Below are 57,671 nucleotides of genomic sequence, written 5' to 3'. Positions count from 1 at the left end.
TTAGTGCCCAAATTAGCACGAGAAATCGGTGGAGAGCCAAATAAGACTTTATACACCGCTTAAGATCCGATAAAATATGACTCAATTTTTCACCGCACTTTTGTGCGATCTTTAGTTTAGCAAATCGAGGTAATCCCGTGGATAATAAAAATCAACCTAACGACAATTCATCTCAAAATGAATTAGATTTAGGATTTAATCACTCTGACTCTGTGACACCAAGAAAACCGGTTCAACAAAGTGGCTCAATTTTTGATAAAGCCAAAGGTTTATTTGGTAAAAAAGAACAGCCAGATACACAATTCCATGTTCGCCGCGAACCAACTTTTGGTGCGGCAGCAAGTCAACCTTTTTCACCTTCTCAAGCATTCCAAAGTGAAAATACTGAACAGTCAGTGCAATCAAGTGCTTTCGGAGCTCAAGAACCTGTTGAAAATGTTCAAGTAGAAAACGTAGCGGAAGAAAAAGTGATTTTTGAAAATTCACCTGCAGAAGAGATTGTAGAAGAAGTGACAACTCAAGCCGAAACCGTTGCACCGTCAGCCGCTGCAGCAGCAAGCTTGAAATCACCTGAAAAATGGAAGGTTCTACAAATGTTACCAGAAAAACATCGCCGTTTATTTATTGCTATCTTGGGGTTAGTGGTCTTGCTGATCATTTTCTTCACCCTAAAACCAAACTCAGATACGGTAGAGTCTTTTGAACAACAAAACAGCAATGAAATTCCAGTTCAATTCCAATCATTGGATCAGTCTCAACCGGTTGAAACGACTGTATTAGATAACAATAACAATGCAGCGCCGGCAACGACAGAACAAGCTACAAATGAAACTAAATCAGATGCACCTCCAGCCATGGAGTACGTAGGTAATAAAGCAGATGCGGCGAAGTCACAACCTGCAGAGCCTGCACAACAAACTGTTGCTCAACAACCCGCAACTCAACCTGCGCCGGTTCAACCAGCTGTTACACCAGCACCAGTTAAAGAACCAGTGAAAACAGTGCAACCAGCTGTAGAAAAACATACCGCAACAGTTGAGCATAAAGCAGAACCTCGTCGTGAACAGACACCAGTGGTTCAAGAGAAAAAACAACCTAAACCGGTAGCTGAAAAAGCAACAGTTCAGCCGACTCAAACCGTGAAAAAAGAGTTAAGCAAAATTCAAGAGGCGAAACCTGTTGCAACTAAAGACAGTAAGGTTCAAATTGTGGAAGCAAAATCAGCAACCCACAATACAGTGAAAGCAGCTGAACCTGCAGCACAAACCGTTTCAACCGGTGCAACAAAAACATTAACGGTGCAGCAAGGTGTTTCATTGATGCAAGTATTCCGTGATAATAAATTGAATATTTCAGATGTGAATGCCATGACAAAAGCAAGCGGTGCAGGCAATGCATTAAGCAGTTTCAAACCTGGTGATAAAGTACAGGTTTCAGTGAATAGTCAAGGTCGAGTGAGTGAGCTTCGTTTATCAAATGGTGGCAAGTTCATTCGTCAAGCCGATGGTTCATATCAGTATAAAAAATAATTTTTAGTGGGCGAGTAATCGCCCATTTTTCTAGATAAGATTGTTTATCCTTGCTCATTTCGCAAAGTGAGCAATCATAAACAAACCTTAATGGAAATAGAATTCATGTTAAAAAAATTAAGCATAATTTTGGCCGCACTTTGTCTTTCTGCTTGTTCACAAAATGTTGAATTAAGCAAACCCGCACCACAGAAAATGAAAGTGCAAACCGTTGATAAAAAATCCCAAAAGGGTTCAGCGACGGTTTATTTGTGTAAAGGCAATAAAGAAGTGAGTGTGGTTCATACCAAGCAAAAACAGAAAAGTAAAAAAACACTCAGTCAGGTGACCGTTACTTTTAATGATGTAACCGAAAAATTGACACGAGTGATTTCTGAGCGTGGGAGAAATTATGCGAATATTCGTTGGTATTGGCAGGAGCGTGATGACTTCAGTCAATTACAAACTAGCGTAGGTGAAGTGCTTGCTGAACGCTGTGTTAAACAACCAAGTGAATTAAAATCAGGCAAATAATTCTTGTATGGATCTCCAACGCGGCTTTGTGTTACATCGTCGTCCTTATAGTGAAACCAGCCTTTTGGTGGATTTATTCACTGAAGAAACGGGGCGTTTGACGGTTATTGCAAAAGGTGCTCGTGCGAAACGTTCGGCATGGAAATCTGTCTTACAGCCTTTTACGCCATTACTTCTTCGTTGGTCAGGAAAAGGCGCATTAAAAACACTCACGAAAGCAGAGTCCGCAGCAATTACGCTGCCTTTGCAGCAAACGGCTTTATACAGCGGGTTTTATGTAAATGAGCTGATTACTCGAGTGATCGAGCCCGAAACGGCCAATCCACAACTTTTTCAGCATTATCTTCAATGCTTAACAGGCTTAGCCACTCAGCCACAGGTTGAGCCCACATTACGTCTATTTGAATTTCATTTACTTAAAATCTTAGGTTATGGCATTGATTTTCTGCATTGTGCAGGTTCAGGTTTACCAGTAGATGAATCGATGACTTATCAATACCGTGCGGAAAAGGGATTTATCGCCTCGTTAGTGAAAGATAACTTGACCTTTTATGGCCGAGATTTACTTGCTTTTGACCGTTTGGAATTCACCGATGAGTCCGTCTTGCAAGCAGCAAAGCGCTTTACTCGAATCGCACTTAAACCTTATTTAGGCGATAAACCGCTGAAAAGCCGAGAATTATTTACACAAAACGTACTTTATTTAAAATAATCCCTTTCTTTGATACATACAGATTAAAACACCATTATGGCTTTACTTTACGCTCCACAAAAAAAACAGAAAACCACCCAAAAATTTATCGCTGAAATTCAGGATTTAGATTATCAAGGGTTAGGTGTCGCTAAAATTCAAGGTAAAACCTGGTTCATTGAAAATGCTTTGCCAATGGAAAAAGTGGAAGCGGTAGTGACTGATGAAAAGCGTCAATATGGTTTAGCCACGGCACAAAAGTGGCTACAAAAGAGTAATCAGCGTGTTGAGCCACAATGTCGTTATTATGGGCGTTGTGGTGGCTGCCAAGGCCAGCATATTCCTGTGGAAATGCAGCGTAAAGCGAAAGAGAAGGCCCTTTTTTCTCGATTAAGTAAACTGCAGGCAGAGCCTATTCAATTAATGCCAATGATTTATGGCGAACAATGGGGCTATCGTCGTCGTGTACGATTAAGTTTGCTGTGGAATGCTAAAAATAAAACTATTGAAATGGGATTTCGTCAGAAAAACTCCAATCAGTTAGTCTGCATTCAGCAATGCTTAGTCGCAGAGCCTGCAATCAATGATCTTATCCCCAAATTGACCGCACTTTGGACTCAATATTCAGCCCCGAAACAATTAGGGCATATTGAATTAGTTTCAGCGGATAATGGCGTAGCCATGTTGTTACGTTACAAAGGTAATTTAGCAGAAGCTGACCGCACTTTGTTACTCGAGTTTGCACATGTCAATGCCGTAAATTTGTTTCTACAAGATGATCAATGTATTCAATTTGTGCATGGTGAAATGCCTTATTATTCTCTGGGCGATATTCGTTTATCTTTTGATATCCGCGATTTTATTCAAGTGAATACCCACTTAAATCTGCAAATGGTTGAGACGGCTTTAGATTGGCTTGATTTGAATCAGGATGATCATGTCTTAGATTTGTTCTGTGGGATGGGCAATTTCACGTTGCCTTTAGCCAAACGCGTGAAAAGTGCGGTTGGTATTGAAGGTGTTTTGGATATGGTGAAAAAAGCCCAAGCGAATGCACAGTTTAATCACATCGATAATGTTGAATTTTATCAAGCCGATTTAGATCAAGTTTTTTCAGAACAATCTTGGGCAAAACAACATTTCAATAAAATTCTTCTCGACCCGCCTCGTAGTGGCGCGGCATTTGCACTGAATGCGTTGTGTGAACTCGGTGCCGAAAGCATTCTTTACGTATCTTGCAATCCCGCTACCTTAATACGAGATGCAGAAATTCTCCGTTCTTTCGGGTATCGCATCATCAAAACCGCCATGATTGATATGTTCCCGCATACCAGTCATTTGGAGTCGGTGACATTATTTATCAAATAAGGTGTAAATTCTGATAGAATAGTCAGACTTTTTTGTTGTCTTAAAAAGACAACTCGGCGGACAGGATGTTGCCGAGCCATATTCATCAACAAGGGGGTATTATGGTTGCAGTTCGTGGTTCTCACTTATCAAATCCACATGATTTTGAGATCGAACAATGGTGTTCGAGCCTTAAACTTGCTGCCCCCGTAGAAAAGTCTCTGATTGATGCATGGTGTTATGCCCAAGCCAAAATAGCTGAACATGCCGATCAAATGGAGAATGCAATCCTTACATTGCAATCTGGTGTGGAAATGGTGGAAATTCTGCATGAAATGAATATGGACAGCGAAAGCTTACTCACCGCTATGCTATTCCCCTTAGTAGCAAATAAAATTGTCGATTGGGAGCAAATTCAGGAACATTTTGGTCCTAAAATCACCAAACTGCTTAAAGGTGTGGAGGAGATGGATAATATCCGTCAGCTCAACGCCAGCCATTCTGCCAATGCGTCTCAAGTGGATAATGTACGCCGTATGCTCCTTGCGATGGTGGACGATTTCCGTTGCGTGATCATTAAACTTGCTGAACGTATTACGTTTCTTCGTAATGCGGAAAATCACTTTTGTGAAGAAGAAAAAGTATTGGCTGCCAAAGAATGTTCCAATATTTATGCCCCATTGGCGAACCGTTTAGGTATCGGTCAATTGAAATGGGAGCTTGAAGATTACTGCTTCCGCTATTTGCATCCAGAACAATATCGAAATATTGCCAAATTATTACATGAGCGTCGCTTAGATCGTGAGCAGTATATTGCAGATTTTGTCACAGAGTTAACCAGTTATTTAAAAGAAAATATCGACCAGGTTGAGGTTTACGGCCGTCCTAAACATATTTATAGCATTTGGCGAAAAATGCAAAAGAAACACTTGGAATTCAGTGGCTTATATGATGTCAGAGCGGTTAGAGTGATCGTACAGAAATTGCAAGATTGTTATACGGCGCTCGGTATCGTTCACACGCACTTCAAGCACTTACCAAAAGAATTTGATGATTATGTTGCCAACCCGAAACCGAATGGCTATCAATCTATTCACACGGTGGTATTGGGCAAAGGTGGTAAGCCAATAGAAGTGCAAATTCGCACTCAGCAGATGCATGATGATGCGGAGCTTGGTGTAGCCGCCCACTGGAAATACAAAGAGGGCACGACAGGTAGCCTTTCCGCTTACGAAGAAAAAATCACTTGGTTGCGTAAATTACTTGCATGGCAAGATGATATTACGGATTCTGGCGAAGTGATGGCTGAATTACGTAGCCAAGTTTTTGATGATCGCGTATATGTGTTTACACCGAAAGGTGAAGTGGTTGATTTACCCGCGGGATCAACGCCTCTCGATTTTGCTTATGCGATCCACAGTGAAATTGGTCATCGTTGTATCGGGGCGAAAGTTGGTGGGCGTATTGTGCCATTCACTTATCACCTGCAAATGGGTGAGCAAGTGGATATCATCACGCAGAAAAATCCAAATCCAAGCCGAGATTGGGTCAATCCGAACTTAGGCTTTACCCATACCTCAAAAGCGCGAGCCAAAATCCAAGCGTGGTTTAAGAAACAAGATCGTGATAAAAACGTTCCAGCTGGTAAAGAGCAGTTAGATAATGAACTTGCTCGTTTGAATATCAGTTTGAAACAGGTTGAGCAGCTTGCCTTGCCACGTTATAACTTAAGAAACCTCGAAGATTTATACGCGGGCATTGGTAGCGGAGATATTCGTTTAAATCAGTTGATGAATTTCCTGCAAAGCCGATTGATCAAAGTGACGGCTGAAGAAGCAGATCAAGAAATTCTCCGCCATGTGGCGAGTAAAAGCGCGAATACTGCACAGCAAAAGGCGCAACAGAAAGCCGAGCAACAACAGAATAAAGGCTATGTCATTGTTGAAGGGGTCGGTAATTTAATGCACCATATGGCGCGTTGTTGTCAGCCTATTCCAGGTGATGCGATTGCAGGCTACATTACGATGGGGCGTGGCATCTCAATTCATCGCTGCGATTGTGAGCAGTTCATTGAATTACAAGCCGCCCATCCTGAACGCGTGGTAGAAGCTCTTTGGGGGGATAATTATGCGGCGGGGTTCCATATTAATATTCGCATTGTGGCCAGTGATCGCAACGGTTTATTGCGCGATATTACAACCGTGCTCGCGAATGAAAAAGTCAGCGTGTTAGGGGTCTCAAGCCGTGCGGACACTAAAAAACAAGTAGCGACGATGGATATGGAAATTGAACTGAAAAATGTCGAAAGTTTAAGTAAAATACTGGCCAGATTAGCGAAGTTAGACGACGTTATCGAAGCAAAACGTTTATAGATTACAACATAGGAACTTTTATGTATAAAACCACGGGATTAACCCATTTAATTAACTCGACGAAATATTCTTTACAAGGCTTAAAGAGTGCATTTAAAAATGAAACCGCATTTCGACACGAATGTTTTCTTGCGTGCATTCTGATTCCGCTCGCCTTTTGGCTAGGCGACACTAAAATTGAAATTGCTTTGATGATTTCATCGGTTTTACTTGTGATGGTAGTTGAACTGTTAAACAGTGCAGTTGAAGCGGTGGTAGATCGTATTGGCACAGAACGCCATGAGCTTTCAGGAAGAGCTAAAGACCAAGGTTCAGCAGCGGTATTCATTGCCCTTTGTATTGTTGTCGTGGTTTGGGGAAGTATTTTATTTTTCTAAAGTGCGGTCAATTTTCAGTAGCAATTTCGGCTTATGTGTTTTACATAAGCCGTTTTTGTAGGTGGAAGTCGGACAAGATTTTATTCCTCTACTTTTGCTGATATAAATAAGAAAGATTTTTGCATATTCATATCAACAGGAGGACGCTATGCCAACAGTCTCAGCCTTAGGTGCGCTTATTGCACTCATCGTCGCTATTTTCCTTATTTTGAAAAAAGTCTCACCAGCCTATGGTATGTTAGTTGGGGCTTTAGTCGGGGGATTAGTTGGCGGTGCTGATTTATCTCAAACCGTGAGTCTCATGATCGGAGGCGCTCAAGGTATCACTACTGCAGTCATGCGAATTCTCGCAGCAGGGGTATTGGCGGGAGTACTGATTGAATCCGGTGCGGCTAATACCATTGCTGAAACCATTACAAACAAGTTAGGTGAAACAAGAGCATTATTAGCGTTAGCGTTGGCTACATTAATTTTAACTGCTGTTGGTGTATTTATTGATGTTGCCGTGATTACAGTCTCTCCAATCGCCTTAGCACTTGCTAGTCGTACTGACTTATCAAAACCCGCTATTCTCTTAGCGATGATTGGTGGGGGAAAAGCAGGAAACTTAATGTCACCTAATCCTAATGCGATTGCAGCAGCAGATACATTCCATCTTCCTTTAACGTCAGTGATGATGGCAGGGATTATCCCCGCTATTTTTGGCTTAATATTGACCTATTTCTTAGCAAAACGGTTAAGAAACAAAGGTTCGCGCGTTTCTGCCCAAGAAGTTGTAACAGTCGAAACGCAGAATTTACCCTCATTTTTAACCGCACTTGTGGCACCTTTGGTTGCCATCTTCTTACTGGCACTTCGTCCGTTAGCCGATATTAAAGTCGATCCTTTAATCGCTTTACCACTTGGTGGTCTGATTGGCGCATTATGTATGGGCAAGCTTCGCCAAGCCAATAACTATGCGATTAGCGGTTTAGGGAAAATGGCTCCGGTGGCAATTATGCTACTTGGTACGGGCGCTTTAGCCGGTATTATTGCCAATTCCGGCATGAAAGATGTGCTCATTGAAGGCTTAAAACATTCTGGCTTACCTTCTTATATCCTGGCGCCAATTTCAGGTGCACTCATGTCGCTTGCCACAGCATCAACAACTGCAGGGACAGCGGTTGCTTCGAATGTGTTTAGTTCAACGCTATTAGAGTTGGGGGTGAGTAGTCTGGCAGGTGCCGCGATGATTCATGCGGGGGCGACAGTTTTCGATCATATGCCACATGGTTCTTTCTTCCATGCAACTGGTGGTTGCGTAAATATGGACATGAAAGAACGCTTAAAATTGATTCCTTATGAAAGTGCAGTCGGGTTAATTATGACCATTGTGTCCACCTTAATTTTTGGTGTATTTAGTTAGTTTAAGGAGAGAATATGAAAATTGTCATTGCGCCTGATTCATTTAAAGAAAGTTTGACCGCACTTGAAGTGGCTAATGCGATTGAAACTGGTTTTAAACGTATTTTCCCAAACGCCGAATATGTGAAATTACCGATGGCAGATGGGGGAGAGGGAACCGTACAATCTTTGGTTGATGCCACTCAGGGGTGCTTAATTGAGGCAGAAGTCACTGCACCGTTAGGCAACCAAGTAAAAAGCTTTTTCGGTTTATCGGGCGATGGTAAAACGGCGATTATTGAAATGGCGGCAGCATCGGGATTGCATCTTGTCCCGATGGATAAACGCAATCCTTGTCAAACCACCAGTTTTGGCACAGGGGAGCTGATTAAGCAAGCTCTTAACCTTGGTGTTCAACACATCATTTTAGGGATTGGCGGGAGTGCCACAAATGACGGTGGTGCGGGTATGCTGCAAGCATTAGGCTTACGTTTATTGGATAAAAATGGTCAATCCATTGGCTTTGGTGGTGCAGCATTATCTAATCTTGCTGAAATTCAACTGGTTGATTTAGATCCTCGATTGCAATACGTACAAATTGAAGTGGCTTGTGATGTGAATAATCCACTTTGTGGCGAACGAGGCGCCTCTGCGATTTTTGGTCCTCAAAAAGGCGCCACGCCTGAGATGGTGAAGGAACTCGATGCTGCGTTAGCCCATTTCGCCGAAATTGCCGAGCGGGATTGTGGTAAAAAAATTCAAGATCAACCAGGTGCGGGGGCGGCTGGTGGTATGGGCGGTGGTTTATTGCTCTTACCTAATGTGCAACTCAAAGCCGGTGTGCAGATCGTGTTAGATAATTTGAAACTCGCTGAGCAAGTTAAAGAGGCTGATTTAGTGATTACTGGTGAAGGTCGTATGGATGCGCAAAGTATCTTAGGTAAGACCCCAATCGGTGTGGCACGCACAGCAAAACAATTTAATAAGCCTGTTATCGCGATTGTAGGTTGTTTGCGTGAGGATTATGAAGTGGTGTATGAACATGGAATTGATGTGGTGTTCCCAATTATTCGAAATCTGGGTGATTTACCGACAATTCTCAAACAGGGCGAGCAGAATTTAATCTCAACGGCTCAAAATGTGGCGAGATTGTTGTCATTAAAATAAGCTTTTCATACTAAAGTACGGTCAAAAATAACGATAAATTTGACCGCACTTTTTGATTTTATCCTCTTGGATGAAATCTTTCATGAAGGTGTTTTAAGCGTTCTTTAGCCACGTGAGTATAGATTTGTGTGGTGGAGAGATCGCTGTGTCCGAGGAGCATTTGCACAACACGGAGATCCGCACCGTGATTCACCAAATGTGTTGCAAAGGCATGACGAAGAACGTGTGGAGAAAGTGCATCTGTATCGATTCCTGCTAACACGGCATAATGCTTTATACGATGCCAAAAGGTTTGGCGAGTCATTTGCTGAGCCCGTTGACTCGGAAAGACCACATCAGAGCTTTGCCCATTAAGTAAAATAGGACGACCGTAAAGTACGAATTGTCGCACCCAAAAAGCCGCTTCTTCTCCCATTGGTACGATGCGTTCTTTGTTACCTTTACCAATCACACGCACGACACCTTGTTGTAAATTCATATTCTCAATAGTGAGCGTGACCAATTCCGTGACACGTAATCCAGTAGCGTATAGCAATTCCAACATGGCTTTATCGCGTAACTCGAGCGGAATTTCTACATCTGGCGTATTTAATAAATCCGTGACTTGTTGCTCGGTTAAATATTTAGGTAAGCGGCTTGGCAATTTAGGTGAGCTCAGTACGGCACTTGGGTCATCCGTACGATACTTTTCACGATACAAATATTGGAATAATTTCCGCATCGCACTTAGCATTCGTGCAGTACTGGTAGCTTTGTAACCTTGCTCTAAACGGCTGCCTAAAAATTGTTGCAGAACTAAGGGTTCGAGGGTTTCGAGAGATAAATTTTGTTTATCCAGCCAATCACAAAGTGCGGTCAAATCGAGACGATAAGACTGCACGGTGTTTTCAGACAATCCTTTTTCGATCCAATATTCATTCAAGAACAAATCAACTAGCGTGAGGTTATTCATGTTTACACTCTATGTATCAAAAAAGCTTTCACGCCACGTGGAGTGATAAATAACCCAATGAAAGCAAAGGCGGCCATTAAACTAAAGGCATAAACTGGCGAAATTGGATAAAGTACGCCAGAAAGCGCAGTGAAAATCGCAATGGCTGCACATCCCGCCAAGGCATTGTATAAGCCTTGTAATTTCGCAATATGGGTTTGTGGTTGAGTGGTGATATAACGCACGGTCGCGTAATGGCCGACGACATAAGTAAGACTGTGAAAACATTGCAATAGGACGATTTCAGCAAAGGTGTCGGCATAACCGAAAGCGAGCCAACGCACGATAGCCGCAATACCGGTGAGATAGAAAAGGGCCGTAATGCTCCAGTTTTTGAATAATCGAGTGGAGAAGAAAAAGACCACGATTTCAGCTAATACACTGATTCCCCAAAATAAACCCGCATCGGAAACGGAGTGGCCATGATTTGTCCAAAAAATAGTGCTATATGAGTAATAAGCTGCATGCGATCCTTGAATGAGTGAAATCGCAATAAACAAACGAAGGGTCGTTTTATTTTTCAGTAAGTCTAAAAATCCAACGGAATTTTCGACCGCACTTTGAGGTTCGTCCTGCGGCATTGGGTTCGGATGAAGTAATTGCACAATACAGTAAAAAACGAGTATGCCCGTGATCATCCAAGTAATATATTGCTCACCCATGAGTCCAACAAAATACCCAAATACCATCACACCAACAACAAACGCAAAGGAACCAATTAAGCGCGCTTTGCCATAATCTAAATGAATTTGTTGTTGCCATGTACTGGCAAGGCTATCACCAATCGGCATACCAGCCGCATTCACCATGGAATACAACGCAAGTCCAATAAACAAGAGCCAGAAATTGTGCGACATCAGTCCAATTAACGCCATTGTAATGGCACTGACCACGCCTAAATAACGTAACCCATTTACTAAGAGAGAAACACGTTTTATTAAGCCGGAAAATAAAATACCGCCGCTGAAACGGAATATGTAGGCACAGGCGAGCAATAAGCCGATGCTTTCTTCGCTATAAGATTGCGTTTTCAACCATGCTGGGAAAAGGGGAAGAAACACACCGTAGGCACAATAGTAGCCAAAAAAGCTCAAGGCGAGCCAAGTAAAAGGACGAACTTGCATTAGAATAATTTTTCCATTTCTTGTGAGCGTGCCACACAGGCCTGCATCGCTTGTTTAATGATGTCGTTAAATTGGTGTTGATTGAACACATTTAGTGCGGCTGCAGTGGTACCGCCTTTTGAGGTGACATTTTCTCGTAACGTGGAAAGCGCTGTCTGTGGATTTTCAATCACCAGCTTAGCCGAGCCTAACATGGCTTGCTGTACCAACTCACGAGATTGGTTTTCGTCTAAGCCCATTTCTATTAGGCCTTGTTGCATGGCTTCTAAAAATTGGAAGAAGTAAGCCGGGCTACTGCCTGATGCAGCGGTGACTGCATGCATTTGAGTTTCATTTGTCACCCAAGTGGTTTTCCCTACAGCTGAAAGTAAATTTTCCGCAAAAGTGCGGTCAATTTCAGGTGTGTTTTTGTCAGCAAATAAGCCAGCCATGCCTTCTCCCACTAATGCAGGGGTGTTTGGCATCACGCGAACAATGGATTTTGCTGTTGGAATGAGTTCGCCTAATCGAGCTGTAGAAATACCCGCAGCAATAGAAATAATTAATTTATCAGAGAAATCAACCGCACTTAATGGCTTGCAAACATCGGCTAGTACTTGTGGTTTTACTGCAAATAACACAACTTGAGATTGTATGATGGATTGCTCGTTGTCTGTCGAAACGGCGATGCCATATTGAGCAAAAAAGGCACGTTTCTCTTCATTAGGATCATTAACAATAATTTTGTCGGCTGGATAACCTTGTTTTAATAGGCCTAACACAATCGCTTGTGCCATATTGCCACCACCGATGAAGGCAATTAATTTCTGTTGCATCATTTTTTCCCGTGAGTTTATGGGCTACAATGTCGCGTATTTTACCCTATTATGAAGGAAGTGTTACGATGTGGTTTAAAAATTTAATGTCATATAGGCTGACTAAGCCCTTAGATTGGGATCTTAATGAATTACAACGCCAGTTGTCAGATTGTGAATTTCATCCTTGTGGCTCACAAGATCAAAGTAAATTCGGTTGGGCGAGTCCCTTGAGAGGCAGAGAGTTATTGCATTTTTCAGTCGGTAAACACATTTTGTTGGTCGCGAAAAAAGAAGAAAAAATATTGCCGGCGAATGTGGTGAAACGTGAATTGGATGAACGTATTGAAAGCCTTGAGCAAAAAGAAAACCGCAAATTGAAAAAAACGGAAAAACAAACGTTAAAAGATGATGTGGTGATGAATTTATTACCACGTGCATTCACTAAAAATCAGCAAACTGCCGTGTGGATTGATACCGAAAATAACCTTGTTCATGTCGATGCGGCATCCAGTAAACGTGCAGAAGATGCCTTAGCATTATTGCGTAAATCCCTCGGTTCGTTACCGGTTGTACCGTTGGCTTTTGCCAATGAACCTTCGACCATTTTAACGGATTGGATTGTGCAGGAAAAAATCCCGCATTGGTTGGTGGCGTTAGAAGAAGCTGAACTTCGTGGAAGCCAAGAAGACAGTGTGATCCGTTGTAAAAAACAGCCTTTAGAAAATGAAGAGATTTTAGCGCTTTTACAAGATGGCAAAAAAGTGGTGAGCAAGCTCGCATTAGAATGGGAAGATACGCTGACTTTTGTATTTAATGAAGATTGCACGCTCAAACGTTTGAAATTTGCCGATGCCGTGCGTGAGAAAAATGCGGATATTTTAAAAGAAGATTATGCGCAACGCTTTGATGCTGATTTTGTATTAATGACGGGTATTTTATCTAAACTGACAGAAAACTTACTCGATGAATTCGGTGGCGAGAAAGTCAGATTAGGCTAGTTTTAATCATGAAATAAAAAGGCGAACATCATGTTCGCCTTTTGTTTGTTTAAAAGTGCGGTCAAATTTCCGCACGTTTTTGATTAGTGAGTGCTTGTACTGGTTGTCGTACGGTTTGCACGTTTACGATCGTTTTCCGTTAAGAGTTTTTTACGGATACGGATCGATTCCGGTGTCACTTCCACTAACTCGTCATCATCAATAAACTCGATAGCTTGTTCAAGGGAGAATTTCACCGGTGTAGTTAATACGATGGCATCATCTTTACCCGATGCACGCATATTGGTGAGTTTTTTACCTTGTAAACAGTTTACGGTTAAGTCGTTTGTGCGGCTGTGAATACCGATGATTTGGCCTTCGTAAACTTCTACGTTAGCTTCGATCAGTAATTTACCACGCTCTTGTAAACCAAATAGTGCATAAGCTAATGCTTTACCTGTCGCGTTAGAAATTAATACACCGTTTTTACGTTGACCAATTTCACCTGGTTTGATGTCATCGTAGTGATCGAAGCTGGAGTAAAGTAAACCAGTACCTGACGTCATGGTCATGAATTCACCACGGAAACCGATTAAGCCACGGCTTGGGATGATGTATTCTAAACGAACACGACCTTTGCCATCCGGCATCATGTCACGAACTTCACCTTTACGGATACCTAATGCTTCCATAACAGAACCTTGGTGTTGTTCTTCCACGTCGATGGTGACTTGCTCATAAGGCTCTTGTTTTTTACCGTTGATTTCACGGTAAATTACTTTAGGACGAGAAACCGCAAGTTCATAACCTTCACGACGCATATTTTCAATTAATACAGAAAGGTGTAATTCGCCACGACCAGAAACACGGAATTCATCTGGGTTTGGTGTTTCTTCTACGCGTAATGCTACGTTGTGAACTAACTCTTTATTTAAACGCTCAAGAATTTGACGAGAAGTCACATATTTACCTTCTTGACCCGCAAACGGAGAGGTGTTTACACAGAAGAACATGGTTACAGTTGGTTCATCAACGGTTAATGAAGGTAAGGCTTCAACGGCGTTGATATCACAAATAGTATCCGAAATATTTAATTCACCTAAACCGGTAATCGCGATGATATCGCCTGCGTAAGCAACATCTTCTTCATAACGTTGTAAACCAAGGTGACCTAATACTTGACCGACACGACCTTGGCGAGTTTTACCTTCACCATCAATGATCGTTACAGGTTGATTTGGTTTGATTGAGCCACGTTTGATACGACCGATACCAATAACACCCACATAGCTGTTATAGTCTAATTGGGAAATTTGCATTTGGAATGGGGCATCAAGTTCTACTTTTGGCGGTTCAACGTGTTGAACAATCGCTTCAAATAACGGGGTCATGTCTTCCGCTAATTCTTCGTGTTCAAGCCCTGCAACACCATTTAATGCAGATGCATAGATAATCGGGAAGTCTAATTGTTCATCGGTTGCGCCAAGGTTAACGAATAAATCGAATACTTGATCCACCACCCAATCAGGACGTGCGCCTGGACGGTCAACTTTGTTAATCACTACGATTGGTTTTAAACCGTGAGCAAAGGCTTTTTGGGTTACGAAACGCGTTTGTGGCATTGGACCGTCAAAAGCATCCACGACTAAAAGTACAGAATCCACCATAGAAAGTACACGTTCTACTTCACCACCGAAATCGGCGTGTCCTGGAGTATCTACGATGTTAATGCGATAACCATTCCAATTAATTGCGGTATTTTTTGCAAGAATGGTAATACCACGCTCTTTTTCAAGATCGTTTGAGTCCATTACGCGCTCATCAACATCACCGCGAGTTGATTCAAATGTACCGGATTGTTGAAGAAGTTTGTCAACGAGGGTGGTTTTACCATGGTCAACGTGGGCGATAATTGCGATATTGCGCAATTTATTAATATCAATGTCGTTTTTCATTTATTACGTTCTTAATGTTTAAGTTTTGTAGGGTGGGATTTTTATGCCACCGAATAGTCCAAGTAGTTTAAATTGGTGAGTAAAACTCACCCTACGAGAATCTCGAAAGGGCAAAAATTATACACGATATTTCGTTACTCTGCTATGCTGGTGTTTAAAATAAATCCCATGAAAAGAGCAAGCGGTTGCGTTATAATGCTCTTTTAATTTTTATAAAGATTATATACATAGCAAAATAGAGGACTCCTTATGCCAAATGCAAATGCAATTGCCAACGTATTCAAACTGATCGAAGAGAACGATATTAAGTTCGCGCTACTTCGTTTCACCGACATTAAAGGTAAAGAACATGGTGTTTCCATCCCGGTTAGCCTTGTTGATGAAGATATGTTTGAAGATGGCAAAATGTTCGATGGCTCTTCTGTTGAAGGTTGGAAAACCATTAACAAAGCCGATATGCTTTTAATGCCAATTGCTGAAACTGCAGTAGTCGATCCATTTGCGCAGATCCCAACCCTCTCTATTCGTTGTAGTATTTATGAACCAACAACCATGCAAAGCTATGATCGTGACCCGCGTTCAATTGCTATTCGTGCCGAAAACTATATGCGTTCAATCGGTATTGCGGATCAAGCATTCTTTGGTCCTGAACCAGAGTTCTTCTTATTTGATGATGTCCGTTTTGATGTATCAATGAACCGTGCTTCTTTTGCCGTTGATGACATTGAAGCGGCTTGGAACACCAACAAAAAATACGAAGATGGTAACAGCGCTTATCGTCCATTGAAAAAAGGCGGTTACTGTGCGGTTGCTCCAATTGATACAGCACATGATATTCGCTCTGAAATGTGTTTGATTTTAGAAGAAATGGGCTTAGTAGTAGAAGCTCACCACCATGAAGTGGCGACTGCAGGTCAAAATGAAATTGCAACAAAATTCAATAGCTTAACCTTGAAAGCGGATGAAACTCAAATATATAAATATGTGGTGCAAAACGTTGCATTAGAACATGGTAAAACCGCTTGCTTTATGCCAAAACCAATCACAGGTGATAATGGTTCGGGTATGCACTGTAATATGTCATTAAGCAAAGACGGTAAAAATATTTTCCAAGGTGATAAATATGCAGGTCTTTCTGAAACCGCACTTTATTACATTGGCGGTATTATTAAGCATGCTAAAGCATTAAATGCATTCACTAACCCAAGTACGAACTCATATAAACGTTTAGTACCAGGTTTTGAAGCGCCAGTATTGTTGGCTTACTCTGCAAGCAACCGTTCTGCTTCAATCCGTATCCCTGCAGTAACCAATCCGAAGGCAATTCGTATTGAAGCACGTTTCCCAGATCCATTGGCAAACCCATATCTTGCATTCGCTGCATTATTGATGGCAGGCCTTGATGGCGTAGTAAACAAAATCCACCCAGGCGATGCAATGGATAAAAATCTTTATGATCTTCCACCAGAAGAATTAAAAGATATTCCAGCAGTTGCGAGCTCATTAGAAGAAGCCTTGAATTCATTAGAAAAAGACTATGAATTCTTAACTCAAGGCGGTGTATTTGCTAAAGACTTTATCGAAGCATTTATTAACGTTAAACGTAAAGACGTGGAACGTTTAAATATGACACCACATCCTGTTGAATTTGAAATGTATTATGCATAATGATAAACAACAGAATTCAAGTTGTTGAATAAGAAAAGTGCGGTCATTTTTGACCGTACTTTTTGTATGTGTATATTGTTTTTAATTCGTGTATAATCGAAATCCGATTATAGATAGGACTAGATTATGCTAAGTAAATTTGTAGGAAAGTTTCGTCGATTTTTTGCTTTTGATGAGCTTTTAAAACAGCTAATTATAAGAGACGTAAAACTAAAGTATCGTCGTAGTTATTTAGGGTATCTGTGGAGTATTTTGAACCCCTTAATGTTAATGATGGTTCTTGTTGTTATTTTTTCTAATCTTTTCCGCTTTGATATTCCTAATTTCCCACTTTATATGATCTCGGGACAATTTCTTTTTAGCTTTATGACTGAAGCAACCAATATGTCTGTTGGTTCCATTACTGGAAATTCAGCATTAATAAAGAAAACATATGTACCAAAGTATATTTTTACAGTTTCTAAGGTAGGAAGTTCTCTAGTTAACTTACTCTTTTCTCTTGGTGCATTGCTGTTAGTAATGATTTTTACAGATGCGGAGTTTTCTTGGAATCTTTTATTTTTCCCTGTCATTATTCTGGAAGTATTTATTTTTAGTTTAGGACTTGGTTTATGGCTTTCTGCAATTACAGTTTTTTTCCGTGATATTCAATATTTATGGGGCGTATTTATTTCAATGTGGATGTACCTCACTCCATTATTCTACCCCGTATCGATCATTCCGGAGGAATACCAAGACTTATACAAAAATGCAAATCCAATGTATGGCTATATTGAGCAATTCAGAGATATTGTCTTACATGCAAAATTTCCACAGACTGATTCGATTCTAATCGGTTTTGGTACGGCTATTTTGGTTCTTATCCTTGGGGCTTGGTATTTTAATAAAAAACAAGACGAGTTTATTTTATATATCTAATGAATAAAGAAACAGTAATTAAAGTCACTAATGCTACGGTGCGTTTTAATAAAGCAACCGAACAATATAATGGCTTAAAAGAATATGTGATTAAGATGCTAAAGGGGGAACTTATGTTCCAAGAGTTTTTAGCATTAAAAGACGTTAATCTTGAAGTGAAGAAAGGTGAGTCTTGGGGTTTAATTGGTACCAATGGTTCTGGTAAGTCGACGCTTTTAAAATTGATCTGCGGCATTCTAAAACCTTACAAAGGCATGGTTGAAGTGCATGGCAATATTGCTCCTCTTATTGAGCTGGGTGCTGGTTTTGATGGTGAGCTCACTGCAAGAGAAAATATCTTCTTAAATGGCGCATTGTTAGGACATAAGAAAGCTTTTATGGAGCAGCATTTTGATGAAATTATTGAGTTTGCTGAATTGCAAGATTTTGTGGATGTGCCGCTTAAAAACTTTTCGTCAGGGATGGCTGCTCGATTAGGTTTTGCAGTCGCAACGATAGTGAAGCCTGAAATCTTAATTGTGGATGAAGTATTGGCTGTAGGTGATGCTGCATTCCAAGAAAAATGTAAGCTACGAATGGAAAAAATGTTAGCTGATGGAACGACACTTTTATTTGTATCTCATTCTATTGAGCAGGTGAGGGAGCTTTGCCAGAATGTTATTTGGATTGATAAAGGTGTGATAAAAGCAAGTGGTAAAACGGAAGAAATTACGCCTTTATATGAACATAACTAATAAAAAATTTCTATAAGCTCATTGAGAATGGTAAATACTCAGACAGAATATTTTATTTATTTTATATTGAAAATTATTGAAAAGATGTTTTCTATGATCTAGATGTTTTTATAAAGACAAAGAATGGAAAGACAACCTAACTTTTAGACCTTTTAACAGAAGGCTATTTTAAGAAATTTTTTTTCAATAAGTGAGAAAGCCTTTCTTTATTATTGTTATATCCAAAGATTAGGAGGGGAATTTGTCTAGTATTGAACCATTCTTTAGCATTATTATGCCTGTATATAATTCAGATAATACAGTTATTAATTCGATAAATAGTGTTTTAAAGCAGGAATTTACTAGTTGGGAATTGATTATTGTTGATGACTTTTCATCTGATCTTACAAGAGAACTTTTGCAAAAATTAAGCCACCCTAATATAAAAATCATTTATAATTCTAGAAATGTTGGAGTTTCAGAAAGTAGAAATGTAGCAATTAATATAGCAAAAGGTAAATATGTATTATTTCTAGATTCAGATGATGTTTATCAAGATGGTCTGTTATCTTATATTTGTAGTCAGATTAATACCTATATAGGGGTTGATTTAATAAAATTTAGTTTTTCTGAGGTGTACTATAGTTCAAAATCAGTAAAGCATTATCCTATAATACTAGAAGATATGTTCTATAAAGGTAAAAGAAATATAGCAAAATGTGTAGTAGAGCTTGAGGAGAAACCTGCATTTGGTTATGTATGGAATAGTGTTTATCGTAGGGATTTAATAATCAATAATAATATTAAATTTGATAAAGATATTTCTATAAATGAGGATTTTTGTTTTAATATAAATTATATCTATTTATCTAAATCTGTAGTTTGTTTATCTTTTAATGGTTATGATTATATAAAAACCAATAGTCATTTATCATTAAATAATGAGGGGTTTCAGGAACTTAGCTTGTTAAAGATAAACTATATGCTGGCTCTGTTACATAAATATGGTGGTGAAAGTAGTTTATTTGCTAAAGTGTTTTGGATGTATGTAAGGTTTATTTATTCAAGCCTGATGAGAAATGGTTATTCATATCTTGTATTTAAGCGAGAATTCAAAAATATATGTAATTCTAAGCTTTTTGATAAATTTAGACTGACTGTATTTAGAAATATCTCATTTAAACAAAAAATAATGATTTTTTTATTAAGAAATAAGATGAGGGTGACAGTTTTTTTATTTGTAAAAGCCTTGTTCTTAATAAAATTTCATTTCCCTTTCTTATTTTCATTATTTAAAAGATAGCTTATGAAGAATAAAGTTAAAGTCTTGCAAATTGGCATGACGAGACATTTAGGTGGAATAGAGACCTTTTTAATGAATCAGTTTTTAAACATTAATCATGAGAAATTTCATTATGATTTTGTTAATATTACAGGTGAGTATAGCATTTGTTTTGAAAAAGATATATTAGAAAAATCAAGCAAGATATATAATATTATATCACGTGGTAAGAATCCTCTAAAACATTATCTTGAATGGTTTAGCCTTTTAATAAAGGAGTACCGTAATTATGATGCTATTGTATTAAATGCAAATACGCTTGAATATATTTTTCCATTATTTTTAGCAAAGATTTTTGGAATTAAACTAAGAGTAATTCATTCCCATAGTACGGGAACAGAAAATAACAAAAATTTTCTCAGAAAGTGTTTGGTTTGTTTTAATAAATTATTGCTTTCTTATAGTGCAAATATCTATTTTGCTTGTAGTAATAAAGCAGCGGAATGGATGTTTAAAGATAAGCAATACTTTGTTATACCTAATGCATTTAATACTGAATCTTTTAAATATAATAAATCAATAAGAGAGTCTATTAGAACTAATTTTGATATAAAAGATGACCTAGTTCTACTTAATGTAGGACGGTTTGCGGCTGTGAAAAATCACTTATTTATTATCGATGTTTTTAATGAAGTATGCAAAGTAAAACCTAATTCTAAGTTGATTCTTGTTACAGGGTCTTTAGAAGAAGATAGTTTTTATTATGAAATGTTAAGTAAAATAGAGAGATATAACCTATTATCTAAAGTAAAAATTATTCGGATGTCTAATGATATTCCTTCTATTATGAGTGCTTCTGATATTTTCTTATTACCTTCCCTATTTGAAGGTTTCGGAAATGTAGCTATTGAGTCTCAAGCTGCGGGATTGCCAACGATCATATCTATGGGGGTGCCTGAAGAGGTTATTCAGACTGATTTAGTACATCGAGTTCCTTTAGATATTGGGGCTGAAAAGTGGGCTAAAATTATTTTATCTATTAAACCAAAGGACAGAATTAAACCATATAAGTTAATTTTAGACTCTGATTATAATATTAAAAACTCTATTAACAAACTTGAGAATATTTTTATTAAATCATTAAATGATAATTATTTGGTGTAGATATGGATATAGAAGAGCGCACTTATTTTAATGGTCTAGGTTATCAAGTTTTTGGTCCTATTTTACTAGGTTATATACGTTGGATAAAAGAACGATATAAAGAGCGTAATCTTGATCTTATTTTATGTCCATCTAGAGATGGTTTTATTGTTAACCAGGTTATGACTAAATTTTACCCTGAGATAAAAACATCATATTTCTATACTTCTCGTTTAGCTTCAGTAATTCCGTTATTATCCTCAAAAAATGACCTGTGCAGTATGTTAGATTTGTATAGATCTTGGCCAGAGACATTTACTGTTAGCTTGCTACTAGATAGATTAGGGATTGGTTATCTCGTTGATCAACTAGAACACTTTGATCTTTATGAAGGTTACTGTTTAAGAAAAGATAATATAATTTACGATAAAAAATTTTTAGCTTTTTTTAATAGATTTAAAAATGATATATATATAAATTCTAATTCTCAAAAAGAATTGCTAATAAAGTATTTAATGCCTTATCAAGGAAAAACACTAGGATTTGTTGATTTAGGCTCTGGAACGATATTATCTTCGCTTGCTTCATTTTGTAGGGAATATAACCTTAATATTAAATTCGAATCTCTTAATTTTCAGGGAGGGGATAGATCTTATTTCTGTAATATTAATGATGCTTACATTAAAGTTCTATTTAGATTTAGCTATATTCTATTGGAATTATTCTTCACAGCACCTCATTCCTCAGTAGTAAAATATGAGAGAGAGATAGATAATAAATTAATGGCAGTTTTATCAAAAAATACGAATGATTTTGATGTCACTAACAGCTTACATCTTGGAGCTATTAATTATATGAAAAAGCATTTCTTATCTGATGATTGTTTAGAGTCAGTGTTTTCTGAGTATTTTCAACTAGGAATGTATCCAGATATTGATGCTCTAAATTTCTGGAAGAATATTAAAATAGATGCAAACTCAAAAAACCAAGAATTGTTATGCCCTGTAGACCTAAGGAAAAAAAATATCAAAGATATTTTTTTTACACTAAAATCTTCACTATGGTTGTCAGGACAGTTAACATTGTTAAGAATGCCTAAATGGATGCTTAAACTTATTTATACTACTTATTTTATTAAGTATAAGTTAATTAAATAAATATACTAAAATTAAATTATAGGATATAGGAGCCCTCAATGAATAATCAACCATTGTTATCTATCATAGTGCCAGTATATGGAACAGAAGAATTTTTACCAAAATGTTTAGATAGCATTCTTGAATCTAGCTATAAGAATAAGGAAATTATTGTAGTAGATGACTGTTCACCAGGTAATATTGGTGAAATTATGGAGCATTATCTTAATACTTATGAGAATATAAAACTTGTTCATCATGATACAAATAAAGGGTTGTATTTGGCTAGAATCTCAGGCATTGAACATTCAACAGGTGAATTCATTGCTTTTTTAGATAGTGATGATCATGTTTCTTGTGATTTTTATCGTCGTTTAATTAATCAGGCTATAGTTACGCAGTCTGATCTTGTTATGGGAGAATACCGTCTAGAATATCCTGATGGTAAAGTAATGTATCAAAATCTAGTTCATTCACGAGTAATGGATATTGATTTGAAAGAGAGGGAAATAGAGCAACTACTTTTTGATCAAGAGGGGGCTGATTATAGCTTATGGGTAGTTTGGAATAAAATTTATCATCGCTCTATCTGGGATAAAGCTCTTCCATATCTAAAAAAACAAACTAGGCACTTAATTATGTGCGAGGATATTTTGTATTCTAGCATTTTATTTTTCTTTGCTGAGCATATGACAAATGTTCATGGCGACTTTATTTATTATCTTAAGAATGGTGAGTCTAGTACAGGTTTATCTAAGCCAACATTTAGTAAATATGAGAGAAATATAAAAGATTTAATTTATGTGTTTGATTTTATTTCTGAATTCTATGAGGTGCAGAATTGTTCTAAGGATATCCTGGATAAATTAGATTGTTGGCTTGGTTTGTTGCGTAATATTTGGTATAGAAATGTTAATGAGAGTTCTTTAAGTGACTTAGATAAGAAGAAATTAATTAATATTTTGACGGATAAGCATAATAAAAAGTTAGTTTATCCATCTAGAGAAAAGGATGATTTTTATCATTTGCATTATACCTATACTAATTGTAATGATGAAGAAGCAAAATTATCTATTATCGATCCTGCTATCGATGTGGTGAGTTTTGATATTTTTGATACTTTGCTTGTACGCCCATTTTTTGAACCAACAGATTTATTTGAAATTCTTTCTAACCATGTCGCAGAATATTTAGATTTACATGACAAGATTGATTTTAAACAGCTACGAATTGATGCTGAAAGAATTGCTAGGGATAAGCAATGGCAAAAAAATTCTATGGTAGAGGATATTACGCTTGATGATATTTATAGTTCTTTAGCTGAAATTAGTGTTATTTCAAAGATTGATTTAGATTGGATTAAGAAAAAAGAATTAGAACTTGAATTAGAGCTATGTCAAGAAAGAAATTTTGCTAAACAATTATTTGAATTAGCTCTATATTGCGGAAAACGGGTAATTATTACTTCGGATATGTACCTACCTAGAGAGCAATTAGAAGCAATGCTTACTAAATTAGGTTATATAGGGTATGAAAGACTCTATATTTCTTGTGAAACCCAATTAACAAAATCTAGTGGAAATCTATTTAAACATATTGTTGGAGATTTATCTGTACAGCCCGATAGAATTCTTCATGTGGGTGATACATGGCATTCTGATATTGAAAATGCAGATAAAAATGGATTTAAAGTATTATTTTTGCCTAAAACAGTAGATTTACTAAAAGGATGGCAATCGAATATTTATTCAGGAGAGGTATTTAAAAATATTTTTGAGTCGTCTTACCGTTATAGAAATACTCATTTTTATCAACGTTTTATTGGATTAAGATGCTCTTTGGCTGTTGTGGCTAATCAGTTGTTTGATAATCCATTTATTGAATATATGCCAGATAGTGACTTTAATGCGGATCCGAGAGTTATTGGTTATTATGCTCTCGGTATGCATATGTTTGCCGTTGCAAAATGGCTACATGATGAAGTTAAATTAAATAAATATGATTCTTTGAATTTTATGGCAAGAGATGGTTATTTACCCTTGAAGGCATTTGAAATTTTGAATCGTTTTCAGACTGTTAGTTGTAATACTAATTATGTCGGTTTTTCTAGAAACTCTATTCTACCATTCCAATTACAGAAAGAAGAGGACTTGGATAAGTTAATTTCTAACTTTAATATATTTACAATAACACCTAAAGAGTTTCTTTCTAAATTCTCTGGTTTTATGAAGTCGCCTACTTATGAAGCAATAGAGTTATGCAATACTTATGGTTTTAAACCTGAGCAAACATTTAATTCAAAAGAGGTTTGGTATAAGTTTGTTCAATTTTTTAAAACTAACTTATGGGATGAGGAGAAATTATATCTTCATCGAGAGAAATTGAAAGCGCCTATTACAAATTTATTTAAAGGAAAATCAGCAACATTTGATGTTGGTTATAGCTGTCGTGTAGAAAGTGCGTTAAAACGAGCTTATAACTTGGATATTACTCCTTATTATATTCATATTAATAATGATATTGCTAATTTCAGGGCACAACAAGCAGGCTTGCAGTTTAAAACATTTTTTGAACATTCTCCTGGTGTAACTGGTGTTTTAAGAGAATTGTTATTGAGTGGCTTGGAGCCTTCATATAGTAAAATTGATATTGATGATAAAGGTCAATTAGTTTATGAATTTAAGCCTTATATTATAAATTATAAGGAACATTATATAATAAATATCATTCAAACATATGCGCTCAAATTTGTTGAAGATATGAACACGATATTTAAAGATGATATAAAGTTCTTATATTATCAACGAGAGGATATGAGTTTGGTTCATGAGTATTTGAATCATTCTCCTAAATACCAAGACAAGATGGTTTTTTCAATGATTGAATTTGAAGATGATTTAACATTAGGAAAAATGGTTAATATGGTTCAGTTTTGGGATAATCAACTTAGGGATATTTATCAATCTAGCTCAGGAGTAAACAATTTTTCCCATAGTTATATCTATTGGATCAAGCCTCTGTGGAAAAGAGCAATTTATTTATATTTTCTTGATCGCAATTTCTTAAAAATGAAAATTAAAGAGAAATTTAAATATAGACCACTCTTGTTACTAGTTATGACTAAGTCGTATAAACTGTTAAGAAGTATTTATAGAACCTTTAAAAAATAAATATGAAGTTTCTATTAGTTGGCGCAGGTTTTTCAAACTCGGTTATTGCTCGCGAATTAGCAGAGAAAGGTTATAAAACTGTTGTTATCGATTCTCGTAGCCATGTGGCAGGTAACTGTCACTCTGAACGTGATGCTGAAACAAATGTAATGGTGCATGTTTATGGCCCACATATTTTCCATACTGATAATGAGCGAGTATGGACTTATGTGAACAATTTTGGTGAGTTTATGCCATTTGTTAATCGTGTAAAAACGATTAGCCAAGGTGCAGTTTATTCTCTCCCAATTAACTTGCATACGATTAACCAATTCTTTGGCAAAACGTGTTCACCAAAAGAGGCAAAAGCGTTAATTGAGACACAAGCAGACTTGTCTATTACTGATCCGCAAACCTTTGAAGAGCAAGCGATGCGTTTTGTCGGTAAGGATTTGTATAAAGCGTTTTTCTATGGTTACACCAAAAAACAATGGGGTGTAGAGCCAAAAGAGTTACCGGTAAGCATTTTAAAACGCTTACCTGTACGTTTTAACTATGACGATAACTACTTCGCACATAAATTCCAAGGTATGCCAAAAAACGGTTATACACAAATTGTGGAAGCGATTTTAGATCATGAAAATATTGAAGTGCGTTTAAATACGCCATTTGCTGAATCAATGAAAGCAGAATTTGATCATATTTTCTGGTCAGGTCCGTTAGATGCGTACTTCGGATTTGAATTAGGTCGCTTAGGTTATCGTACCTTAGATTTTGAGGCATTCCGTGATGAGGGTGATTTCCAAGGTAATGCGGTAATTAACTATGGTGATGAAGAAGTACCCTATACTCGTATTTCAGAACATAAACACTTTGCACCATGGGAACAACACGAGAAAACAATTTGTTATCGTGAATTTAGCCGTCTATGTGGTGAAAATGATATTCCGTATTACCCGATTCGTTTAGTGAAAGATAAAGCACTTTTACAACAATATGTGGAAAAGGCAAATAAAGAGACACAAGTGACTTTCGTCGGTCGTTTAGGTACTTATCGTTATTTAGATATGGATGTGACGATTAAAGAGGCTTTAGAAACAGCGGATGTTGTGAAAGAATCGTTAGAAAAACAGACCGCACTTAAACCATTCTATGTGAATATGGATTAAGTATAGTGAGCCTATAATCAAGCCATATACGATTTCGTGTATGGCTTTTGTTTAAATAAAGTTGAGTCAATTATGCATACTGAAAAATCTATTCGTGTAGTGGTTGAAAAAGATCAGTTTCCCTTTAAAAGAGTATTTTATTTGGGGAGATGATATGGAATATACAGCAAGAATGAAAAATTATGGTGTAGAAATGCTATTTCTAATCACAAAAAGTACAGTGGTTATTTACATGTTTTCGCATTTATATTTAAAACCTTATGGTTTTATTCATTGACCAAGCCGAGTTTTTCCAAATTAAGCATTGCTATCAGAGGAGTCTTTCATGGCATAATGGGGGACTTCTCACATCACAAGGATTACTTAAAATAACATGCAAAAACTTACTGTATTAGTGATTACGCATAAAGACTATGAATTCCCTCATTCAGCATGTTATCGTCCGCTGTTTGTAGGGGGCAAGATTACAAGAGGTCTAAATACTAAAGACTTTTACCAAGATAATTCAGGTATAAATATTGCTGAGAAAAATAGTAGTTTTTGTGAACTTACTGGGCTTTATTGGGCTTGGAAAAATGGTGTGTTTGAAAATAATCAATATGTTGGGTTGGTACATTATCGCCGTTATTTTGCAGGTAAAGCATTATATTTGAAGAAAAAAAGTATTGCTTCAGAGTCAGAACTGTTAACCATTTTAGAGAAATACGATGTAATTTTACCGAGAAAACGGAATTATTTTATTGAGTCAATTTACTCTCATTACCAGCATGCACATCATATTAAAGATCTTGATCTTACAAGAGACGTTATCACTGAATTGCAACCGGAATATTTAAAGAGTTTCGATGCCGTGATGCAGGGTCGTAAACTACATCTCTATAATATGTTTGTGATGCCATCAGAAAAAGCATCAGAATACTGCCACTGGCTTTTCTCTATTTTGTTTGAATTAGAGAAGCGCATAGATGTTACTCTGTATGATAATTATCAAAAAAGAGTGTTTGGGTTTATCGCAGAGCGTTTGTTTAATGTTTGGATTCTGTATAATCAACTAAATGTAAAATATCTTCCTGTTGTCAATTTAGATGGTGAGAATTTGATTAAAAAAGGACTTAATCTGTTAAAACGGAAGTTTTTAAAGTAAGAGTTAATCATGAATAGAATTACATGGTGTAAATTTATCCTTTTAATGACGGATTTGTTAGTGTTATTTAGCTCATTATTTATTGCTTATGATGTGTTAGATATCGCAAGGGATGGCCGTTTTTATTTTCCATTAGAAGAGTTTGATATTTATGTGTTGATCCATGCCTGCATATCAATCGTTGGAGTGTTATGGTTTTGGATACGGCTACGTCATTACACATATCGGAAACCATTTTGGTTTGAGTTAAAAGAGATTTTTAGAACATTAGTTATTCTTTTTATTATTGAACTTGCTATCGTGGCATTTTCTCGCCTTTATGTTTCTCGCTATTTTTGGTCGATTACTTGGTGTTGTATTTTTGTTTTGTTTCCATTTGCTCGAGTTATGGTAAAAAAATTATTAATAAAAACGGGCATGTATCTGAAGGAAACGATTATTATTGGTAATGGGCGTAATGCAAAAGAAGTTTTTGATGCATTAAATAATGAGTTTTATTTAGGGTTTGATATTAAATTATTCGTGACGACAGAGGATTATGGTTCAGAGTTTATTGAAGGTATTCCCGTTATGCGACATAACCCTGAATTACTCATGAAATTAGTCTCACCAGAATTTACTCAGTTTATTTTAGCGATTGATGAAGAAAATAAGGTTAAGCAAGATTTTTGGCTGCGTTATTTAATTCGTAAAGGCTGTCGCTCGATCTCTGTCATTCCTGACTTTCGTGGTATTCCGCTCTATGGTACAGATATGTCCTTTTTATTCAGCCAAGAAATGGTGCTTTTCCGGGTGAATAATAATTTGGCCAAACGCTCATCTAAAATAATGAAGCGGCTTTTTGATATATTCGCAGCATCTTTTCTTCTACTTTTGCTCTTACCATTCTGTATTCCTCTCTATTTTATAATTAAAAGAGATGGTGGGAGTTTTATTTATGGACATCCGCGAATTGGTCAGTATAAAAAGGAATTCAAATGCTTGAAGTTTAGAACGATGGTAAATAATTCTGATGAAGTGTTAGAAAAACTTTTAGCAACGGATGAAAGTGCTAGATTAGAATGGGAAAAAGACTTCAAACTTAAAGATGATCCACGCATTACACCAATAGGTAGATGGTTAAGAGCGAGAAGCCTAGATGAATTACCACAACTTTGGAATGTGCTTAAAGGTGAGATGAGTTTAGTTGGCCCCCGCCCAATTGTAAAAGAGGAATTACCTTACTATCAAGAAGATGTGGATTATTACCTTATGGCTAAACCAGGAATGACAGGCTTGTGGCAAGTGAGTGGACGAAATAATGTAAGCTATGATACACGAGTTTATTTCGATACCTGGTATGCTAAAAACTGGTCTTTATGGAATGATATTGTGATTTTACTTAAAACAGTGAAAGTTGTTTGGAAGAAAACTGGAGCTTATTAGTGAAGAACATCCTCATCACCGGTGGTTCTGGCTTCATCGGTTCTGCCCTTATTCGATATATCATTAACCATACTCAAGATTCTGTTATCAATATTGATAAACTGACCTATGCGGCAAATCAATCAGCTTTGAAAGAGGTAGAAAATAATCCTCGCTATGCTTTTGAGCAAATTGATATTTGTGATCTTAAGGCGATAGAGAGTATTTTTGAAAAATATCAGCCTGATGCAGTGATGCATTTGGCGGCAGAAAGTCATGTTGATCGTTCTATTTCGGGAGCGGCTGATTTTATTCAAACCAATATTGTTGGCACTTATACATTATTAGAAGTGGCGAAGAATTATTGGCATACCTTAGACGAAGCTAAAAAAACGACCTTTCGATTCCACCATATTTCTACTGATGAAGTGTATGGGGATTTATCCCTTTCTGCGCCAGCCTTTACTGAACATTCCCCTTATCATCCGAGTAGTCCTTATTCCGCCTCAAAAGCAGCAAGTGATCATCTGGTACACGCTTGGCATCGTACTTATGATTTGCCGGTGATTATCACAAACAGTTCCAATAACTATGGAGCTTATCAGCATGCTGAAAAGCTTATTCCTTTAATGATTTCAAATGCTGTGATGGGAAAGCCTTTGCCAATTTATGGTGATGGGCAGCAGATTCGTGATTGGTTATTTGTGGAAGATCATGTTCAAGCTTTATATTTAGTTTTAACAAAAGGTCGAGTGGGGGAAAGTTATAATATCGGTGGAAATTGTGAAAAAACAAACCTTGAAGTGGTTAAAACAATTTGCCAATTACTCGAAGAACTTGCGCCAAATAAGCCTAATCACATTAAGTATTACGAAGATTTAATGACTTTTGTCAAAGACCGACCTGGTCACGATGTGCGATATTCATTGGATTGTTCTAAAATTCATGCAGAATTAGGTTGGCAACCACAAATAACCTTTGAACAAGAACTTCGTCAGACGGTAAAATGGTACCTAGAGAATAATAGATAAATAAAGGAGAAGAACTACATGCAAATTACATTATCAACGGCTCCCGCTTCGGAGAGTTGGGGCAAAAATGCCATTTTAAGTTTTAATCAAGATCAAGCCGTTATTCATCTTAAAGATGATGAAAAATCTAACCTTGTTTTAGTTCAAAAAGCCGCACGTAAGTTACGTGGACAAGGTATTAAAGATGTTGAACTTGTGGGGGATGCATGGGAATTAGAAAATTGCTGGGCATTTTATCAAGGTTTTTACTCGGCGAAGCAAGACTATTCGATTGAATTTCCTCATTTAGATGATGAGCCGCAAGATGAGTTATTAGCGCGTATTGAATGTGGTGATTTTGTACGTGGAATTATTAATGAACCAGCCGAAACACTAACGCCAGTTAAATTAGCAGAGCGTGCAGCTGAGTTTATTTCTAAACAAGCCGAAAATTATGCCGATAAAAGTGCGGTCAGTTTTCAAATCATTTCGGGTGAAGCGTTAAAAGAGCAAGGCTACCACGGGATCTTTACTGTGGGGCGTGGTTCTATTAATCCACCCGCTATGTTGCAATTAGATTTTAACCCGACTAATGATCCAAATGCGCCAGTATTAGCGTGCTTGGTTGGTAAAGGTATTACTTTTGATAGTGGTGGTTATAGCATCAAACCAAGTGATGGTATGAGTACTATGCGTACCGATATGGGGGGCGCTGCGTTATTAACGGGCGCATTAGGATTTGCTATTGCACACGGCTTAAATCAACGAGTAAAACTCTATCTATGCTGTGCAGAAAACTTGGTAAGCGGTAATGCGTTTAAATTGGGTGATATTATCACATATAAAAACGGTGTAACCGCTGAGATTTTAAATACTGATGCGGAAGGCCGTTTAGTATTGGCGGATGGCTTAATTGAAGCCGATAGTCAAAATCCACAATTTATTGTCGATTGTGCAACCTTAACCGGTGCAGCGAAAGTGGCGGTGGGTAATGATTACCACAGCGTGCTTTCTATGGATGATGCGTTGGTAAATAGCTTATTCCAAGCCGCGAAAGAAGAAAATGAACCGTTCTGGCGTTTACCTTTTGAAGCGTTCCATCGTAGCCAAATCACGTCTTCTTTTGCTGATATCGCAAATACAGGTACAGCACCAGTTGTGGCGGGCGCAAGTACTGCAACAGCATTTTTATCGTATTTTGTGAAGAACTATCAACAAGGTTGGTTGCATATTGATTGCTCTGCCACTTATCGTAAATCTGGCAGTGATCTATGGGCGGTTGGCGCAACCGGAATTGGTGTGAAAACTTTAGCAAATTTATTAGTAACGAAAGCAAGTTAAGTAGGATTTTATGACAGAACGTACTTTTTCAATTATCAAACCCGATGCAGTAAAGCGTCATTTAATTGGTGCTATTTTAGGGCGTTTTGAAGCACAAGGATTTCGTGTTGTTGCGCTTAAAATGGTGCAATTAACCAAAGAGCAAGCGGAAGGTTTCTATGCGGAACACCAAGGTAAACCGTTTTTTGAACCGTTGGTGGAGTATATGCTCTCTGGTCCGATGGTGGTTTCTGTATTGGAAAAAGAAAATGCCGTAAAAGATTACCGCACTTTGATTGGTGCAACGAATCCCGCTGAGGCAGCAGAAGGCACTATCCGCAAAGACTTCTCGTTAAGTCAGCGAGAAAACTCTGTCCATGGTTCTGATAGCGTTGAAAGCGCAAAACGAGAAATTGCTTATTTCTTCGTAGATTCAGAAATCCAACCATAATTCATTTCGATAAAAAGCACTTAGTGAATCGCTAAGTGCTTTTATTTTTATTGCTTTTCAATTTTTGAGATAGTCTTTTTCATTGGATCAATTTCAGCTCGAATATGAAAGGCTTTCGCTAAATTCTCCGCATTTAACACGGCTTGCGTCTCACCTACAGCTAACAATTTTCCTTTATCTAATAGAACAATTTCATCACAAAATTGATAAGCCAACGAAAGGTGATGAATTGCGACGACACACGTATGTTCCGGTGTGAGTGATTGAAGCTGTTCCATCATATCAATTTGATAATAAGGGTCGAGCGGTGCAATCGGCTCATCGACTAATAAAACAGGTGATTCCTTAATACAGCAACGAGCGAGTTGTACACGCGCTTTTTCGCCTCCAGAAAGTTGTTGGAAAGGTTTGTCGAGCAAATGAGCTACCGCAAACTTTTCTGAAAACGCTTGAATTTTTGACCGCTCTTTTTCTTTTGGTAAGGTCGCAGCTAAACCTAATGCAATCACATCATAAACGGATAAATCCCAATGAATTTGCGTATTTTGTGCAAGGTAAGCAATGTGTTGGCTTTTTTCGGTTGCGTTCATCTTACTTAATGGCTGATCATCAAACCAAACCTCCCCTTGTTTGAGGGGCAGGATACCCGCAATGGTTTTCAATAAGGTGGATTTTCCCGCCCCATTGGCACCCATAATGCCAATCAATTTACCTGATGGAAGCGTACAGTAGATATCATTTAAGCAATAAGATTGGGTGAGTTTTTCAATTCTAATCATAGATTTTTCTCTGTTGCGTTAATAACATCCAAATCAAGCAAGGTGCACCGATAAGTGCAGTCAATGTGCCGATGTAAATATGTGAGAACAGCGGGATATATAAAATGGCTAAATCGGCCAGTAACAGCAATAATGCCCCGATTAACGCACTCGTAAGGTAAAGTTGCGATGGACGTGCTTTCAGTAAAATACGGGCGAAGTGTGGCGCGATTAAGCCGATAAAACCGATGGTACCGGTTTGTGGAATGGTTGCACCGACTAATAAGGCCACACCAAAGGTGCTGATGAAAAAGCTACGTTTCGGATCTACGCCCATGGTGCTCGCAGTTTCTTCACCAAAGGTGAGTAAATCTAAGTATCGACGAGTGTGGTATAAGCAGAAAACCCCTGCCAGAACAATCGGGAGTGAAATAAGCAGGGTATCTAATTTCGCCCACATCAACGAGCCTTGTAGCCAACGATAAAGTTCAGCTAATGCCCATGGGCTTTCTGCGTTGGATAGCAGTAATGCAATTGCTGAACCAAGTAACATATTGACCGCTAGCCCGCTTAGAATCATCATCGTGGTGCCGTAGTTTTTAGCAATCAAATACACGATTAAAAAGCTTAAAAGCGCACCAATCACACCACCGGCTAAGAGCAGTGAAAATGGCACGGCAAAATAATAGAGGATAAATACACTAGCGGCTGTTGCCCCAGCGCTACTGCCGAGTAAGCCTGGACTCGCTAATGGGTTTTGGAAAATACCTTGCATCGCATTGCCCGCTATTGCTAGGCTAGCGCCTGTCAATAAAGCTAAACCAATGCGCGGAAAACGAATATCCCACAGCACCATTGAACGCATATCGGTGAGTACGCCATCCGCATTTTTGAGATGCGCGAAATCACCGAGCTGATGATAAACTGCAAATCCGCTAATCAACAGCAACGCGAAGAAAAGTGCGGTATTTAATTTTAGTGTTTTGGTCAATGATCAATTTCCTATGTAATCCAAATATCATTTGTTAATTTTATTTTGTCAAATCTCCCCTAACCCCTCTTTGCTAAAGAGGGGGATTATAGTGTAGGGACTTATAATTCTGATGGTTTATTCTAATCATTTATACATAAAGACATATAAATATGTCATCTAGAGTTAATTTAATAATGAAATTCCTCTCTTTAGTAGAGTGGGTGGGATTATAGTGTCAAGATTTATAATTCTGATGTTTTCTTCTAATCATTTATACATAAAGACATATAAATATGTCATCTAGAGTTAATTTAATAATGAAATTCCCCTCTTTAGCAAAGAGGGGTTAGGGGAGATTTGTCAGCTACATTATTTTAATTGTTGATAAATCTTCTCCGCCCCTTGCCACACACCGTGATCAAAGCAATAGGTATATTTCATCGGGATGCTGACAAGTGGTTGGTTTTTGAAAAAATCTTGCAACATAGGGTGGTGCAGTAATTCAGCCTGTGCATTGTAACCTTGTTTGTCAGTCAGTGAAATGAGCACATTCGGTTGGCTTAAAATCACTTTTTCTAACGAGAAATTTTGTGCGGTAAGTGGCGTTTTTAACGGTGTTAATCCGAGTAAATTTAACAGCACAGGATATTGTGGGTAATAACTTTCTACCACACCTGTTTCCGATAAAATCAGTGTGTCAGTAAGCGGTCGATTTAAGTGAAAGTTTTGTGATTTTAGTTTTGTTACTAAATCAGTCGCCTTTTGCTCATTCCCCAGTTGTTTGCCTAATTCTAGAATCAGAGTAAATAATTCATCAGGCGTTTGTGGGCTGTCGTTAATTGGGATAATCTTCACACCGAGTTTTTTCAGCTCTGTGACTAATTGGGGATAAAAGGTTTCATTAATCAGAATAGTTTTATCCAAATAGGGCAATAATTCCGTTAATTGCGGTTCCAACACAGGCTTATCGGTATTGATTTTGTCTAACATCATCAACGGATTTTTCGAATAAGGTGACTGTGCAGCAATTTGCGAAGGTTCAGCCAGTTCGATAAGCAGTCTGTCACTGCAAAGCGTAAGTGAGACAAATTGTTCCGAAGACTGAGCGGTAAACGGAAGGAAAAGTGCGGTTAAAATTAAGCGAGTTTTTTGCATATAGATAATGATACGCTACGCCATCAAGAATGTAAAAAGGCGTGCTAAGCACGCCCTTATGAGTGAGTAATAATTAGAACGATCCTTTCAACCCAACGTAAACATTGCGACCTTCTTGGCCATAGCCCAGTACGTTTTCGTATTTTTTATTGAATACGTTGTTAAGATTTGCATAAATCGTCAAGCTATCCGCTACTTTGTAGTTCACGCCTAAGTTTGCCAAGGTGTAAGATGGCAATTTTACTTTATGTGTGCTGTAAGTTGGAGAGTAGTAGGTATCCATACGTTTGCCTGTGTAAGATACATTTACATCCGCACCCAATTTTTCAGTGATTTGGTATGCTAAGCCCGCGTTCGCTAAATGTTTTGGACGACGAGCTAATTCAGCACCTTTACTATCTCGAGTTTGAGTGTAAGTGTAGTTTGCATAAGCAGTTAATGCATCGGTAACTTTACCGTTGTATGCTACTTCAACACCTTTCACTTTGCTCTTACCTTCAAGGTTCACTGCACGGCTTGCATAGGTAGTGAAGTTGATGACTTCGCTGCTAATCGCATTTTTCACGTTGCGAGCGAAATAAGTCGCATCAAGGCTGTGACGGTTATCATCTGTTTCAAATAAGAAACCAACATCACCGCCTAAACTTTTCTCTGGTTGCAAATTCGGGTTGCCGATATAGCGCGCGTTGTAGCCGTAATATTCAGTGATTGTCGGGTTTTGAATCGCTGAACCGAAACTTGCGTGGGCTTTCACATTATTGTGTAAACGGTAAGCGCCCGCGATACGGCCAGTCCATGAGTTTTCGTATTCAGAGCTGTCAGTGTAACGACCACTAATATTCAAACTATGATCTGCATCGTGCAATAAGCGATATTCAGCCGCTAAGCTTTTCTCAACAAGCTTTTTATTGCCAGTATTGTTGAAATAAGACGAGTTGAAATCTGTTTTTTGATAGTCAGTTAAGAAGCTTAAACCTTGTGTGAGAGTGCCTTCACGATCGAAATTGACATCTAATTGATAGTTTGCATTGAGTTTTTTCGCATCATAAGCCGATGTGTAGCCAAGGGTATCGCTGTCAGTTTTGAGATGGCTTATCCCAACCTTGTGTTTAAGTAATTCATCATTATTACCTAAGAAACCGCTTAATTTGAATAAGGTTTCACGTGTGCGGGTGTAGTGGCCTTTTTCATCCGTTGCGCTGTTATCAAAGTTAGCAGTTTGGCTGCTGTGAGAGGTTAAGAAGTCGAAACCTTTTTGGTTATCGTCATAGCCGAAACGAAGAGAGGCGTTATCACGGTGGAATTTATCGCGTTCGCTTGAACCACCTGTGCTGACCGCTGTGCCATCTTGCGCGGTGTAGTTAAAATGGTTTTTGCTGAGTGCGGAAATGCCCTTGGTGTGGTGACTGTCACCATGTAAAGCATAATAGAAATTGTTGTTTGAGCCTGAAAGGGTCAATGAACCATCTACCGTACGATTCGAGCCAGTGCCAAAATCGTAATCAACGTTGAAGGTTTTGCCTTTTTCTAAGCCTTTTTTCGTGGTGATATAAATCACACCACCCATGGCATCACTTCCCCAAAGGGCAGATTGTTCGCCGCGTAATACTTCGATGCGGTCAATGTTGCTTAATGCTAAGCCACCGAAATCAAAGCCATAACCAGAAACAGGGTTCACTTTCACGCCATCAATAATCACTGCAGTGTGGTTTGCATCCGCACCGCGTAAGAATACATTGGTTAATGTGCCACGGCCGCCCGACGTGCTCACGGCTAAACTTGGCACAGTTTTCAACACATCACTGACATAAGTTGCACCACGCTGTGCAAAATCTTTTTCAGTTAAAACAGTAACAGATGAGGCGGTTTGATGAAGGCTAGTTGGCGTGGCTGATGCAGAATAGACGTTAATCACATCTAATTTTACCACGTCTTCAGCCGCAGCTAATGCTGGAATCGCTAATAAAATCGCTGAAGTAATCACATTTTTTTTCATTTTAAAATCCCTAGGATAAAAGTCTGTATAAAAGCGCCAGCAGTTTACACATTTGAGGCTTGGCAAGCAAATCTCTCATGATGAAAATAACTCATCATCAAAATGAATAAAATTTAAGAGAAATAAAAAATTTAAGGATTTTTCTGACCGCACTTTTTCGCCTTTATCCGCCTTATAGTTTCAAGTATAATGCCTGTATTTTTCATCACATTGTTATTAAAAAAATTATGAGTACAAAATTCAACGTAAAAACATTCCAAGGCATGATTTTAGCCTTGCAAGAATATTGGGCAAATCAAGGTTGTACCGTTGTTCAACCTTTTGATATGGAAGTGGGCGCAGGGACTTCTCACCCAATGACCGCATTGCGCGCATTAGGCCCAGAACCAATGGCATTTGCTTATGTGCAACCTTCACGTCGTCCGACCGATGGTCGCTATGGCGAAAACCCAAACCGTTTACAACATTACTACCAATTCCAAGTGGTGATTAAACCGTCCCCAGATAATATTCAAGAACTCTATTTAGGTTCTCTTGAAATGCTTGGTTTTGATCCAACACAAAACGATATCCGTTTCGTGGAAGATAACTGGGAAAACCCAACCTTGGGTGCGTGGGGATTAGGCTGGGAAGTGTGGTTAAACGGTATGGAAGTGACCCAATTTACTTATTTCCAACAAGTGGGTGGCTTAGAATGTAAACCCGTAACAGGTGAAGTGACCTACGGTTTAGAGCGTTTAGCGATGTACATTCAAGGTGTGGATTCTGTTTATGACTTAGTTTGGTCTGACGGCCCGCTTGGCAAAACCACTTACGGTGATGTGTTCCATCAAAACGAAGTGGAACAATCAACTTACAACTTTGAATATGCCGATACCGATTTCTTATTCTACTGCTTTGATCAATACGAAAAAGAAGCGAAAAGCTTATTAGAATTAGAGCGTCCGTTACCATTACCGGCTTACGAGCGAATTTTAAAAGCCGCACACAGCTTCAACTTGTTAGATGCACGTAAAGCGATTTCGGTCACAGAACGTCAACGCTATATTTTACGTATTCGTGCATTAACTAAAGGCGTGGCTGAAGCGTACTATGCGAGCCGTGAAGCCTTAGGTTTCCCTGGTTGTAAAAAATAAAGCGAAAAATGACCGCACTTTAAGCATTAACCCAACGATATAAGGAGAAAATGATGAAAGATTTTCAATACCCAGACGATATCTACACGGAAGCAGAAACTGATCCTAATACACTCGCGAATTTAGGCCCATTGGCTAGATTAGCGGGTGTTTGGGAAGGTAAGCGTGGTGTGGATATCAACCCAAAAGCAGAAGGGCCAGAAAAAGATCCTTATATCGAGCGTTATGAAGCACACCCAACCGATGGTCAAACCAATGGCCCGCAACTCTATTATGGATTACGTTATCACACCCATATTGTTGAGCCAGGCGAAGTGGAAACATTCCACGATCAAGTCGGTTATTGGTTATGGGAACCTGAAACAGGCAATATTTTATTAACTGGTAGCATTCCACGCGGCCAAACGTTTATTGCTGTTGGTAATGCACCGGCTGATGCGAAAGAGTTCACGGTAAAAGCGGTACGCGGTTCACTAACAAACGGCATCATTTCGAATCCGTTCTTAGAGCGTTCATTTACAACGGAAAGTTTTGAAATGACGGTGAAATTCCATGATGATGGCACTTGGTCATACGATCAAACCACCATCCTGATTATCCCGAATTATGATTCCCCATTTGAACATCGTGATCGTAACCGCTTAACCAAAATTGCTGAGCCGAAATTAAATCCAACTGCGGCAGCAGAACAAGGAGGTCAATAATGAAACCCATTCTTTATTATGCGGCAGATTGCCCTGATACTGCGCCATTTGTGGCAGAGTTAAAACGCTTGGGCGTGGATTATGAGTCAGTGGAAGTACTATCTTCCATCCCGAATTTGAAACAGTGGTTACGCTTGCGTGATCGTCACGCCGCATTTGATGATGCAAAAGCACAAGGCTATGCGGGCTTTCCGGCGTTATTGTTAGATGACGACCGTGTTATTTTGGATGAATCCAAATTAAAAGAGATTTTCTAAAGTAATGAAGAAGGTCAGTTTTTTACAATTTTTATTTAAAATTGGCGATGACTATTTAATGTTTCTACGAAATTTAACGCCTGCAGTGTTATTTTTATCACTGGCATTATTTATGTTTTCTGAGCTGGATTGGGTACATTGGGTCTGGAGTGATGTACCAGTGCTGTTTTTATGCCTCGCTTCTGGATTTATTGCACTCAGTGTAATGGCAATCAATACTGTCGCTTTTGTACGCAAGATGCTGAAAACCTTAAGAGCATTAAGCGGAGAGAGTGAACTTGATGAAAATATTGGTACGCTCGCATTATTTAAAATGCTCTGGGTGGAGAGCAACAGTAAACAACTAATCTTTTTTGCGGTAGTCAATATTGTTGCAGTATTTATGGTGTTAGTTTACGGCAGCAAATATGCCTTGAATTTTTATAGCTCAATTTCAGCATTAAATGATTAAGTCTCGAATATGAAAAAAATAACCCTAAAATTCACCGCACTTTTGCTTGGTTCTGCTTTAGCAACTAGCGTGTTGGCAACAGAAAATCACCAAAATACACAGAATTCAGATTATGAGCTTGAGAAAGTCTTAATTTTCAGCCGTCATGGATTACGCTCGCCAGTGGAAAAAGATCCACAAGAAATGGCAAAATATTCCCCGTATGAGTGGGCGAAATGGGATGTGCCATCAGGTTATCTCACGGCAAAAGGTACAGTATTAGAAACCTACTTCGGACAATATTTAGGTCAATGGCTTGCGGATAAAGGGTTATTAACAACTGAACGTTGTGCATCAGGCGAAGGCATTTTCGCTTATGCGAATGGCGTGCAACGCACAATTGCAACGGGGCAAGCTATTGTGGCAGGGGCTTTTGCCGGATGTAATGTGCAATTACACCATCGCGGTGAAATTGGTTCAGAAAAAGATCCAATTTTTACTACAAAAGTCCACAACCCAAGCAAAGCCTTGATTGAATCTGCAAAAAATAATGTTGATTTAACCGCTTTACAGAAAAAATTAGCACCAAATTATGCGCTATTGAGTGAAATCATTGATTACAAAAATTCACCAAACTGCTTACAAAAAGGCGAATGTGATTTAGGTGGAAAAGTCGGTGAATACAGTATTAAAGACGGCAAGTCGGTCAAGATTACTGGTTCTATTAGCACCGGGAAGAAAATTGTCAGTGCGTTATTGCTTGCACATTATGTGGGTAAGCCTGATTCAGAAATTGCCAACGGTCGTGTGAATAGCCAAGACAAATGGCGTGCAATTAACGAAATTAAAAACGAATATTACCACACGTTATTTAAAAACAATGAAGCGCTGGCACAAAATGCCTCATATCCGTTGTTAGCATTTATTCAGCGACAGCTAAATAGCAAAAATAAAATTAATTTATTGGTTGGACATGATTCTAATATCGTCGCTCTGCTTGCGGCATTGGGTGTTGAGCCTTATGAATTGAATAATTCATTAGAAAATATCCCAATTGGCGGAAAACTGATGTTTGAAGTGTGGAAACACAAACCAAGTGGTAAGCTCAAATTTAAGTTGGATTATGTGTATCAGAGCACTGAACAACTAATTAACATCACACCATTAAGTTTAACGACACCACCAAACCAAACAGCATTAACCCTCAAAGGCTGTGAAAAAGATGAAAATGGCTTTTGTGATTACGAACGTTTTCAACAGGTGTTGAGTGAGAGTGTTAAGAACGGTAAGAAGTAGTTGATTATCTAGAAAAAATACGCATTGAGAGATACAGAATTAAATTCTCAGGGGGTTATTGTGAGAGATATCTAGTGAAGGTTAAAGTAATAGATGAAGTGTAAGCGGTTAAATGTGGAGTACTATGATGGCTTTAAAGGTGTCGCAGAATAGTAATGAAGTAATAATTAAAATTCATTTGGAAAATGAAGATAACAAGACAGAAGTACCTCTTTCTAGAAAGGATTATTTTTTACAATTAACAAGTAAATCATTAGAAGCTCTAAGGAATTTTTCAGTATTTATTCTTTGTTTTGCTATTGCAAAGCAATTTGATTATGAGAAAAATTTTAATTTTGCCTATTATTTTTTTATTGCTGTAGCTATTTTTTCAGGTGTGTTGAATTTTTCTAAATTCTTTATTGAGTTAATTGATTTGCATAGAGGATATAGGTCTTATAATAAATCTAAAATTATATTCTCAATGTTTGTCATAGTAATTTTTATAGCATTGGTTGAAATAAGTACAATTTTTATATTTTTTAAGGAGTTTTTTTAAATAGATAAGTATTCTATTTAAATTTTAACTTCGTATAGGAATTTTTATATCATAATATAACTGCATAATTTTTTAATAATATAGTGCAATGTAGTGAATTTTATAACAGAGAAACAAAATGACAACCCAAAACTTCCTAGTAGAAATCGGCACTGAAGAGCTGCCTCCAAAAGCTCTCAAAACATTAGCGACCTCTTTTGCGGATAACGTTGAGGCGGAATTAAACCAAGCAGGTTTAACCTTCGATAAAATCGAATGGTTTGCTGCACCGCGTCGTTTGGCGGTGAAAGTGTTGAACTTAGCAACCCAACAACCGAGCAAAGAAATCGAAAAACGTGGACCTGCAGTATCTGCAGCCTTTGACGCGGAAGGTAAACCAACTAAAGCGGCAGAAGGCTGGGCGCGCGGTTGTGGCATTACTGTTGAGCAAGCAGAACGCATTGCAACTGATAAAGGTGAATGGTTAGTTCATCGTGCAAAAATTGAAGGTCAGCCGACCAAAAACTTACTAAACGACATTGTGGCCAATGCGTTGGCGAAATTGCCAATTCCAAAACCAATGCGTTGGGCAGACAAAACCGTGCAATTTATCCGTCCGGTTCACACCGTGACTATGTTGTTAGGTGATGAGTTAATTGAAGGCGAAATTTTAGGTGTGGCAAGTGCTCGCACTATTCGCGGTCACCGTTTCTTAGGCGAGAAAGAATTTGAAATTCAACACGCAGACCAATATCCACAATTGTTGCGTGAAAAAGGTTCTGTCGTAGCAGATTTCAATGAGCGTAAAGCAGAAATTTTGGCAAAATCTCAAGCAAAAGCGACCGCACTTGGCGGTGTGGCTGATATTGAAGAAAGCCTGCTTGAAGAAGTAACCTCATTGGTGGAATATCCAAACGTATTAGCGGCTAAATTTGAAGAACGTTTCTTAGCCGTGCCTGCGGAAGCCTTGGTTTACACCATGAAAGGCGACCAAAAATATTTCCCGATTTATGATAAAGACGGCAAATTATTACCGCACTTTATTTTTGTCTCGAACATCAACCCAGAAGATCCAACCGCGATTATCGAAGGGAACGAAAAAGTGGTTCGCCCACGTTTAACCGATGCGGAATTCTTCTTCAAAACCGACTTAAAACAAAAGCTGGTTGATCGTTTACCACGCTTAGAAACCGTATTGTTCCAACAACAACTGGGCACATTGAAAGACAAAACAGACCGCATTGAGCAACTTGCAGGCGAAATTGCAAAACAAATTGGTGCAGACGAAGCAAAAGCAAAACGCGCCGGCTTACTGTCAAAATGTGACTTAATGACCAACATGGTGTTTGAATTCACCGATACGCAAGGCGTAATGGGGATGCACTATGCCCGTCATGATGGTGAAGATGAAGAAGTAGCGGTGGCGTTAAATGAACAATATATGCCACGCTTTGCCGGCGATGAATTACCAAAATCACTCGTTGCAAGTGCGGTCGCTTTAGCCGATAAATTTGACACCTTAACGGGTATCTTCGGTATCGGTCAAGCACCAAAAGGTAGCGCAGACCCATTTGCATTACGTCGTGCGGCATTAGGTGCATTACGTATTATCGTAGAGAAAAACTTACCACTTGATTTAGAAGATTTAGTGAAAAAATCAGCCGCACTTTTTGGCGATAAACTTACGAATAAAAATGTGGTTGCTGATGTGGTGGACTTCATGCTCGGCCGTTTCCGTGCTTGGTATCAAGATGAAGGTATTGCGGTGGATGTGATTCAAGCGGTATTGGCGCGTCGTCCAACTCGTCCCGCTGATTTTGATGCGCGCGTGCGTGCGGTTTCACACTTCCGTACTTTAGATTCAGCGGAAGCGTTAGCGGCAGCAAATAAACGTGTAAGTAACATCTTAGCCAAAGCGGATGCTGCAATTGGCGAGATTAATTTGACCGCTTGCGTAGAGCCAGCAGAAAAAGCCCTTGCTGAAGCGGTACTTGCATTACGCACTGAAGTACAACCGCTTATCGCACAAGGCGATTACACCGCAGTATTAGATAAATTAGCGAACTTACGCGCACCGGTAGACAGTTTCTTTGATAACGTAATGGTAAATGCTGAAGATCCAGCATTACGCCAAAACCGTTTAGCGATTTTAAACACGTTACAAGACTTGTTCTTACAAGTGGCGGATATTTCGGTATTGCAATAATAGATCTAAAAAGGATGGTCAATTTTCCAACGACCATCCTTTTGTATATAGACTTCAACGGATTATTTCTCTATAATCACCCGCACTTTCCCCCCTTAGCTCAGTCGGTTAGAGCAGGCGACTCATAATCGCTTGGTCACTGGTTCAAGTCCGGTAGGGGGGACCATTTATTGAGATCGTATTAGGCGGTCTTTTTTATTGCCTTTTTCTAATGCGTTTTAGGCGTTATACCCTTTCAATAATTCAGTCCAATTTTCTTCATTGAATTGAATATTCATTCTGCTGACTTCTTTGACAAAAGAGCGGTGTAGTCTTTTCAGGTTGTCTTGTTTCCAAGAATCTCCTGATTTTTGACCGCACTTATCGAAATCAATGAGCCAACATTTTTGTTCAGTTTCGAGTTGTTGAACGAGAATATTATGAGCATTGAGATCCGTATGGCAAATTTGCAAATCATGCAGCTGACGAATTAATTTACCAATGGCTTGCCAGATATCATTCGGTAGCTGCTGGGTTTGCAAAAGTGCGGTCAGATCCTGGGCATTTTCGATCTTTTCAATCAATATATCCGCTTGGTAGCAAATACCTAATTTGCCTTTTTTAACACGTGCAGCAATCGGTTTGGGTACGGCTACACCTGCTTGATGGAGTTGATTTAAAAGCTGAAATTCCGCCACGCTGCGAGTTTCAGTAAATGATTGAAAACGATAGCGATCTTTGTTAAATTTTCCCCATAAACCACCGCGATAATAGTGACGAAGGGCTGTATTTACACCAAACAGATCTTTTGTATCCAGGAAGTAGGTTGTGCCACGTCCTTTGGCTGAACCGGTAATACGTTGTTGTTTTTCCCAAAACGCCGATTCAAAAAATAAAGCGGGCTCCGTTGGTTTTTCCGTGAGATTAAAAAGAAAGAATTGATTATCTTGTTGGAATTCAAGCATTTTAGTTGAACCGAATAATAGAAAATGCTCTCATTCTACTTTAAAATAGGTGGAAATTAAATGCGCGAGGAACTCAAATGTCCCATTCTCCACTTTTTACCTCTCCCCCTAAATCACTTTGTATTTTGCGTTTGTCTGCGGTGGGTGATGTTTGCCATGCACTTGCGGTGGTACAACATATTCAACGTTATTGGCCGCAAACAAAATTAACGTGGATTGTGGGTAAAACAGAAATGGGCTTGCTTTCTGGTATAGAAGGCGTGGAACTTGTTCCTTACGATAAAAAGAGCGGTTGGAAAGGCGTATGGAATTTATGGATGTTTTTGAAAAATAATCAATTTGATGCGCTTTTGAATATGCAGACGGCATTTCGTGCTTCTATTATCTCTCTTGGTATTCAAGCGAAATATAAAATTGGGTTTGGCAAAAAACGTTCTCGAGAAGGGCAGTGGTTGTTTGTGAATCGTCGAGTTCAAGATCCTGAAACGCCTCATGTACTAGATGGTTTCATGGCTTTTGCAGATTATCTTGGTGTACCACCGGCAGAGATGCTTTCTTGGCAATTGGCAATTTCTGATTCAGATCGAGAATATGCCAAACAGTTTATTGATCCTACACGTAAAAATCTGATTATTTCCCCTTGTTCTAGTAAAGTCGAGAAAGATTGGTTGATTAAACGTTACGCGGAGGTGGCGAACATTGCTCATCAACATAATGTGAATGTAATTTTTTGTAGCTCGCCGGCAAAACGCGAATTAGAAATGGTGAAAAAAATTACCGCACTTTGTGATTTTCAACCGGTTGATGCTTCAGGAAAAACCAGTTTAAAACAACTCGCCGCATTAATTCATCAAGCAAATTTGGTGATTTCGCCTGATTCTGGGCCAGCTCATATCGCGACCACGCAAGGAACACCAGTTATTGGATTGTATGCCTATCACAATCCATTGCGCACTGCACCTTATCATAATCTGGATAATGTGGTGTCGGTATATGAAGAAAATGTGCAAAAAGAACAAGGAAAGCCTTCAAGTGAATTGCCTTGGGCGACCAAATTAAAAGGCAAAAATTTAATGGCAGAAATTCAGGTAGAGCAAGTGGTGGTTCAGATGAGAGCGTTGAATTTATTTTAAGTGCGGTCAATTTTAGACATAAAAAAGCCCTCAAATGAGGGCTAAAAGAATCATAAAGTTCCTTGCGAATTATTCGCCTTTTTGTGCGTTGTAAGCTTCTAATGCACGAAGAGAGTAAGTGTAAGCCGCACCTGCATTTAATGCGATAGACATTGCTAATGCTGCTGCTACTTCTTCTTCAGTTGCACCTGCTTTCACCGCTTCATCAGCATGTACGCCAATGCAGCTTTCACAACGGGTTGTTACGGCAACCGCTAATGCAATTAATTCACGGGTTTTGGCATCTAATACGTTACCTTCTGCCGCTGCCGCACCTAATGCGCCGTAAGCTTGTAACATTTTAGGGTATTTTTTACCTAATGCACCGAATGATTTTTTAACGTGTGCTACATCATTTTTCCAATCTGCAAACATTGTTTTTCTCCTTAAATTTAGTACAAATTTCGAGAGGAATTATAAGCAGATTAGCGTATGATACTTGTCAAATTGTCTTAACTTTTAGACGGAAAATCTCACAATGGATTATTTAGATAAATTAACACAGCTGGCACAGGTGCGAGGGGAAATTAATATTCGCTGCTTGTTTCAAGGAGATTGGCAAGTTGAACATCAGCCAGATGCGGCGGAATATCAAGGTTTATTTCATTTAATCGAGCAAGGTGACTGTTGGGTAACCTTGGCGGGAAAACAATTTCATTTAAAAAAAGGCGATCTCTTTTTTCTCCCTCAAAATCGACCGCACTTTTTGGGCAGTTCTCAACAAAAAAGAGAGAATAGCCTACAGAGAGCGCAATCAAATGCACTTTTTAATGTCCATCAAATAGGTGCCGGTACGCCCGATCTGAAGATGTTTTGTGGGACGTTTTATTATCAAAAACCGTCATTATTAATTGATTCATTACCAGATTATTTGCATCTTTCGCTACAAAATACGCCTGTACAGCCTTTGGTTTCACTTTTTTTACAAGAAGCCGAGAAACCGGAGCAAGGCACGAAATCGGTGATTGATGCATTATCAAACGTATTGTTTATTTATATTTTGCGTCATGCTCAACAAATAGGTTTGCTCAATCAAGGCTTATTAGCTGCGTTGCAGGATAAAAGGCTGAATCAAGTCCTTGAAAAAATCCTGTTTTCACCTCAATTAGATTGGAATATTGAGCAATTAGCCGAGTTGGCATCCATGTCTCGTGCAACCTTTATGCGGATCTTTCAACAGCAATTAGGGATGCCACCAGGAAAATTTCTCACACAAGTGCGGTTAGAAATGGCTGCAGTTTTATTGAAAAATACGCAAAAGACCATTTTGGCAATCGCTCTTGAAGTAGGGTATCAATCAGAAGCACATTTTAGCAAGGCGTTTAAAGCAATTTATGGGCTTTCACCGAGCCAATTTCGTAAAACCTAGCCCATCGTTCAAAATTTACGCTATAATGACTGCACTTTAGGTGGCTTTGTCGCCTTTAATTTTTTAAGGTATTGTTATGTTTAATAAAATATTTTCATGGTTTGAAAACCGTTTAAATCCTTATCCGAAAAGCAATCCAACGACGCCTGAAAAAGGCTTGTTCCGTTTTATTTGGTCAAGCATTGATGGTATGAAAGGTTGGATCTTTTTACTCGCGGTATTGACGGTCGGTACTGGTGTGATGGAAGCCTTACTTTTCCAATTTATGGGATTATTGGTAGATTGGCTCGGCGCTTATTCACCAACCACACTTTGGCAAGAAAAAGGGCATTTACTCGCCGGTATGGCAGCCTTGCTTATTTTCAGTATTGTATGGTCATTTGTGGGCGTGAATGTGCGCTTACAAACGCTACAAGGGGTGTTCCCAATGCGTTTGCGTTGGAATTTCCACCGTTTGATGCTAGGACAAAGCTTAAGTTTCTACCAAGATGAATTTGCAGGCCGTGTATCGGCGAAAGTGATGCAAACCGCCCTTGCAGTGCGTGATACCGTCATGACCATTGCGGATATGTTGGTGTATGTTGCTGTCTATTTTATTACTTCAGGTTTGGTGCTTGCGGCTTTAGATACTTGGTTTTTAGTGCCGTTTTTCTTGTGGATTGTGGCATTTGTGACTATTTTACGTCTGCTTATTCCTCGTTTAGCCAAAACCGCACAACGACAAGCTGATGCGCGCTCTCTCATGACGGGTCGTATTACGGATGCTTACTCAAATATTGCAACGGTAAAACTATTTTCACATGATGCGAGAGAAGCCAATTATGCAAAACGTTCCATGGAAGAATTTATGGTCATCGTGCATGCACAAATGCGTTTGGCGAGTTCATTAGATACCTTAACTTATGCAACCAATATCTTCTTAACGTTAAGTACTGCGATTTTAGGTGTGGTGTTATGGCAAAACGGTCAAGTCGGTGTGGGGGCGGTGGCGACTGCAACTGCGATGGCGTTACGTGTAAATGCTCTTTCTCGTTGGATTATGTGGGAGTCTGCTCGCTTATTTGAAAATATCGGGACAGTGAATGATGGTATGGCAACGCTAACCAAACCGCATACCATTGTCGATAAGCCAAATTGTGTTGCATTAGAAGTGAAACAAGGTGAAATCAAATTTAACGATATTTCGTTTGCCTATTATCCGAATAAACCGTTGCTTAACCATTTTAATCTCACCATCAAACCGGGTGAAAAAGTGGGCTTAATTGGTCGTTCTGGTGCAGGTAAATCAACCATTGTGAATTTACTTCTACGTTTCTATGAAGCGCAAGAAGGTTCAATTACTATTGATGGTCAAAATATTTTAGATGTAAGCCAAGAAAGCCTTCGTAGTCAGATTGGTCTTGTAACACAAGATACCTCGCTTTTACACCGCTCTGTTCGCGATAATATTATTTATGGTCGCCCAACAGCGACAGATGAAGAAATGTTCAATGCAGCTAAACGTGCGGAAGCAGCCGATTTCATTCCTTATCTCAGCGATGCTCAAGGCAGAAAAGGCTATGATGCTCATGTTGGTGAACGTGGGGTGAAACTATCGGGTGGTCAACGTCAACGTATTGCCATTGCGCGTGTCATGTTAAAAGATGCGCCAATTTTACTGTTGGATGAAGCGACCAGTGCGCTGGACTCCGAAGTGGAAGTGGCGATCCAGGAAAGTCTTGATAAGATGATGGAAAATAAAACGGTTATTGCCATTGCTCACCGTTTATCCACTATTGCGGCAATGGATCGTTTAATCGTGTTAGATAAAGGACAAATTGTCGAACAAGGAACTCACGCAGAATTGCTTGAACAAAATGGCCTTTATGCTCGCCTTTGGAAACACCAAAGTGGTGGCTTCTTAAGTGAGCATGCCGAGTAAAACACAGGAAAAAATGACCGCACTTTGCAAAGGCATAAATCTAGAGAAAGTTTAGATAGCGATTGAACTTTTCTCATAATTAGTGCGAATTTCCTTTGACTATTTTATTGACAACAGGTAATATTCGCACCCTATGCAAAAGGTAAAACTACCCCTAACCGTTGATCCGGTTAAAGACGCTCAACAAAGAATTGATTATGATGGTTATTATACCGCTAGTCAGTTAGTGCGTTTAGCTGAATCTACGGGGAAAGTGCTCAGCGATGCACAGGTAACATTATCGTTTTATATTGATCCACAAAAATTAGTGGTGATGAAAGGGCAAGTACAAGTTGATGTTGAATTAGAGTGTCAACGTTGTGGCGAGCCATTCAAACAAACATTGGAATGTCATTTTATGTATAGTCCAGTGGCTAATTGGGATCAGGCTGATGACTTGCCGGAAATTTATGAGCCAATCGAATTTAATGAGTTTGGTGAAATAGATTTACTTGGTGCAGTGGAAGACGAACTTATTTTAGCTCTACCGCTTGTCCCAATGCATTCATCTGAACACTGTGAAGTGTCCGCGCACGAACAGGTTTTTGGCGAATTGCCTGAAGAATTGGCAAAAAAACCGAACCCGTTCGCTGTATTAGCTAATTTAAAGCAAAAGTAAATTAAATTTAGGAGTATAGCCAATGGCTGTTCAACAAAACAAAAAATCTCGTTCACGTCGTGATATGCGTCGTTCACACGATGCATTAACTACTGCTGCAGTATCAGTGGATAAAGCAAGCGGTGAAACTCACTTACGCCACCACGTAACTGCTGACGGTTACTACCGTGGTCGCAAAGTGATCAATAAGTAATTTCACTTATAAGGTATTCACTTGAACCGTCTAACCTTAGCGTTAGATGTGATGGGCGGGGACATTGGTCCCCGTATTACTATCCCCGCATCTCTTTCAGCGTTGGAAGCAGATCCAATGCTCTCTTTAGTGCTGTTTGGCGATAGCCAACAAATTTCCCCTTTACTGGAAAATGCACCTTCTTCCCTTTTAGAACGTATTCAAATTCATCATTGCACAAAGACTATTGATAACAATCAAGGTATTTCTCATGCATTGCGTCATAGCAAAGGTACGTCGATGCGTTTAGCTATTGAAATGGTTCAGAAAGGTGAGGCGCAAGGTTGTATCAGCGCAGGAAATACGGGTGCATTAATGGGATTGTCAAAGGTTCTCTTACAGCCTTTAGAGGGGATTCAACGCCCAGCGTTGGTATCCTTATTACCGTCGATGACGGGTGATAAAACCGTGATGTTAGATTTAGGCGCAAACGTAGAATGTTCTGCTCAAAATCTTTATGAATTTGCCATCATGGGCTCGATCTTTGCCGAAAACCGATTGAACTTAGTTTATCCACGTATTGCCTTACTCAATATTGGTGTGGAAGAAATTAAAGGGCATCAATCCATTCGTGAAGCTGCGAATTTATTAGAAAAATCGACCGCACTTAATTATACCGGCTTTATTGAAGGTAACTTTTTATTAAATGGCGAGGCTGATGTGATCGTGAGTGATGGGTTTTCGGGAAATATTGCATTAAAAACCCTTGAAGGGGCGGCTAAAAATCTGTTATCTCTTCTGAAAGGAAAAGAAAAACAGCCTATTTTTAAATCGCTTGCCAAATTTATTCTGCGTTTTTTCTTTAAAGATGCTTATCATCGCTTGAAACGCATTAACCCTGATGAATATAATGGGGCGTCTTTACTCGGATTAACGGCTGTTGTGGTGAAAAGCCATGGCAGTGCAAATGTGGATGCATTTGCTCGTGCAATTGCGGATGCAGCTTTGCAAGCGCGTTTGCAAATTCCACAAAAAATCTTGGCGGGTTTACAACGTTATTAATTAATAAGTTTTGATATTATGAATAGTAGAATTTTATCCACCGGTAGCTATTTGCCGAGCCATATTCGTACCAATGCGGATTTGGAAAAAATGGTTGATACTTCAGATGAATGGATCGTGACTCGTTCAGGCATTCGTGAACGTCGTATTGCAGCAGCAGATGAAACTGTTGCAACAATGGGATATGAAGCAGCCAAAAATGCACTTGAAATGGCCAACCTTGATCCTCAAGAAATTGAGTTGATCATCGTTGCGACAACCAGTGGTTCTCATGCTTATCCAAGTTCAGCTTGCCAAGTTCAAGGTTTATTAGGCATCGAAGACGCAATTTCTTTTGACTTAGCGGCGGCTTGTACCGGTTTTGTTTATGCTTTAGGCGTAGCGGATAAATTTATTCGTTCAGGCAGCGTGAAAAAAGCCCTTGTGATTGGTGCAGATCTTAACTCGCGTAAATTAGATGAAACCGATCGTAGCACTGTCGTGTTATTTGGTGATGGTGCAGGTGCGGTGATCTTAGAGGCATCAGAGCAAGAAGGCATTATTTCAACGCATTTACATGCATCGCCAGATAACAATGCGGCATTACTACTTCCACAAGCTGAACGTGGTGTGGAGAAATCTGGTTATATTGAAATGCAAGGTAACGAAACCTTTAAATTAGCGGTACGTGAGCTTTCTAATGTGGTGGAAGAAACCCTTTCTGCTAATAATCTCCAAAAAACAGATATCGACTGGCTTGTGCCACATCAAGCGAATTTACGTATTATCACCGCGACAGCGAAAAAATTAGAGATGGATATGTCGCAAGTCGTGGTAACGCTTGATCGTACAGCGAATACCAGTGCGGCGACTGTGCCAACGGCTTTAGATGAAGCGGTGCGAGATGGTCGAATTCAACGCGGTCAATTGCTTTTACTCGAAGCTTTTGGCGGTGGTTGGACTTGGGGTTCAGCATTGGTGCGATTCTAATTAATTTGTTAGAATCCCGACAGAATTTTAAAAGTGCGGTTAAATTTGACCGCACTTTCATTTTGTTTTCATAAATCTTACGTCTACATAAAAAGTTTGGAATTAGTGAGTATAATTTTTAAAAAAGCAAATTAATTTGATAGTATTTATTTAACTTCCCCTAATTGTTTTCTAACTAAGCGGTATATGTCGCACCCCCTTTGTTCCCCGCCATCACAAGCTAAACCAGAATAATATTTAGCATTAATCCAATCTTGATAGGCAAGACCGAGCCTTAGAGCTAGCATGATTTGAGCTTCTGTATTCCCATTATCTGCTGATTTTTTAAGCCACTCAGTAAATTTAATTGAATCTCGTTTTACTCCTTGCCCATTAGCATACATTCTAGCTAAATTAAATTGAGCTTTATCGAATCCCTGATCTGCTGCTTTTTGATACCACTCAACAGCTTTGAGATAATCTTGTCTGATGCCTAGCCCATTAAAATACATCCATCCTAAATTATATTGAGCATTCGCAAAGCCTTTCTCTGCCGCTTTTTTAGTCCATTCAAAAGCTTTAAAATAGTTTTGTGTCACTCCTAAGCCGTTGAAATAAATATCTCCTAAGTTAAATTGAGAATAAACATCACCTTGTTGTGCAGCTTTCTGATACCATTCAATAGCTTTAGAATAATCTTTTTTAACTCCTCGTCCATTGGCATACATAATTCCTAAATTATATTGGGCTTTAGTATTACCTTGTTCTGCTGACTTTTGATACCATTCAAATGCTTTAAACTCATCCTGTTTTGTGCCTTTTCCTTCCAGGTGCATCTCTCCTAATATTCCTTGAGCAATGGCATCTCCTTGCTCAGCTAAAGGTTGTGTAAGGCGTAATATGTTATGATAGTCGCCTTTATTATATAAAATAGAAATTTGTTGCTGTTGCTCTGGAGACATTGCAAGAACATTGAAATTTGTTAAGCCAAACCAAAGTAAAATTGTGGCAAGTAAGATTTTAGTAAAACGCATAGATAGATTACCTTGTAGTTAATTTACTTAATTTTTAAAGATTTATAAGATAATTATAAATATAGATTAATATTAATTCTTATATAATTTCTAATCAAGATCTAGTTAAAATCCTTTTCTGTTTAAAGTAGCATAGTGAGCTAACCATGAGTGAGAGAAAATAATTTATAAATTTAAGTCTAAAAATAGATTAGCCCAAAAAATATTAGTTTTAGAGTTGAGATGTAGTTTATAGTATTATGGTAAATTTTGGTGACTCACACTCTATTATTAATAGTTGGTTATGTTGTGAGGTATTACCATCTTTTTTAGACTGCTGTAAGAATAGAAAAAAGTTGTAAGAAGTGATAATGATGAATAAGGAATATACTTCCTAGTAAGTAAAAATACGGTAACACTTTATGTGGTTGGACTTGGATGCTTGATTTGGTGTGATTTAGATTATTTTGATATAATTCTCAGAAGCATATTTGTAAAACGAAAGTGCGGTTAAATTTGACCGCACTTTCAACATTTAAACGATGAAGAAATAGGAAGAAAACATGAAAAAATTCGCAATGGTTTTTCCAGGACAAGGTTCTCAAGCTGTTGGCATGTTAGCTGATCTTGCTAACGAATATCCGGTAGTCACTGAGACTTTTAAACAGGCATCTGAAGCGCTTGGCTATGATTTATGGAACTTGGTTCAACAAGGTCCAGCAGAAGAATTAAATAAAACTTGGCAAACTCAGCCGGCATTATTAGCGGCATCCGTTGCGATCTTCCGTGTATGGCAAGAAAAATACCCACAATTGCAACCAAGTGTGATGGCTGGTCACAGTTTAGGTGAATATTCAGCATTGGTTTGTGCAGGTGTCATTGATTTCAAAGACGCAATCAAATTAGTCGAATTACGCGGTAAATTAATGCAACAAGCAGTACCAGAAGGTACTGGTGCAATGTATGCGATTATTGGTTTAGACAATGAAGCGATTATCAACGCATGTAAACAAGCCGAGCAAAGTGAAGTAGTATCTGCAGTAAACTTTAACTCACCAGGCCAAGTAGTTATCGCGGGAGCGAAAGAAGCGGTAGAACGTGCAGCAGCATTATGTAAAGAAGCGGGTGCAAAACGTGCTTTACCATTAGCGGTAAGCGTGCCTTCACATTGTGCATTAATGAAACCAGCAGCAGAACAATTGGCCGTAACACTTGAAGGCATTACGCTTAATGCGCCAGCAACACCAGTATTAAACAACGTGGATGTCAAAGCGGAAACAGAAAGTGCAGAAATTCGTACCGCACTTATTCGTCAGTTATATAGCCCAGTTCGTTGGACTGAAACCGTTGAGAAAATGGCGCAAGATGGCGTAGAAGTTTTAGTTGAAATCGGCCCAGGTAAAGTATTAAACGGTTTAACAAAACGTATCGTGGCAGAATTACAAGCAACATCAGTAAATGATGCAGCATCATTAGATGCTGTTGAAGCATTATTAGCATAAAAGGGGATTAAAAATGCAAAATAAAATCGCATTAGTGACAGGTGCAACACGTGGTATTGGCCGCGCAATTGCAGAAGAATTAGCATCAAAAGGTGCATTTGTAATTGGTACCGCAACCTCTGAAAAAGGTGCTGATACAATTTCAGCTTACCTTGGTGACAAAGGTAAAGGTTTAGTATTAAATGTGGCAGACAAAGAAAGTATTGATGCCGTATTAGAACAAATTAAAGAACAATTCGGTGATATTGATATCCTCGTGAATAACGCAGGTATCACTCGTGATAACTTATTAATGCGTATGAAAGATGAAGAATGGTTCGATATTATGCAAACCAACTTAACCTCTGTATTCCATCTTTCTAAAGCAATGTTGCGCTCCATGATGAAAAAACGTTTCGGTCGTATCATTACTATCGGTTCAGTGGTGGGCTCAATGGGTAACCCTGGTCAATCTAACTACTGTGCCGCAAAAGCCGGCTTAATTGGTTTTTCTAAAGGCTTAGCAAAAGAAGTGGCATCACGTGGTATTACTGTAAACGTTGTGGCGCCAGGCTTTATCGCAACAGATATGATAGAAGTGCTTACTGAAGAACAAAAAGCGGGTATTCTTGGTAATGTCCCAGCTGGTCGTTTAGGTGAGCCAAAAGATATCGCAAAAGCGGTAGCGTTTTTAGCTTCTGACGATGCGGCTTATATTACCGGTACCACATTACATGTGAATGGTGGCTTATATATGAGCTAACCCTTTCATGGGGATATATGAGTGATTTTGTCTATAACATATAGCAAAGCAGTTTAGTTAATGATAAAATCCCAATCGCAATGTAACTTTTTCTCTGTATGTGTTTTTACATTGCCTGTTTTTTTGTGGTGCGACCACCTAAGAAATAGTTGCAACTTTATCAAAAATGCATACACTAACCGCTCTTAAATGAGTTAAAACAACAATAGGAAAAACAAATGAGTATTGAAGAACGCGTGAAAAAAATCATCGTTGAACAATTAGGTGTTAAAGAAGAAGACGTAAAACCAGAAGCTTCTTTCGTTGAAGATTTAGGTGCGGACTCTTTAGATACAGTTGAATTAGTAATGGCTTTAGAAGAAGAATTCGATATCGAAATTCCTGATGAAGAAGCTGAAAAAATCACAACTGTTCAATCTGCGATTGACTACGTTCAAAACAATCAGTAATTTTTAAGTTGGGCGATCTTTTAGGTCGCCTAATTTTTTTCTTTAAATTTCTTTTCTACATTCTTTATCTTCAAATAAAAAAATATATCTAAATCTCTTAAATTTCTGACCGCACTTTCCTTTTTTAATCTTTCTCAGATTTGCTTTTATTATTAAGTCCCTTTATTTTTTGATTTAAAACAAGATTTACCTTAAAAGTACTTATTATGAGTTAATTTTGATGCTAGTATTCGATCAAAATTTTTTCTAATTAACCATAAAATGATTCGGAGTATCTTATGGATTTTCTAATGAACCTAGGTGAAGGTAGCCAGTTTGCTATTCAGCTTGTTATTGTTCTTATCTGTTTGTTTTACGGGGCAAAAAAAGGTGGTATCGCACTGGGTATGCTTGGTGGGGTAGGCTTAATTGTTCTTGTTTTCGGCTTTGGTATTGAACCAGGTAAGCCAGCTATCGATGTAATGCTAACTATCCTTGCGGTGGTAGTGACATCGGCAACATTACAAGCCAGTGGTGGTTTAGATGTCATGTTACAAATCGCGGAGAAAATGCTTCGTCGTAACCCGAAATATGTCAGTATTTTGGCACCATTTGTAACTTGTTTCTTAACTATTTTATGTGGTACAGGTCACGTGGTTTATACCATGTTACCAATCATTTATGATATTGCGATCAAAAATGATATTCGTCCTGAACGTCCAATGGCAGCAAGCTCAATTGCTTCTCAAATGGGTATCATTGCGTCACCTGTTTCTGTGGCAGTAGTGACTTTAACCACATTCTTAGTGAATGCTAAAACACCATTAGCAGGTTTTGATGGTTATTTAGATTTATTAAAAATTACCGTGCCTTCAACCCTTTGCGGTGTATTGGCTATCGGTATTTTCAGCTGGTTCCGCGGTAAAGATTTAGATAAAGACCCAGAATTCCAAGAGAAATTAAAAGATCCAGAATTCAAAAAATATGTTTATGGTGATAGCACATCATTATTAGATAAAAAATTACCACAATCTAGCTGGAATGCGATGTGGATCTTCTTTGGTGCAATTTTAGTGGTAGCGGTATTAGGTTACTTTAAAGATTTACGCCCAGCCTTTGAAAAATCAGCACCAGCTCAAGTAGTTGAAATTGTTTCTGCCGATAAAGCAGTGAAATCTTTCAATGTTAAAGACGGTAAAATTGTTGCATTAGCAAAAGATGGTACATTAGTGCTTGATGTTAAAGACAGCAAAGCGAAAACACAAACAGCCTACAATAACGTTGCAATTTATAACGATAAAGGTGAAGTCGCTCAAACAATTACCGCTCAAGATAACAATGTTGTCATCACTGCGGGTGATAAAACTGAAACTATCGATAACGCTGCAATCGTATTAAAAGACACTGCGAAGAAAAAAGTGAATTTAAGTATGGTTCACGTTATTCAAATCTTCATGTTATTAGCGGGTGCATTAATTGTTATCTTTACTAAAACTGATGCGGGTAAAATCAGTAAAAATGAAATTTTCCGTTCAGGTATGATTGCATTAGTGGCTGTATTCGGGATTTCTTGGATGGCAGAAACCATGTTTACCGTTCACACTCCAATGATGAAAGCAGCACTTGGTGATGTGGTAAAAGCACATCCTTGGACTTACGCCGTGATGTTGTTATTAATTTCTAAATTCGTAAACTCACAAGCGGCAGCATTGGTTGCATTCGTTCCATTAGCTTTAGGTATCGGCGTTGATCCAGCTGTTATATTAGCCTTTGCTTCAGCTTGTTACGGTTACTACATTTTACCAACTTACCCAAGTGACCTTGCGGCAATCCAATTCGACCGTTCAGGCACAACCCACATTGGTAAGTTTGTAATTAACCACAGCTTTATTTTACCGGGCTTAATCGGTGTAATCACTTCATGTATCTTTGGTTACATTTTCACAAGCTTGTTTGGTTATCTATAATAACTAACAGATAAAAGAAAAGGCTATTCGTTTGAATAGCCTTTTTTGTTTGTAAAGTGCGGTTAAATTTTAGGATGTTTTATCTCAATGCTACATTTGACTTTATCATTCATAAACATTCCTAAAACTGACCGCACTTTTGCTCTTCTTAAAATAAATTCCTGCTAAAGGTTGAAACATAGGGGGATTTATTGCGATAATCCTCATTATTTTTTGGGTGATCTTTCGGGCTACCATTTTTTCAGGTGGCCAGTTTTTATTAGGAAAGATTAAATTGAACATTATTTAAGTAAGTTAGAAGAATAACAATGGCTGAAAAACGTAATATTTTTTTAGTAGGTCCAATGGGCGCAGGTAAAAGCACCATTGGCCGTCAGCTTGCGCAACAATTGAATATGGACTTTGTCGATTCAGATGCAGTAATTGAGGAACGTGCGGGAGCAGACATTAGCTGGATTTTTGATTTAGAAGGCGAAGAAGGTTTTCGTAAGCGTGAAGAGCGAATTATCAATGAATTAACCCAATTACAAGGCGTTGTGCTTTCCACTGGTGGGGGAGCAGTGATGTCAAAAGAGAATCGTAATTATCTTTCTGCTCGTGGTATTGTGATTTATT

Annotated in this window: 53 protein-coding genes and 1 tRNA gene (2 of these 54 running past the window's edge); 43 read left to right on the top strand and 11 right to left on the bottom strand. The window is 38.5% G+C overall.

Annotated elements, in window-relative coordinates:
- From epmB to O3746_RS03975, 9 genes are all read left to right on the top strand, one after another.
- Positions 1-63, top strand: the end of a protein-coding gene (gene epmB / locus O3746_RS04015; protein ID WP_371447874.1) for an EF-P beta-lysylation protein EpmB. 954 nt of this gene lie to the left of the window's left edge; only the last 63 of its 1,017 coding nucleotides appear in the window; its start codon lies beyond the left edge, outside the window; it ends in the stop codon at positions 61-63.
- A 74-nt stretch (positions 64-137) separates the two neighbouring features.
- Positions 138-1,529 carry an opacity-associated protein OapA gene (gene oapA, locus O3746_RS04010; RefSeq protein ID WP_371447847.1) on the top strand — a complete coding sequence of 464 codons (1,392 nt, stop codon included), beginning with the start codon at positions 138-140 and terminating at the stop codon, positions 1,527-1,529.
- A gap of 105 nt (positions 1,530-1,634) precedes the next feature.
- Positions 1,635-2,042 (top strand): MliC family protein, encoded by a 408-nt coding sequence (locus tag O3746_RS04005; protein WP_371447846.1) that lies wholly within the window; start codon positions 1,635-1,637, stop codon positions 2,040-2,042.
- Between the two features lie 7 nt (positions 2,043-2,049).
- A complete protein-coding gene (gene recO / locus O3746_RS04000) occupies positions 2,050-2,754 on the top strand; it encodes a DNA repair protein RecO (protein WP_314789274.1) in 705 nt (234 codons plus the stop codon).
- A gap of 36 nt (positions 2,755-2,790) precedes the next feature.
- On the top strand, positions 2,791-4,101 hold the full coding sequence (rlmD, locus tag O3746_RS03995) for a 23S rRNA (uracil(1939)-C(5))-methyltransferase RlmD (RefSeq protein ID WP_371447845.1): 1,311 nt from the start codon (positions 2,791-2,793) through the stop codon (positions 4,099-4,101).
- Between the two features lie 101 nt (positions 4,102-4,202).
- Positions 4,203-6,452 carry a GTP diphosphokinase gene (gene relA, locus O3746_RS03990; protein WP_371447844.1) on the top strand — a complete coding sequence of 750 codons (2,250 nt, stop codon included), beginning with the start codon at positions 4,203-4,205 and terminating at the stop codon, positions 6,450-6,452.
- A 20-nt stretch (positions 6,453-6,472) separates the two neighbouring features.
- Entirely contained in the window at positions 6,473-6,829 is a 357-nt protein-coding gene (locus tag O3746_RS03985; RefSeq protein WP_371447843.1) for a diacylglycerol kinase, read from the top strand.
- A 148-nt stretch (positions 6,830-6,977) separates the two neighbouring features.
- Positions 6,978-8,234 carry a GntP family permease gene (locus O3746_RS03980; protein ID WP_371447842.1) on the top strand — a complete coding sequence of 419 codons (1,257 nt, stop codon included), beginning with the start codon at positions 6,978-6,980 and terminating at the stop codon, positions 8,232-8,234.
- Between the two features lie 14 nt (positions 8,235-8,248).
- Positions 8,249-9,379, top strand: coding sequence for a glycerate kinase (locus tag O3746_RS03975; RefSeq protein WP_371447841.1), 1,131 nt, complete (start codon positions 8,249-8,251; stop codon positions 9,377-9,379).
- Between the two features lie 58 nt (positions 9,380-9,437).
- On the opposite strand, the gene xerD is transcribed toward O3746_RS03975, so the two are convergent.
- Genes xerD through proC form a run of 3 tightly spaced genes read right to left on the bottom strand, consistent with a single transcriptional unit; the run spans position 9,438 to position 12,309 of the window.
- Positions 9,438-10,331: a site-specific tyrosine recombinase XerD gene (gene xerD, locus O3746_RS03970; protein ID WP_265469378.1), complete on the bottom strand. Its 894-nt coding sequence runs from the start codon at positions 10,329-10,331 to the stop codon at positions 9,438-9,440.
- 2 nt (positions 10,332-10,333) lie between these two features.
- Positions 10,334-11,494 carry a 3-phenylpropionate MFS transporter gene (locus O3746_RS03965; protein ID WP_371447840.1) on the bottom strand — a complete coding sequence of 387 codons (1,161 nt, stop codon included), beginning with the start codon at positions 11,492-11,494 and terminating at the stop codon, positions 10,334-10,336.
- A complete protein-coding gene (gene proC, locus O3746_RS03960; RefSeq protein ID WP_371447873.1) occupies positions 11,494-12,309 on the bottom strand; it encodes a pyrroline-5-carboxylate reductase in 816 nt (271 codons plus the stop codon). The genes O3746_RS03965 and proC overlap by 1 nt, the downstream gene beginning before the upstream one ends.
- Positions 12,310-12,377: 68 nt before the next feature.
- Here proC and rdgC point away from each other — a divergent pair, with 68 nt between their 5' ends.
- Entirely contained in the window at positions 12,378-13,289 is a 912-nt protein-coding gene (gene rdgC / locus O3746_RS03955; RefSeq protein ID WP_371447839.1) for a recombination-associated protein RdgC, read from the top strand.
- A gap of 83 nt (positions 13,290-13,372) precedes the next feature.
- On the opposite strand, the gene typA is transcribed toward rdgC, so the two are convergent.
- Positions 13,373-15,223 carry a translational GTPase TypA gene (typA, locus tag O3746_RS03950; RefSeq protein WP_371447838.1) on the bottom strand — a complete coding sequence of 617 codons (1,851 nt, stop codon included), beginning with the start codon at positions 15,221-15,223 and terminating at the stop codon, positions 13,373-13,375.
- Positions 15,224-15,472: 249 nt separating this feature from the next.
- Between typA and glnA the strand changes: the two genes are divergently transcribed.
- The 13 genes from glnA to ndk all read left to right on the top strand — a co-directional run bounded on the left by glnA (position 15,473) and on the right by ndk (position 31,730).
- Positions 15,473-16,891, top strand: a complete 1,419-nt coding sequence (gene glnA, locus O3746_RS03945; RefSeq protein ID WP_371447837.1) for a type I glutamate--ammonia ligase — start codon at positions 15,473-15,475, stop codon at positions 16,889-16,891.
- Between the two features lie 126 nt (positions 16,892-17,017).
- Entirely contained in the window at positions 17,018-17,809 is a 792-nt protein-coding gene (locus tag O3746_RS03940) for an ABC transporter permease (protein WP_371447836.1), read from the top strand.
- Positions 17,809-18,543: an ABC transporter ATP-binding protein gene (locus O3746_RS03935; RefSeq protein ID WP_371447835.1), complete on the top strand. Its 735-nt coding sequence runs from the start codon at positions 17,809-17,811 to the stop codon at positions 18,541-18,543. The genes O3746_RS03940 and O3746_RS03935 overlap by 1 nt, the downstream gene beginning before the upstream one ends.
- A 241-nt stretch (positions 18,544-18,784) precedes the next feature.
- Positions 18,785-19,825, top strand: a complete 1,041-nt coding sequence (locus tag O3746_RS03930; RefSeq protein WP_371447834.1) for a glycosyltransferase family 2 protein — start codon at positions 18,785-18,787, stop codon at positions 19,823-19,825.
- Positions 19,826-19,828: 3 nt separating this feature from the next.
- Positions 19,829-20,968, top strand: coding sequence for a glycosyltransferase (locus O3746_RS03925; protein ID WP_371447833.1), 1,140 nt, complete (start codon positions 19,829-19,831; stop codon positions 20,966-20,968).
- A 2-nt stretch (positions 20,969-20,970) separates the two neighbouring features.
- Positions 20,971-22,104 carry a hypothetical protein gene (locus O3746_RS03920; RefSeq protein ID WP_371447832.1) on the top strand — a complete coding sequence of 378 codons (1,134 nt, stop codon included), beginning with the start codon at positions 20,971-20,973 and terminating at the stop codon, positions 22,102-22,104.
- A 38-nt stretch (positions 22,105-22,142) separates the two neighbouring features.
- Positions 22,143-25,253 (top strand): glycosyltransferase, encoded by a 3,111-nt coding sequence (locus tag O3746_RS03915; protein ID WP_371447831.1) that lies wholly within the window; start codon positions 22,143-22,145, stop codon positions 25,251-25,253.
- A gap of 2 nt (positions 25,254-25,255) precedes the next feature.
- On the top strand, positions 25,256-26,401 hold the full coding sequence (gene glf / locus O3746_RS03910) for a UDP-galactopyranose mutase (protein WP_371447830.1): 1,146 nt from the start codon (positions 25,256-25,258) through the stop codon (positions 26,399-26,401).
- A 373-nt stretch (positions 26,402-26,774) separates the two neighbouring features.
- Positions 26,775-27,545, top strand: a complete 771-nt coding sequence (locus O3746_RS03905; protein WP_371447829.1) for a DUF4422 domain-containing protein — start codon at positions 26,775-26,777, stop codon at positions 27,543-27,545.
- Between the two features lie 9 nt (positions 27,546-27,554).
- A complete protein-coding gene (gene wbaP / locus O3746_RS03900) occupies positions 27,555-28,970 on the top strand; it encodes an undecaprenyl-phosphate galactose phosphotransferase WbaP (RefSeq protein ID WP_371447828.1) in 1,416 nt (471 codons plus the stop codon).
- A complete protein-coding gene (gene rfbB / locus O3746_RS03895; protein ID WP_371447827.1) occupies positions 28,970-29,980 on the top strand; it encodes a dTDP-glucose 4,6-dehydratase in 1,011 nt (336 codons plus the stop codon). The genes wbaP and rfbB overlap by 1 nt, the downstream gene beginning before the upstream one ends.
- Before the next feature lie 18 nt (positions 29,981-29,998).
- Positions 29,999-31,300, top strand: a complete 1,302-nt coding sequence (pepB, locus tag O3746_RS03890; RefSeq protein ID WP_371447826.1) for an aminopeptidase PepB — start codon at positions 29,999-30,001, stop codon at positions 31,298-31,300.
- Between the two features lie 10 nt (positions 31,301-31,310).
- Complete coding sequence (gene ndk, locus O3746_RS03885; protein ID WP_371447825.1) at positions 31,311-31,730, top strand: nucleoside-diphosphate kinase; 420 nt, start codon at positions 31,311-31,313, stop codon at positions 31,728-31,730.
- 47 nt (positions 31,731-31,777) lie between these two features.
- Here ndk and O3746_RS03880 read toward each other — a convergent pair whose 3' ends face one another.
- From O3746_RS03880 to O3746_RS03865, 4 genes are all read right to left on the bottom strand, one after another.
- On the bottom strand, positions 31,778-32,509 hold the full coding sequence (locus O3746_RS03880) for an ABC transporter ATP-binding protein (protein WP_302481883.1): 732 nt from the start codon (positions 32,507-32,509) through the stop codon (positions 31,778-31,780).
- Positions 32,502-33,479, bottom strand: coding sequence for an iron ABC transporter permease (locus O3746_RS03875; protein WP_297569354.1), 978 nt, complete (start codon positions 33,477-33,479; stop codon positions 32,502-32,504). Before O3746_RS03875 ends, O3746_RS03880 begins: the two co-directional genes overlap by 8 nt.
- A gap of 351 nt (positions 33,480-33,830) precedes the next feature.
- Positions 33,831-34,616 (bottom strand): helical backbone metal receptor, encoded by a 786-nt coding sequence (locus tag O3746_RS03870; RefSeq protein ID WP_302481884.1) that lies wholly within the window; start codon positions 34,614-34,616, stop codon positions 33,831-33,833.
- 73 nt (positions 34,617-34,689) lie between these two features.
- Positions 34,690-36,612, bottom strand: a complete 1,923-nt coding sequence (locus O3746_RS03865) for a TonB-dependent siderophore receptor (RefSeq protein WP_302481885.1) — start codon at positions 36,610-36,612, stop codon at positions 34,690-34,692.
- 227 nt (positions 36,613-36,839) lie between these two features.
- Between O3746_RS03865 and glyQ the strand changes: the two genes are divergently transcribed.
- The 8 genes from glyQ (at position 36,840) to O3746_RS03825 (ending at position 43,324) form a co-directional block, all read left to right on the top strand.
- Positions 36,840-37,748 (top strand): glycine--tRNA ligase subunit alpha, encoded by a 909-nt coding sequence (gene glyQ, locus O3746_RS03860; protein WP_005695296.1) that lies wholly within the window; start codon positions 36,840-36,842, stop codon positions 37,746-37,748.
- Between the two features lie 53 nt (positions 37,749-37,801).
- Positions 37,802-38,452, top strand: coding sequence for an FABP family protein (locus tag O3746_RS03855; RefSeq protein ID WP_371447872.1), 651 nt, complete (start codon positions 37,802-37,804; stop codon positions 38,450-38,452).
- The gene (locus O3746_RS03850) at positions 38,452-38,709 is read left to right on the top strand and encodes a hypothetical protein (protein WP_005709778.1); all 258 of its coding nucleotides are present in this window, start codon (positions 38,452-38,454) and stop codon (positions 38,707-38,709) included. The genes O3746_RS03855 and O3746_RS03850 overlap by 1 nt, the downstream gene beginning before the upstream one ends.
- A 4-nt stretch (positions 38,710-38,713) precedes the next feature.
- Positions 38,714-39,160 (top strand): hypothetical protein, encoded by a 447-nt coding sequence (locus tag O3746_RS03845; RefSeq protein ID WP_371447824.1) that lies wholly within the window; start codon positions 38,714-38,716, stop codon positions 39,158-39,160.
- A 9-nt stretch (positions 39,161-39,169) separates the two neighbouring features.
- Entirely contained in the window at positions 39,170-40,435 is a 1,266-nt protein-coding gene (locus O3746_RS03840; protein WP_371447823.1) for a histidine-type phosphatase, read from the top strand.
- Between the two features lie 124 nt (positions 40,436-40,559).
- The gene (locus tag O3746_RS03835; RefSeq protein ID WP_371447822.1) at positions 40,560-40,973 is read left to right on the top strand and encodes a hypothetical protein; all 414 of its coding nucleotides are present in this window, start codon (positions 40,560-40,562) and stop codon (positions 40,971-40,973) included.
- Positions 40,974-41,091: 118 nt separating this feature from the next.
- Entirely contained in the window at positions 41,092-43,158 is a 2,067-nt protein-coding gene (gene glyS, locus O3746_RS03830) for a glycine--tRNA ligase subunit beta (protein WP_371447821.1), read from the top strand.
- Between the two features lie 89 nt (positions 43,159-43,247).
- Positions 43,248-43,324: transfer RNA gene (locus O3746_RS03825), tRNA-Ile, on the top strand.
- 52 nt (positions 43,325-43,376) lie between these two features.
- On the opposite strand, the gene O3746_RS03820 is transcribed toward O3746_RS03825, so the two are convergent.
- Positions 43,377-44,102, bottom strand: coding sequence for a 3-deoxy-D-manno-octulosonic acid kinase (locus O3746_RS03820; protein WP_371447820.1), 726 nt, complete (start codon positions 44,100-44,102; stop codon positions 43,377-43,379).
- Positions 44,103-44,179: 77 nt separating this feature from the next.
- On the opposite strand from O3746_RS03820, the gene O3746_RS03815 reads away from it, so the two are divergent.
- Positions 44,180-45,235 carry a glycosyltransferase family 9 protein gene (locus O3746_RS03815; RefSeq protein WP_371447819.1) on the top strand — a complete coding sequence of 352 codons (1,056 nt, stop codon included), beginning with the start codon at positions 44,180-44,182 and terminating at the stop codon, positions 45,233-45,235.
- Between the two features lie 69 nt (positions 45,236-45,304).
- On the opposite strand, the gene O3746_RS03810 is transcribed toward O3746_RS03815, so the two are convergent.
- Complete coding sequence (locus O3746_RS03810; RefSeq protein ID WP_005698020.1) at positions 45,305-45,649, bottom strand: carboxymuconolactone decarboxylase family protein; 345 nt, start codon at positions 45,647-45,649, stop codon at positions 45,305-45,307.
- Positions 45,650-45,752: 103 nt separating this feature from the next.
- Between O3746_RS03810 and O3746_RS03805 the strand changes: the two genes are divergently transcribed.
- The 6 genes from O3746_RS03805 to O3746_RS03780 all read left to right on the top strand — a co-directional run bounded on the left by O3746_RS03805 (position 45,753) and on the right by O3746_RS03780 (position 51,425).
- Entirely contained in the window at positions 45,753-46,643 is an 891-nt protein-coding gene (locus O3746_RS03805) for a cupin domain-containing protein (protein ID WP_371447818.1), read from the top strand.
- A gap of 76 nt (positions 46,644-46,719) precedes the next feature.
- A complete protein-coding gene (locus O3746_RS03800; protein ID WP_371447817.1) occupies positions 46,720-48,564 on the top strand; it encodes an ABC transporter ATP-binding protein in 1,845 nt (614 codons plus the stop codon).
- 133 nt (positions 48,565-48,697) lie between these two features.
- The gene (yceD, locus tag O3746_RS03795; RefSeq protein WP_005695312.1) at positions 48,698-49,222 is read left to right on the top strand and encodes a 23S rRNA accumulation protein YceD; all 525 of its coding nucleotides are present in this window, start codon (positions 48,698-48,700) and stop codon (positions 49,220-49,222) included.
- Positions 49,223-49,244: 22 nt separating this feature from the next.
- Positions 49,245-49,415 (top strand): 50S ribosomal protein L32, encoded by a 171-nt coding sequence (gene rpmF / locus O3746_RS03790; RefSeq protein WP_005544470.1) that lies wholly within the window; start codon positions 49,245-49,247, stop codon positions 49,413-49,415.
- A 21-nt stretch (positions 49,416-49,436) separates the two neighbouring features.
- Positions 49,437-50,456, top strand: a complete 1,020-nt coding sequence (gene plsX / locus O3746_RS03785) for a phosphate acyltransferase PlsX (protein ID WP_049367330.1) — start codon at positions 49,437-49,439, stop codon at positions 50,454-50,456.
- An 18-nt stretch (positions 50,457-50,474) separates the two neighbouring features.
- On the top strand, positions 50,475-51,425 hold the full coding sequence (locus O3746_RS03780; protein WP_049367331.1) for a beta-ketoacyl-ACP synthase III: 951 nt from the start codon (positions 50,475-50,477) through the stop codon (positions 51,423-51,425).
- Between the two features lie 146 nt (positions 51,426-51,571).
- Here the strand turns inward: O3746_RS03780 and O3746_RS03775 are convergent, their stop codons facing one another.
- On the bottom strand, positions 51,572-52,438 hold the full coding sequence (locus O3746_RS03775) for a tetratricopeptide repeat protein (protein WP_371447816.1): 867 nt from the start codon (positions 52,436-52,438) through the stop codon (positions 51,572-51,574).
- Positions 52,439-52,980: 542 nt separating this feature from the next.
- Here O3746_RS03775 and fabD point away from each other — a divergent pair.
- The 5 genes from fabD to aroK all read left to right on the top strand — a co-directional run.
- Complete coding sequence (gene fabD, locus O3746_RS03770; protein WP_371447815.1) at positions 52,981-53,919, top strand: ACP S-malonyltransferase; 939 nt, start codon at positions 52,981-52,983, stop codon at positions 53,917-53,919.
- A gap of 13 nt (positions 53,920-53,932) precedes the next feature.
- Positions 53,933-54,661, top strand: a complete 729-nt coding sequence (fabG, locus tag O3746_RS03765; protein WP_371447814.1) for a 3-oxoacyl-ACP reductase FabG — start codon at positions 53,933-53,935, stop codon at positions 54,659-54,661.
- Positions 54,662-54,879: 218 nt separating this feature from the next.
- Complete coding sequence (acpP, locus tag O3746_RS03760; protein ID WP_005544465.1) at positions 54,880-55,110, top strand: acyl carrier protein; 231 nt, start codon at positions 54,880-54,882, stop codon at positions 55,108-55,110.
- Between the two features lie 278 nt (positions 55,111-55,388).
- Complete coding sequence (locus tag O3746_RS03755; RefSeq protein WP_005699616.1) at positions 55,389-57,056, top strand: anaerobic C4-dicarboxylate transporter; 1,668 nt, start codon at positions 55,389-55,391, stop codon at positions 57,054-57,056.
- Between the two features lie 308 nt (positions 57,057-57,364).
- Positions 57,365-57,671, top strand: the 5' portion of a protein-coding gene (gene aroK / locus O3746_RS03750; protein WP_005699620.1) for a shikimate kinase AroK. Its footprint extends 236 nt past the window's final position; 307 of the gene's 543 nt are visible here — the first part of the coding sequence; the start codon lies at positions 57,365-57,367; its stop codon lies off the right edge, out of view.

Origin of the sequence: Haemophilus sp. 27098_8_127 (genome assembly GCF_041433495.1) — a bacterium.
In the GTDB taxonomy this organism is placed as follows: domain Bacteria; phylum Pseudomonadota; class Gammaproteobacteria; order Enterobacterales; family Pasteurellaceae; genus Haemophilus_D.
This window is presented reverse-complemented; position numbering and strand designations above follow the sequence as displayed.

Bases quoted from the DNA above. Each gene is read 5' to 3' on its own strand.
- O3746_RS04005 (WP_371447846.1), top strand. From the start codon at position 1,635: ATGTTAAAAAAATTAAGCATAATTTTGGCCGCACTTTGTCTTTCTGCT.
- recO (WP_314789274.1), top strand. From the start codon at position 2,050: ATGGATCTCCAACGCGGCTTTGTGTTACATCGTCGTCCTTATAGTGAA.
- rlmD (WP_371447845.1), top strand. From the start codon at position 2,791: ATGGCTTTACTTTACGCTCCACAAAAAAAACAGAAAACCACCCAAAAA.
- relA (WP_371447844.1), top strand. From the start codon at position 4,203: ATGGTTGCAGTTCGTGGTTCTCACTTATCAAATCCACATGATTTTGAG.
- O3746_RS03985 (WP_371447843.1), top strand. From the start codon at position 6,473: ATGTATAAAACCACGGGATTAACCCATTTAATTAACTCGACGAAATAT.
- O3746_RS03980 (WP_371447842.1), top strand. From the start codon at position 6,978: ATGCCAACAGTCTCAGCCTTAGGTGCGCTTATTGCACTCATCGTCGCT.
- O3746_RS03975 (WP_371447841.1), top strand. From the start codon at position 8,249: ATGAAAATTGTCATTGCGCCTGATTCATTTAAAGAAAGTTTGACCGCA.
- xerD (WP_265469378.1), bottom strand. From the start codon at position 10,331: ATGAATAACCTCACGCTAGTTGATTTGTTCTTGAATGAATATTGGATC.
- O3746_RS03965 (WP_371447840.1), bottom strand. From the start codon at position 11,494: ATGCAAGTTCGTCCTTTTACTTGGCTCGCCTTGAGCTTTTTTGGCTAC.
- proC (WP_371447873.1), bottom strand. From the start codon at position 12,309: ATGCAACAGAAATTAATTGCCTTCATCGGTGGTGGCAATATGGCACAA.
- rdgC (WP_371447839.1), top strand. From the start codon at position 12,378: ATGTGGTTTAAAAATTTAATGTCATATAGGCTGACTAAGCCCTTAGAT.
- typA (WP_371447838.1), bottom strand. From the start codon at position 15,223: ATGAAAAACGACATTGATATTAATAAATTGCGCAATATCGCAATTATC.
- glnA (WP_371447837.1), top strand. From the start codon at position 15,473: ATGCCAAATGCAAATGCAATTGCCAACGTATTCAAACTGATCGAAGAG.
- O3746_RS03940 (WP_371447836.1), top strand. From the start codon at position 17,018: ATGCTAAGTAAATTTGTAGGAAAGTTTCGTCGATTTTTTGCTTTTGAT.
- O3746_RS03935 (WP_371447835.1), top strand. From the start codon at position 17,809: ATGAATAAAGAAACAGTAATTAAAGTCACTAATGCTACGGTGCGTTTT.
- O3746_RS03925 (WP_371447833.1), top strand. From the start codon at position 19,829: ATGAAGAATAAAGTTAAAGTCTTGCAAATTGGCATGACGAGACATTTA.
- O3746_RS03920 (WP_371447832.1), top strand. From the start codon at position 20,971: ATGGATATAGAAGAGCGCACTTATTTTAATGGTCTAGGTTATCAAGTT.
- O3746_RS03915 (WP_371447831.1), top strand. From the start codon at position 22,143: ATGAATAATCAACCATTGTTATCTATCATAGTGCCAGTATATGGAACA.
- glf (WP_371447830.1), top strand. From the start codon at position 25,256: ATGAAGTTTCTATTAGTTGGCGCAGGTTTTTCAAACTCGGTTATTGCT.
- O3746_RS03905 (WP_371447829.1), top strand. From the start codon at position 26,775: ATGCAAAAACTTACTGTATTAGTGATTACGCATAAAGACTATGAATTC.
- wbaP (WP_371447828.1), top strand. From the start codon at position 27,555: ATGAATAGAATTACATGGTGTAAATTTATCCTTTTAATGACGGATTTG.
- pepB (WP_371447826.1), top strand. From the start codon at position 29,999: ATGCAAATTACATTATCAACGGCTCCCGCTTCGGAGAGTTGGGGCAAA.
- ndk (WP_371447825.1), top strand. From the start codon at position 31,311: ATGACAGAACGTACTTTTTCAATTATCAAACCCGATGCAGTAAAGCGT.
- O3746_RS03880 (WP_302481883.1), bottom strand. From the start codon at position 32,509: ATGATTAGAATTGAAAAACTCACCCAATCTTATTGCTTAAATGATATC.
- O3746_RS03870 (WP_302481884.1), bottom strand. From the start codon at position 34,616: ATGCAAAAAACTCGCTTAATTTTAACCGCACTTTTCCTTCCGTTTACC.
- O3746_RS03865 (WP_302481885.1), bottom strand. From the start codon at position 36,612: ATGAAAAAAAATGTGATTACTTCAGCGATTTTATTAGCGATTCCAGCA.
- glyQ (WP_005695296.1), top strand. From the start codon at position 36,840: ATGAGTACAAAATTCAACGTAAAAACATTCCAAGGCATGATTTTAGCC.
- O3746_RS03855 (WP_371447872.1), top strand. From the start codon at position 37,802: ATGAAAGATTTTCAATACCCAGACGATATCTACACGGAAGCAGAAACT.
- O3746_RS03850 (WP_005709778.1), top strand. From the start codon at position 38,452: ATGAAACCCATTCTTTATTATGCGGCAGATTGCCCTGATACTGCGCCA.
- O3746_RS03845 (WP_371447824.1), top strand. From the start codon at position 38,714: ATGAAGAAGGTCAGTTTTTTACAATTTTTATTTAAAATTGGCGATGAC.
- O3746_RS03840 (WP_371447823.1), top strand. From the start codon at position 39,170: ATGAAAAAAATAACCCTAAAATTCACCGCACTTTTGCTTGGTTCTGCT.
- O3746_RS03835 (WP_371447822.1), top strand. From the start codon at position 40,560: ATGATGGCTTTAAAGGTGTCGCAGAATAGTAATGAAGTAATAATTAAA.
- glyS (WP_371447821.1), top strand. From the start codon at position 41,092: ATGACAACCCAAAACTTCCTAGTAGAAATCGGCACTGAAGAGCTGCCT.
- O3746_RS03820 (WP_371447820.1), bottom strand. From the start codon at position 44,102: ATGCTTGAATTCCAACAAGATAATCAATTCTTTCTTTTTAATCTCACG.
- O3746_RS03815 (WP_371447819.1), top strand. From the start codon at position 44,180: ATGTCCCATTCTCCACTTTTTACCTCTCCCCCTAAATCACTTTGTATT.
- O3746_RS03810 (WP_005698020.1), bottom strand. From the start codon at position 45,649: ATGTTTGCAGATTGGAAAAATGATGTAGCACACGTTAAAAAATCATTC.
- O3746_RS03805 (WP_371447818.1), top strand. From the start codon at position 45,753: ATGGATTATTTAGATAAATTAACACAGCTGGCACAGGTGCGAGGGGAA.
- O3746_RS03800 (WP_371447817.1), top strand. From the start codon at position 46,720: ATGTTTAATAAAATATTTTCATGGTTTGAAAACCGTTTAAATCCTTAT.
- yceD (WP_005695312.1), top strand. From the start codon at position 48,698: ATGCAAAAGGTAAAACTACCCCTAACCGTTGATCCGGTTAAAGACGCT.
- rpmF (WP_005544470.1), top strand. From the start codon at position 49,245: ATGGCTGTTCAACAAAACAAAAAATCTCGTTCACGTCGTGATATGCGT.
- O3746_RS03780 (WP_049367331.1), top strand. From the start codon at position 50,475: ATGAATAGTAGAATTTTATCCACCGGTAGCTATTTGCCGAGCCATATT.
- O3746_RS03775 (WP_371447816.1), bottom strand. From the start codon at position 52,438: ATGCGTTTTACTAAAATCTTACTTGCCACAATTTTACTTTGGTTTGGC.
- fabD (WP_371447815.1), top strand. From the start codon at position 52,981: ATGAAAAAATTCGCAATGGTTTTTCCAGGACAAGGTTCTCAAGCTGTT.
- fabG (WP_371447814.1), top strand. From the start codon at position 53,933: ATGCAAAATAAAATCGCATTAGTGACAGGTGCAACACGTGGTATTGGC.
- acpP (WP_005544465.1), top strand. From the start codon at position 54,880: ATGAGTATTGAAGAACGCGTGAAAAAAATCATCGTTGAACAATTAGGT.
- O3746_RS03755 (WP_005699616.1), top strand. From the start codon at position 55,389: ATGGATTTTCTAATGAACCTAGGTGAAGGTAGCCAGTTTGCTATTCAG.